Annotated in this window: 48 protein-coding genes and 1 riboswitch (2 of these 49 only partly in view); of the genes, 36 read left to right on the forward strand and 12 right to left on the reverse strand. The window is 45.3% G+C overall.

Annotated features, from left to right (window positions below; translation table 11 throughout):
• Positions 1-926 carry the 5' portion of a GntR family transcriptional regulator gene (locus tag BUA17_RS05260; protein ID WP_063565044.1) on the reverse strand. Its footprint begins 190 nt before the window's first position, so only the first 926 of its 1,116 coding nucleotides appear in the window; the start codon lies at positions 924-926; its stop codon lies off the left edge, out of view.
• A 409-nt stretch (positions 927-1,335) separates the two neighbouring features.
• Between BUA17_RS05260 and BUA17_RS05265 the strand changes: the two genes are divergently transcribed.
• From BUA17_RS05265 to BUA17_RS05335, 15 genes are all read left to right on the forward strand, one after another.
• On the forward strand, positions 1,336-2,715 hold the full coding sequence (locus tag BUA17_RS05265; protein ID WP_063565043.1) for an ABC transporter substrate-binding protein: 1,380 nt from the start codon (positions 1,336-1,338) through the stop codon (positions 2,713-2,715).
• Positions 2,716-2,786: 71 nt separating this feature from the next.
• A complete protein-coding gene (locus BUA17_RS05270; protein ID WP_024631712.1) occupies positions 2,787-3,680 on the forward strand; it encodes a carbohydrate ABC transporter permease in 894 nt (297 codons plus the stop codon).
• A 12-nt stretch (positions 3,681-3,692) separates the two neighbouring features.
• A complete protein-coding gene (locus BUA17_RS05275; protein WP_062319098.1) occupies positions 3,693-4,511 on the forward strand; it encodes a carbohydrate ABC transporter permease in 819 nt (272 codons plus the stop codon).
• Positions 4,512-4,551: 40 nt separating this feature from the next.
• Positions 4,552-7,311, forward strand: a complete 2,760-nt coding sequence (locus BUA17_RS05280; protein WP_072732824.1) for an alpha-mannosidase — start codon at positions 4,552-4,554, stop codon at positions 7,309-7,311.
• Positions 7,312-7,434: 123 nt separating this feature from the next.
• Complete coding sequence (locus tag BUA17_RS05285; protein ID WP_072732825.1) at positions 7,435-12,990, forward strand: glycosyl hydrolase family 28-related protein; 5,556 nt, start codon at positions 7,435-7,437, stop codon at positions 12,988-12,990.
• Between the two features lie 45 nt (positions 12,991-13,035).
• On the forward strand, positions 13,036-14,259 hold the full coding sequence (locus BUA17_RS05290; protein WP_072732826.1) for an enolase C-terminal domain-like protein: 1,224 nt from the start codon (positions 13,036-13,038) through the stop codon (positions 14,257-14,259).
• 34 nt (positions 14,260-14,293) lie between these two features.
• Positions 14,294-15,136: an NAD-dependent epimerase/dehydratase family protein gene (locus BUA17_RS05295; RefSeq protein ID WP_072732827.1), complete on the forward strand. Its 843-nt coding sequence runs from the start codon at positions 14,294-14,296 to the stop codon at positions 15,134-15,136.
• A gap of 33 nt (positions 15,137-15,169) precedes the next feature.
• The gene (locus BUA17_RS05300; protein WP_083584586.1) at positions 15,170-16,861 is read left to right on the forward strand and encodes a carbohydrate-binding protein; all 1,692 of its coding nucleotides are present in this window, start codon (positions 15,170-15,172) and stop codon (positions 16,859-16,861) included.
• Between the two features lie 52 nt (positions 16,862-16,913).
• Positions 16,914-18,242, forward strand: a complete 1,329-nt coding sequence (locus tag BUA17_RS05305; protein ID WP_072732828.1) for a family 43 glycosylhydrolase — start codon at positions 16,914-16,916, stop codon at positions 18,240-18,242.
• A 336-nt stretch (positions 18,243-18,578) separates the two neighbouring features.
• Positions 18,579-21,050, forward strand: coding sequence for a family 43 glycosylhydrolase (locus BUA17_RS05310; RefSeq protein ID WP_244552074.1), 2,472 nt, complete (start codon positions 18,579-18,581; stop codon positions 21,048-21,050).
• 217 nt (positions 21,051-21,267) lie between these two features.
• On the forward strand, positions 21,268-22,188 hold the full coding sequence (locus tag BUA17_RS05315; protein WP_244552075.1) for a deoxyribonuclease IV: 921 nt from the start codon (positions 21,268-21,270) through the stop codon (positions 22,186-22,188).
• A gap of 101 nt (positions 22,189-22,289) precedes the next feature.
• Positions 22,290-22,634, forward strand: coding sequence for a YojF family protein (locus BUA17_RS05320; RefSeq protein ID WP_024631702.1), 345 nt, complete (start codon positions 22,290-22,292; stop codon positions 22,632-22,634).
• A 23-nt stretch (positions 22,635-22,657) separates the two neighbouring features.
• Complete coding sequence (gene bshB2, locus BUA17_RS05325; protein WP_072733489.1) at positions 22,658-23,332, forward strand: bacillithiol biosynthesis deacetylase BshB2; 675 nt, start codon at positions 22,658-22,660, stop codon at positions 23,330-23,332.
• A gap of 179 nt (positions 23,333-23,511) precedes the next feature.
• Entirely contained in the window at positions 23,512-24,144 is a 633-nt protein-coding gene (locus BUA17_RS05330; RefSeq protein WP_072732830.1) for a hypothetical protein, read from the forward strand.
• Positions 24,145-24,169: 25 nt separating this feature from the next.
• On the forward strand, positions 24,170-24,883 hold the full coding sequence (locus tag BUA17_RS05335; RefSeq protein ID WP_083584587.1) for a hypothetical protein: 714 nt from the start codon (positions 24,170-24,172) through the stop codon (positions 24,881-24,883).
• Positions 24,884-25,000: 117 nt separating this feature from the next.
• Here BUA17_RS05335 and BUA17_RS05340 read toward each other — a convergent pair whose 3' ends face one another.
• The 4 genes from BUA17_RS05340 to BUA17_RS05355 form a co-directional block, all read right to left on the reverse strand.
• The gene (locus BUA17_RS05340; protein WP_063565034.1) at positions 25,001-25,813 is read right to left on the reverse strand and encodes an undecaprenyl-diphosphate phosphatase; all 813 of its coding nucleotides are present in this window, start codon (positions 25,811-25,813) and stop codon (positions 25,001-25,003) included.
• Between the two features lie 16 nt (positions 25,814-25,829).
• Positions 25,830-26,594 (reverse strand): DUF817 domain-containing protein, encoded by a 765-nt coding sequence (locus BUA17_RS05345; protein WP_072732831.1) that lies wholly within the window; start codon positions 26,592-26,594, stop codon positions 25,830-25,832.
• A gap of 167 nt (positions 26,595-26,761) precedes the next feature.
• Entirely contained in the window at positions 26,762-27,613 is an 852-nt protein-coding gene (locus BUA17_RS05350) for a bifunctional 5,10-methylenetetrahydrofolate dehydrogenase/5,10-methenyltetrahydrofolate cyclohydrolase (protein ID WP_072732832.1), read from the reverse strand.
• A gap of 51 nt (positions 27,614-27,664) precedes the next feature.
• A riboswitch (ZMP/ZTP riboswitch) is annotated at positions 27,665-27,747 on the reverse strand.
• An 81-nt stretch (positions 27,748-27,828) separates the two neighbouring features.
• Entirely contained in the window at positions 27,829-28,641 is an 813-nt protein-coding gene (locus BUA17_RS05355) for a stalk domain-containing protein (protein WP_072732833.1), read from the reverse strand.
• 267 nt (positions 28,642-28,908) lie between these two features.
• On the opposite strand from BUA17_RS05355, the gene BUA17_RS05360 reads away from it, so the two are divergent.
• Genes BUA17_RS05360 through BUA17_RS05370 form a run of 3 tightly spaced genes read left to right on the forward strand, consistent with a single transcriptional unit; the run spans position 28,909 to position 30,489 of the window.
• Entirely contained in the window at positions 28,909-29,391 is a 483-nt protein-coding gene (locus tag BUA17_RS05360) for a MarR family transcriptional regulator (protein ID WP_063565031.1), read from the forward strand.
• An 11-nt stretch (positions 29,392-29,402) separates the two neighbouring features.
• Complete coding sequence (locus BUA17_RS05365; RefSeq protein WP_244552076.1) at positions 29,403-29,987, forward strand: nitroreductase family protein; 585 nt, start codon at positions 29,403-29,405, stop codon at positions 29,985-29,987.
• Between the two features lie 16 nt (positions 29,988-30,003).
• On the forward strand, positions 30,004-30,489 hold the full coding sequence (locus BUA17_RS05370; protein WP_063565029.1) for a nitroreductase family protein: 486 nt from the start codon (positions 30,004-30,006) through the stop codon (positions 30,487-30,489).
• 169 nt (positions 30,490-30,658) lie between these two features.
• Here the strand turns inward: BUA17_RS05370 and BUA17_RS05375 are convergent, their stop codons facing one another.
• The 3 genes from BUA17_RS05375 to BUA17_RS05385 all read right to left on the reverse strand — a co-directional run bounded on the left by BUA17_RS05375 (position 30,659) and on the right by BUA17_RS05385 (position 33,779).
• The gene (locus BUA17_RS05375; RefSeq protein WP_072732835.1) at positions 30,659-31,921 is read right to left on the reverse strand and encodes an MFS transporter; all 1,263 of its coding nucleotides are present in this window, start codon (positions 31,919-31,921) and stop codon (positions 30,659-30,661) included.
• 39 nt (positions 31,922-31,960) lie between these two features.
• Complete coding sequence (locus tag BUA17_RS05380) at positions 31,961-32,866, reverse strand: ArsR/SmtB family transcription factor (protein ID WP_072732836.1); 906 nt, start codon at positions 32,864-32,866, stop codon at positions 31,961-31,963.
• 250 nt (positions 32,867-33,116) lie between these two features.
• Positions 33,117-33,779: an MBL fold metallo-hydrolase gene (locus tag BUA17_RS05385; RefSeq protein WP_072732837.1), complete on the reverse strand. Its 663-nt coding sequence runs from the start codon at positions 33,777-33,779 to the stop codon at positions 33,117-33,119.
• Positions 33,780-34,082: 303 nt separating this feature from the next.
• On the opposite strand from BUA17_RS05385, the gene BUA17_RS05390 reads away from it, so the two are divergent.
• The 4 genes from BUA17_RS05390 to BUA17_RS05405 all read left to right on the forward strand — a co-directional run bounded on the left by BUA17_RS05390 (position 34,083) and on the right by BUA17_RS05405 (position 38,765).
• Positions 34,083-34,997, forward strand: a complete 915-nt coding sequence (locus tag BUA17_RS05390) for a hypothetical protein (protein WP_072732838.1) — start codon at positions 34,083-34,085, stop codon at positions 34,995-34,997.
• A 294-nt stretch (positions 34,998-35,291) separates the two neighbouring features.
• Positions 35,292-35,927 (forward strand): glycoside hydrolase family 11 protein, encoded by a 636-nt coding sequence (locus BUA17_RS05395; protein ID WP_072732839.1) that lies wholly within the window; start codon positions 35,292-35,294, stop codon positions 35,925-35,927.
• A 209-nt stretch (positions 35,928-36,136) separates the two neighbouring features.
• Positions 36,137-36,976 carry a formylglycine-generating enzyme family protein gene (locus BUA17_RS05400; protein WP_072732840.1) on the forward strand — a complete coding sequence of 280 codons (840 nt, stop codon included), beginning with the start codon at positions 36,137-36,139 and terminating at the stop codon, positions 36,974-36,976.
• Positions 36,977-37,322: 346 nt separating this feature from the next.
• Positions 37,323-38,765, forward strand: a complete 1,443-nt coding sequence (locus BUA17_RS05405) for a hypothetical protein (RefSeq protein ID WP_072732841.1) — start codon at positions 37,323-37,325, stop codon at positions 38,763-38,765.
• An 80-nt stretch (positions 38,766-38,845) separates the two neighbouring features.
• Here the strand turns inward: BUA17_RS05405 and BUA17_RS05410 are convergent, their stop codons facing one another.
• Together BUA17_RS05410 and BUA17_RS05415 are read right to left on the reverse strand one after the other, a co-directional pair.
• Entirely contained in the window at positions 38,846-39,229 is a 384-nt protein-coding gene (locus tag BUA17_RS05410) for a winged helix-turn-helix transcriptional regulator (protein ID WP_063565020.1), read from the reverse strand.
• Positions 39,222-39,584 (reverse strand): winged helix-turn-helix transcriptional regulator, encoded by a 363-nt coding sequence (locus BUA17_RS05415; protein WP_063565019.1) that lies wholly within the window; start codon positions 39,582-39,584, stop codon positions 39,222-39,224. Before BUA17_RS05415 ends, BUA17_RS05410 begins: the two co-directional genes overlap by 8 nt.
• 105 nt (positions 39,585-39,689) lie before the next feature.
• Between BUA17_RS05415 and BUA17_RS05420 the strand changes: the two genes are divergently transcribed.
• Both BUA17_RS05420 and BUA17_RS05425 read left to right on the forward strand, forming a co-directional pair.
• Positions 39,690-40,604, forward strand: a complete 915-nt coding sequence (locus BUA17_RS05420; RefSeq protein WP_072732842.1) for an arginase family protein — start codon at positions 39,690-39,692, stop codon at positions 40,602-40,604.
• A 265-nt stretch (positions 40,605-40,869) separates the two neighbouring features.
• A complete protein-coding gene (locus BUA17_RS05425) occupies positions 40,870-41,325 on the forward strand; it encodes a hypothetical protein (RefSeq protein WP_329959852.1) in 456 nt (151 codons plus the stop codon).
• A 69-nt stretch (positions 41,326-41,394) separates the two neighbouring features.
• Here BUA17_RS05425 and BUA17_RS05430 read toward each other — a convergent pair whose 3' ends face one another.
• Entirely contained in the window at positions 41,395-42,246 is an 852-nt protein-coding gene (locus BUA17_RS05430) for an aldo/keto reductase (protein ID WP_063565018.1), read from the reverse strand.
• Positions 42,247-42,468: 222 nt separating this feature from the next.
• On the reverse strand, positions 42,469-43,512 hold the full coding sequence (locus BUA17_RS05435) for an SIS domain-containing protein (protein ID WP_072732843.1): 1,044 nt from the start codon (positions 43,510-43,512) through the stop codon (positions 42,469-42,471).
• 284 nt (positions 43,513-43,796) lie between these two features.
• Here BUA17_RS05435 and fba point away from each other — a divergent pair, with 284 nt between their 5' ends.
• The 12 genes from fba to BUA17_RS05495 all read left to right on the forward strand — a co-directional run.
• Entirely contained in the window at positions 43,797-44,663 is an 867-nt protein-coding gene (fba, locus tag BUA17_RS05440; RefSeq protein WP_072732844.1) for a class II fructose-1,6-bisphosphate aldolase, read from the forward strand.
• A complete protein-coding gene (locus BUA17_RS05445; RefSeq protein ID WP_083584588.1) occupies positions 44,627-45,589 on the forward strand; it encodes a 1-phosphofructokinase family hexose kinase in 963 nt (320 codons plus the stop codon). Before fba ends, BUA17_RS05445 begins: the two co-directional genes overlap by 37 nt.
• A gap of 184 nt (positions 45,590-45,773) precedes the next feature.
• Positions 45,774-46,574: a DeoR/GlpR family DNA-binding transcription regulator gene (locus tag BUA17_RS05450; RefSeq protein WP_072732846.1), complete on the forward strand. Its 801-nt coding sequence runs from the start codon at positions 45,774-45,776 to the stop codon at positions 46,572-46,574.
• 70 nt (positions 46,575-46,644) lie between these two features.
• The gene (locus BUA17_RS05455; RefSeq protein WP_072732847.1) at positions 46,645-47,937 is read left to right on the forward strand and encodes an ABC transporter substrate-binding protein; all 1,293 of its coding nucleotides are present in this window, start codon (positions 46,645-46,647) and stop codon (positions 47,935-47,937) included.
• Between the two features lie 15 nt (positions 47,938-47,952).
• The gene (locus tag BUA17_RS05460) at positions 47,953-48,888 is read left to right on the forward strand and encodes a carbohydrate ABC transporter permease (protein ID WP_063565013.1); all 936 of its coding nucleotides are present in this window, start codon (positions 47,953-47,955) and stop codon (positions 48,886-48,888) included.
• Positions 48,889-48,910: 22 nt separating this feature from the next.
• Positions 48,911-49,735, forward strand: coding sequence for a carbohydrate ABC transporter permease (locus BUA17_RS05465; RefSeq protein WP_063565012.1), 825 nt, complete (start codon positions 48,911-48,913; stop codon positions 49,733-49,735).
• 18 nt (positions 49,736-49,753) lie between these two features.
• Positions 49,754-51,055 carry an alpha-galactosidase gene (melA, locus tag BUA17_RS05470; RefSeq protein ID WP_072732848.1) on the forward strand — a complete coding sequence of 434 codons (1,302 nt, stop codon included), beginning with the start codon at positions 49,754-49,756 and terminating at the stop codon, positions 51,053-51,055.
• The gene (locus BUA17_RS05475) at positions 51,052-52,008 is read left to right on the forward strand and encodes a carbohydrate kinase family protein (RefSeq protein ID WP_072732849.1); all 957 of its coding nucleotides are present in this window, start codon (positions 51,052-51,054) and stop codon (positions 52,006-52,008) included. Before melA ends, BUA17_RS05475 begins: the two co-directional genes overlap by 4 nt.
• Before the next feature lie 50 nt (positions 52,009-52,058).
• Positions 52,059-53,606, forward strand: a complete 1,548-nt coding sequence (locus BUA17_RS05480) for a right-handed parallel beta-helix repeat-containing protein (RefSeq protein WP_072732850.1) — start codon at positions 52,059-52,061, stop codon at positions 53,604-53,606.
• Positions 53,607-53,860: 254 nt separating this feature from the next.
• On the forward strand, positions 53,861-55,522 hold the full coding sequence (locus BUA17_RS05485) for an extracellular solute-binding protein (RefSeq protein WP_072732851.1): 1,662 nt from the start codon (positions 53,861-53,863) through the stop codon (positions 55,520-55,522).
• A 75-nt stretch (positions 55,523-55,597) separates the two neighbouring features.
• Positions 55,598-57,433, forward strand: coding sequence for a sensor histidine kinase (locus tag BUA17_RS05490; protein WP_139295613.1), 1,836 nt, complete (start codon positions 55,598-55,600; stop codon positions 57,431-57,433).
• Between the two features lie 2 nt (positions 57,434-57,435).
• A protein-coding gene (locus tag BUA17_RS05495; protein ID WP_072732853.1) for a response regulator crosses the window boundary here: on the forward strand, positions 57,436-57,671 show its 5' end (the start). The gene runs 1,336 nt beyond the window's last position; only the first 236 of its 1,572 coding nucleotides appear in the window; its start codon is at positions 57,436-57,438; its stop codon lies beyond the right edge, outside the window.

Below are 57,671 nucleotides of genomic sequence, written 5' to 3' on the forward strand. Positions count from 1 at the left end.
AAGAACACGACAGATAAATCTTCTGGTACAGAGATTCCCATCTGCATCGCCGCTTGAATAACATGAGGGCTGAAATTGGAGGATAGAAGGGCCGTCATCTGCGGATTGGCCTGTAAAAACTTCTGAATCATCATGATAACCTCTTCATCGCTAGCACTCATGGCCAGACGTGTCATCTGTATACTGCGATCAATCAGAATATGACGGTCCTCCAAGGCTTTCTCATACCCATGCAATCTGTCCTCAATACTTGATGTCCCCTCAGCAAGAGTGGAAATAAAGCCAATTCGATTGTGCCCAAGCTCATGAAGATGCTTAACCGCCTGAATAGCTGCCTCATGGTTGTCCGAGCTGATGGAGTTGGTCTCCACCCCTTTTAGATTGCGGTCCAGAAGGACAAGGGGAAAGCGATTTAGCGTAAGCGCAAGAATCTCATTGTTATAGTGCTCACCCTCAACGGGATAGATAATTAGTCCTCTGACGCCTGCCTGTTTCATTTCCTGAATTTTGAGAATCTCTGTCTCTTGTGAATCATTCGTCTTGGCAAATAACAATTGATAGCCATTCTCTGAAAGGGTGTCCTCAATTCCGCTCAGCAGATTGGCGGTGAACCTATTGTCAAGACGGGGGAGAAGGAACCCAATTGTTGGTACTGTGAGCTGCTCTTTTACCGCTGAAGTGATGTTATGAATTTCCTCTGGACTGTGATCGTTAACAAAGGTGCCTTTGCCTTGAAGTCGGTAGACCACTCCTTTATCAACTAGAGCAGTAAGGGCATTTTTCACCGTGATACGGCTCACACTGAATTGTTCAGCCAGTTCATTTTCGGAAGGAATTCGGCTGCCCGGTTTCCAATTTCCGCTTCGAATCTGGTCAATGATATAAGTCTCGATTTTCTTGTACATTGGCTTGAAGGTTCTCACCATCGCATTTTATCTCCATTTCACTATTAGTTCGTTCTAAATATATTATATTAATACAACATATACAAGTGCTAAAAATCAATAACAAGTGAGTAAGACAAGAAGATTGAAAATACGAACAAATATAATAAAAAAACCTTATGAATAAACAATTTATTAGGAATACATTCTGTTAAGTTGTATCTAAAAATAAACATTTACAAGTAAAAGTATGTTGTTTATATTGTTTTTAAAGTTTGTTGGATAAAGCGTTTCCAATGAGCCTTGACAATCTTATCTATGCCACAAATTTTTTCTCAAGTGTTCCTTAATTCGAAAAAGGGGGTGCAGCGGTTCTTAACACCAATTGGTTGCCGTGGATTATTCATTAAGCTAGGAACGATCAAAAATTAAAGATAAGGGTGGTTAAAGGATGAAAAAAAGAGCAGGCATGATCGTTACTTTGATAACTGTTTTCTCACTCATTGTAAGCGCTTGCGGTGATGCGCAGTCCGGGGGGACGGAACCCAAAGCGAGTAAAGAGCTGACGATGTGGACGTGGAAGGTTGCTTACACGCCAGGGATTGAAGCAGCTGCGAAATTGTATGAAGAGAAAACAGGAATCAAAGTCAAACTCGAGACCTTTACACCAGATGATACGTATCGCCAAAAATTCCAGGCGGCAGCCAACTCCAAAAATTTGCCGGATATTGTGAACTGGTGGGCAACGGCAGGCGATTCCATCGAGAACTCAGTGCTCGAACTGTCAGGTGAAGTCGACGATGATCTGTTGAACAGCTACTACAGTGCTGCAATGGACCCGATCATTGTCACACAGAGCCAGGTTGATTCCTGGAAAGAAGACAAGAACGCCACCACAATTCAAAAGTCACTGAAGACTGGCCAGTTCTACGGACTGCCGCTTGATATCGGAGGATTCTTTACCTTCTATGGTAACAAGAAGCTGATCGAAGAAGCAGGGCTGACAGCCGAAGCGCCCAAAACGTGGGAAGAGTTTGTCACCATGATGGAGACTGTCAAAGAGAAAACAGGTACTCCTGGGCTTGTGTTTGGTGCAAAGCTGCCTGATCTGTGGGAGAACTGGGCCGGTTCGGCACTGTCCATCATGCTGAACGAACCTCAAGGTTATATTGATCTGCTCGAAAGAAAGTCTAAACTAAGCGACCCTTCAAATCTGCCGGTAGTGAAAGCGATGGAGACACTGGCAAACAAAGATCTGCTTATGCCGGGAATTTTGTCAACGGATATTGATGGAGCAGACCAGGCGTTTGCTGCTGGCAAAGCCGCTTTCGATCTCGGTGGTTCCTTCACGATGTCTACGTTACTGGCTATGGGAATGAGTCCTGACGATATATTCACCTTCCCGGTACCTCCGCTTGAAGGATCTAAAATTAACAGCTGGACGACTGATCCATTCACGTTAACGATGTTGTCAGTAAATAAAGATTCGCAGAACAAGGCTGAAGCGCTCGATTTCATTAAATTCCTGACAGGGGATCCGGATGCTGCTGTTGCTTTTGCTAATGCGGCGTATACAGTACCTGCGCTGAATCTGGGCGATCGTGCAAATGATTTGGATCCGAACTTGAAATCAATTTCAGATGCATTCGCTGCTGAGCCTGGTCCATACAGTCAAGCTTCACCAGCGATCAATACGTACCGTGGCAAGCACAAAGAGTGGGAAGTGTATGCCCAGTCCATGCAATCCATGATCGAGAAAAAGATGACTGCTGAACAAGTCGCCAAGAAATTCGACGATACCATGGAAAGTCTGAAAGCGAGCGGGAACTAGAACACCAAAGCAATCGGCAAGCCCCGTAAGGGGCTGTCGATTGCCAAATTGAGAGCAAAAGGTGATTGATCATGATAAAAAGTCGAAATAAGTGGATGCCGTATCTCTTTTTACTGCCTGGCGTGCTTTTGTTTCTAGCCATCGGCGTGTATTCGGTCGGATTCTCGATCATGCTCAGCTTTTATAACTGGTCCGGGATTGATTTTTCCACCGCAAGGTTTGAAGGTCTGGCGAATTTTCGTCAGTTCCTGCTCGGTGATGATCCGATTGTAACCCGGAATTTCTATAATGCCGTTCTGCACAATCTGATTATTGCCGTTTCACAGGTTGTGGTCGTCGTTCCAATCGCACTTGTGCTGGCTTTTGTGCTGCAAAATACGAAGGCAGCAACGTGGTACCGGACGATTTATTTTCTGCCGATGATCGCATCTGGCGTAGCTATCTTTTATGTATGGAAAGGCTTGTTTGAACCTAGTGGAGCATTCAACTCACTCTTCCTATGGATGGGCTTGGATTTCCTTGCTGTACCTGGTGGAATGTTAGGGAGTTCGTCTACTTCTTTACTCGGTATTATTTTGACATCAATCTGGGGCGGTCTGCCTGGAACACTGATTCTGTACTACGCTGGTCTGACTTCCATTGATCCGACACTGTATGAAGCAGCAAGTGTGGATGGTGCCAAGAAAACAACCATGATATTGAAAATTACCTGGCCGTTACTGAAGCCAATCACGCTTATTGCCGTCATTCAGATGGTGAACGGAGCCTTTCAGGCCTTTGAGAATGTGTTCATCATGACAGGCGGCGGACCAGCTGGCAGTTCGGAGGTTATTGGTACGCTCGTGTACCGTACAGCTTTTCTAAACAATGATTATGGTCTGGCCAGCGCTATCGGATGGGTATCATTTCTGATTACAGGTGCCATTGCCATATTCAGTATTCGCTCATTCAAGGCAGACATCTAAAAGGAGGAGCACATGGTCAAATATATTAAGCATATCATTCTAATCTTGTACGGATTGACCTGCCTGTATCCTTTTGTCTGGATGATCGGCACTTCGCTGAAGACATCACAGGATGCACTAGCCAATCCACAGAGTCCGTTTCCACAAGCTGCACCATTGTGGTCCACATTTGGTGACGTATGGAACAAATTGAACTTCTATCAGTTTTTCATCAACAGCGTGATCGTAAGTGCAGTCGTGATTATAGGCGTTATTCTCATCTATACCATGATGGCCTATTCGTTTGCCAAATTTGTTTATCGGGGCAAAAAATTCATCTATTACACGTTTATTGCCTTGCTGCTCGTTCCAGGTGTAACCACATTGATTCCGCTATATATCAATATGACCAATCTGGGGCTGCAAAACACGTATATTGGCATGATTCTGCCCATGATTAATGGTGCTGCACCCTTCGCCATTTTCCTCTTCACCAGTTACTTCCGCACAATCTCACATGAGTTATACGAGAGCGCCGTCCTGGATGGATGCAACAATTTCAAAATCTACTACAGAATCTATCTGCCATTAGCGTTGCCAGCTATCGGAACCATTGCGATTCTGAACTTTATCGGAAGCTGGAACAATATTTTGTGGCCGATGATCATCGTGGATAGCCGGGATATGTTTACGTTACCAATGGGACTCATGTATTTGGATTCATCTTCATTTAAGAAATGGAATGAACTCATGGCAGGGGCTTTGATTACGGTCATTCCAATCCTGCTTGCCTTCCCGTTCATGCAGAAGATGTATGTCAAGGGCATGACGGTAGGTTCAGTGAAAATGTAAATACACAACAACTAAATCATACAAGATTGGAATGAAATGAATGACTACAAAAACCGCACATATTGTCGCACATTCTCACTGGGACAGGGAGTGGTATCTATCCTTCGAGAAGCACCGAATGTTGCTCGTTCAGCTCATGGAGGATTTAATAGAGACGTTTGAAAATGACCCGGAATTTACGAATTTCCATCTGGATGGGCAGTTTATTGTGCTGGAGGATTACCTGGAAATCATGCCGCACAGGTCGAATCAGGTTCGCAAGTTAATTGAAGAGGGCAAGCTGATTGTCGGTCCATGGTACATCCTTCAAGATGAATTCCTCGTCAGCAGTGAAGCCAATGCACGCAATCTGTTAATTGGTATTCAAGCCTCAGAACAAATGGGAGGATATGCGAAAATCGGATATTTCCCGGATTCCTTCGGCAATATGGGTCAGGCACCACAACTCATTAGCCAAGCAGGCATTGAGGTAGCTGTATATGGACGTGGAGTGAAGCCAGTTGGATTCAATAACGAAATTCAGTCTGGCAATGAACATACCTCCAAATACTCGGAGATGTATTGGGAATCACCCGATGGTACTCGTGTACTGGCGATCCTGTTCGCCAATTGGTACAACAATGGCATGGAAATTCCGGTGGAACCAGAGAAGGCGAAAGTTTACTGGGCCGAAAAACTGGCTGCAGCAGAAGAGTTTGCTTCAAGTCCGGAACTCCTGTTCATGAACGGATGCGATCATCAGCCGCTCCAGAAGGATCTGACACAAGCGTTAAAAACAGCCACCGAGATTATGCCAGACGTGACGTTTCGTCATTCCAGCTTTCCCGAGTACATTCAGGCTTTGCAAAAAGCGAAACTCCAATCATTGGACGTCATTCGTGGTGAACTTCGAAGCCAATGGACCGACGGCTGGATCACACTTGTAAATACTGCTTCAGCAAGGGTGTATATCAAACAGCAAAATGTAAAAAGCCAGACGTTACTGGAGAAAGTGGCTGAGCCATTGGCAGTCATGGCCTCTCTGTCTACAGGCCTTTATCCACGGCATGAGCTGTTATATGCCTGGAAGACATTGCTGAAGAATCATCCTCATGACAGCATCTGCGGGTGCAGTGTTGACGAGGTCCATAGGGAAATGATGACCCGATTTGCCAAATCGCAAGAAGTGGCTGAAACCATATCGGTTCAGAGTGCTCGTATAATAGCTGAATCCGTGGATACATCTGGCTTTGACGCAGATTCTGCGTTGCCTTTTGTAGTGTTTAACACTTCGGGACATCGTCGATCCAATGTGATTGTAACTAGGATGGACGTTGAGCGACGTTACTTTGACCACCAGCCTCCGCATGAAAAGTATCAGGAATTTAAGCGCGAATATGAAGCCTTTGACCCGAACGATTGGGTTGTATTGAACGCGGAAGGCATGCAAGTGGAAGCCGTGATCACACCCGTTGGACCGACATTTGGATATGATTTGCCGGATAATCGATTCCGTCAACCTTACTGGGCATATCAAGTGGATGTAGAGCTTCATGTCCAGAACATCCCTGGTTTTGGATATCATAGTTTTGCTCTTGTGCCTAAGAGTTTTTCTGGAGAGAATGCGCTTAGCGAACTGACTACCACTGAACTTGTTACAGAAGAGCAAGTGATGGAGAACGATTATGTGCGGATCGAGATTGCGGGGGATGGATCGTTTACCATGTTGGATAAAGTGAACGGTCGTAATTATACAGGGCTTGGTATTTATGAGGATACGGGGGATATCGGAAATGAGTATATGTACAGACAACCGGATCAGGAAGCTCCGTTAACTACGCAGGGACTTCCTGCCCAGATTAAGCTGGTACATCATACACCCCTGAAAGCCGTTTATGAGATCGTGCATAACTGGAAGCTCCCGGTAGGCGCTGATGAACTGCTGGATGAAGAGATCCGCTCCATGGTTCCATTTCGTTACCGGAAATCCCGCCGGTTAGACGAAACTAGAGAAGTGAGCATTCGTACAGAGCTAAGCCTTGAAAAAACGGGACGTTCGGTTGGCATTAAAAGCTATATCGATAACACGGTTCAGGATCATCGAATTCGCATGTTGTTCCAAACGGGACTCGAAGCAAGTCATGTTACCGTTGACTCTATTTACGAACTGGCCCAACGCCCGATACAGCCGGAAGCGGAATGGAGAAATCCCAGCAATGCGCAGCATCAAAATGCATTTGTCAGTATCAGTAATGGTCGTGAAGGGCTGACGATTGCGAATAAAGGTCTTAATGAGTACGAAGTATTGGCTAATCAAAATACCATTGCTGTGACACTGCTGCGTGGGGTACGCGAGCTTGGGGATTGGGGAGTATTTGCAACGCCGGAGGCCCAATGTCTCGGACAGCACATTATGGAAATGGAGCTCATCTCACATGATCTGGATGTTATTGAGTCCGAGGCTTATGAGCAGGCGTACCAGTTCCCGGTTCCCTGGACCGTTCAACAGACAGGGGTACATGGTGGTACGTTACCCGTTACCCACGAGTTTTTGCAATGGGAAGGTGATCATCTCGCTTTTAGTGCGCTTAAACGGGGCGAGGCAAATGATGACATGCTGTTCAGGGTGTTCAATGTATCATCGGAGACGACTTCACTGAAGGTAACGCCTTCGTTTGAGGCTAAGGAAGTGTACGAAAGTACAATTGTTGAAGATCAAGGTGAAGCCATGAAGGTAGCGGATGAGGGAAGTTATGCTTTGACTGTGGGACCAGCAAAAATTCAGACGATCGGCATTCAACCCACAACACGTTTAAAATAAACAATTCAGTCTTGGAGTTCTCTCCACTGCTGCGGATTGAAAACGGATGCATCATGTTCCACATACGACAACCCTGTTTTCGTGCAGCTTGATTACATGATCAAGTTAATGGGAGGTACGATTGTGAACAAACGATTATGGTTAGGTGCCAGGTGTACCATTTCAGTGCTGTTGACTATTGTCATGTTATGTTCAGGGCTATACATCACACCAGCAACCACACACGCGGCAGCAGAGGGGGAAGATGTTACTGAACAGGGAGACGTCCATCTAAATGATGTGTCACCTGACTCGGTAAGTATTACGTTGGGGGAAACTCCTGTGCAGCAGGGCATAACGGCTCGTCCCGGCGATGGACCTCCAGCAGGTCTTCAAGTGGGGACGTTTGACGGCAAGGATTATTGGAAAACCAATCAGACGGTGAATCCAACAAATCCGGCCGATAACATCCTGTATTTTTACTTTAATGTTGCGGATGAATATTTGTTTGAAAATACCGATCAGGACGTGTTCGTCACTGTTGAATATTACGATAGCGATAGTGGAGCGTTGTCTCTGCAATACGATTCGAAGCAATCCAATTTCAAGGATGCTCCTTTGTTCCGGTATGAAAATACGGGAACCTGGAAGACACATACCTTCAAGCTCAGCGATGCCAATTTCGGTAACCGCACTCATGATGCGGATTTCCGAATCGGGGTTAGCGGCGCAGGGGCACCAGCCAACAATCCGGAACTTCATCTGGCGAAAGTAACCGTCCATAAGCAACCTCAGCAGCAGTCGGGTATTCAGACCAAGGTCTATGATACGGAATTCCCTACATCAGATATCGTCATTGCAGATCGAAGCGTAACCGATTATGGAGCAATAGGGGACGGGGTCTCAGACGATACTCAAGCATTCAAAGAATCGCTGGCAGTAGCCGGAAATCAAGGTGGGGGAGTTGTGTTCGTACCATCTGGAACCTATAAATTAACCGGAGAGCTGGTTATTCCAACAGGCGTTACGCTTCGCGGCGATTGGGGGAATCCCGACGAGCATGGCGGGTTAGTCAAAGGTACGATCCTTGCTGTATACGGCGGCAAAGGTCAAGCTAACGGGAACAGCTTCATAAAGATGGAACCTTCTAGTGGGGTAACACATGTGTCGATCTGGTATCCCGAACAGAATATGAATAACCCGGTGGCCTATCCATGGACGATGGAACAGCTTCCAGGTGACAGTGCCACGGTGAAAAATGTAACACTCGTCAATGCGTACCAGGGGATTAAGATTGGCCCGGAATGGAACGAACTTCATTATGTGAAGGATGTATACGGCACCACACTGAAAACCGGTATCTTTCTGGATTTCACAACAGACATTGGGAGACTGGAAGAGCTTCACCTTTCCCCGAATGTATGGGCGAACTCTGGTTTACCAGGAGCACCTGAGCAATCTCAATTGCGTGAATATATGATACAGCAATCAGAAGGTATCGTAATGGGGCGCTCGGATTGGGAGTATATGTCGAATATTCATATCTCGGGTTATAAGACAGGGATACGAATCACGACAAGAACAGGAAGCCTTGAAACAGCCAATGCGCAGCTGTATAAAATTCAGATCGACGACTGCAACGTAGCGCTGAAGATTGAAGGCGTCAATGATTATGGATTGCTGGTGACAGATAGCCAATTCGAAGCGAGTGCTGGTCCGAATCCTGTTGCCATTTATGCAACGGAAGGCTTTCACTCCATTGCCCAGTTTAACAGCGTAACGGTGGGCGGGGAGCCCAAACATGTGGTGGTGAATAAAGGGCGTGGAACGTTGTCCTTTGAGAGCAGTTCTTTCGAGAATTGGGGTGAAGGAAGCGGAGATTACGCCATAGTTGCCAAAAGTGGTTCGCTTATACTGGGTAGTTCTACCTTCGCGAAGCCGGATCGGCACCTGCTTCTTCAGGGAGATGTGGCAACAATCAATGCCATACATTCCGGACACGAAGGCAACCTTGCAGTGAACGATGAAAGTACCTCGGCGGAACTGAACATCCATCAGGAAGAAAATTTGGTGTTGGAAACGATCCCTAATGTTCCTTCAGTAGATATTGCTGTGCAGCCCAAGCCGGGTACTCGCGAATTGTTTAACGTAGTGAGCCAGCCCTATTTGGCTGATAACACAGGGAATACGGATTCATCGCAAGCCATTCAACAGGCATTGAATGATGCCGAAGCAGCAGGTGGAGGAACGGTCTATATGCCGGCTGGCATATACCGCGTCGAACAGGCTTTGGTGGTCCCGACTGCCGTAGAACTGCGGGGCAATTATGATGTACCTCATCATACGATCGGGAATGGAACCGTTATTTTTACGAACTATGGAGAAAACGACCCGGATGCCGATGCCTTCATTCAGCTGAAGCAAGCAGCTGGATTACGCGGATTATCCATCTATTACGATCAACAAACATGGTCTGATGCCAATCCGGTGAAGCCTTATGCCTGGACTGTGCAAGGTCAAGGGAAAAACGTATACCTGATCGATACAACCTTAGTTAATCCCTATCAGGCTGTCGACTTCGGCACCTATGATACAAGTGGTCATTATATCGATTATGTAGCGGGATCACCGCTCAAGGAAGGCATATATCTTGGTGGCGGGTCAGACGGAGGATACATGCGGAATGTGCAGTTCAATCCGCATTATTATGGTCGGAACAATTATCCGAATCATCCATCGAATGATGAAGAATTTAATCAAATTTGGAATTATCAAAAAGAGAATCTGGACGCCTTCCGTATTGGGGATGTTACCAATCAGGTTATTTTCAATACATTTGTATACGGATCAAAGTACGGTATTCATTTTGAAGAACAGAATGGAAGAGGGCCCGAAGCTGTCGTTATTGGTCATGGCACGGATGGCAGTAAAAAGGGAGCCGTATTACAACATGCGGGAACAGCTGGTCTTTCGTTTATCAATACAGAGCTTGTTTCCATGAGTACAACAGACAAGGTATACGTGGAGGTTGGGCCAGACTTTGGTTCCAAAGCGGTGTTCTTCAATACGTCCATGTGGGGAGACACAACAAGATCTTTTGATATTCACGGAGGAGATATCCGCATACAGCAGGGAAACTTCACAAACGTTGGTGAAATCGGCATTAATGCAATCGGTGGTGATATTACCCTCTACAATTCCTATTTTCAACAGCCACGTACGAATCATGTGGTTGCAGGTCCAAACGTAGAGAAGATGGTGATATCCAACAACCTGTTTAATGGCGGTTTTCAGATTGAGAATGAAGCCCCTCCTGGAAAAGTGACGGGTACCAATCTGTTTCCTTTGGCACTCAAACTGAACCAGCTTGGGTATGATCCATCCAGACCAGGTGATCCCGGAAGCACGCTGACTTTGACTAATGTTGCAGGTGAGGCTTTGCTTAAAGGGCAGATCGAACTGATTGAACCGAGTGTGTATCAGGCGATGTTTAAGCCAGTACGATTTGAGGGGCTGGGCATTGGGAAAAGCAAGGATGTGGCGCTTCCCTATATATCAAGTGACTTGCTCAAATTCAGAGTAACGCTTGAAAACGGATTCCGTTATGAGACTTCAGTCAAACTGTCACAATCCTTTGCGGCACAAAAAGATGCTGTTGGAACGCTGCCATTCATTGAGGTTTCCAGTCCGGAGCATTACAACAGTGTCGGTGGAAGCTGGAGAGGTCCGAATGACCTCAGCATTCAAGCTAAAGCAAGTTGGGATGCGGAAAATTTGGTTCTCAAGGTGGACGTCAAAGACGATATTCACCATCAATCCAATACCAATGGCGATATATGGCAAGGAGACAGTTTACAGCTCGGTATTGACCTTGGTAAAGAGGATGGTGCGGCCAGCAAACAGGTGAATGAGCTTGGTTTTGCACTGAATCAGGAAGGTGTCATCACGAAATGGAGATGGCGAGCTCCGGAAGGGGTTTCACCAGGATTACTGGAATCCGCATCAGCAAACATTACCCGGGACGAGACGACTCATATTACTCATTATCAAATTACGCTGCCTTTTGCAGCACTTCATCAGGAAGGATATTCATTCCAACCTGACAAACCTATCGGTTTTGCATTGCTTGTCAACGAAAACGATGGCGAAGGACGATCAGGATTTATGGAGTTTAATGGAGGGATCGGTACAAGTAAAGATGCACGATTATTCGGAAACTTGTATCTGCTTACGGGTGATTATGTGACATTGTTGGAGCAATCGGCCGAGGCGAGTGTTCGTACTGCGGAGCAAAAGAAAGATGTTACCTCTATAGATACAGCAGCCAACTTTGTCACTCTGCTACCAGCCGGCACGTTAAAGTCCTCATTACTCGTGAGACTCGCTGTTCTTACATCAGGTTCCAATCCGAATCCCGGGGGAACCAATCCACAGCCAGGCTCGGGTTCTGGTTCGCAGCCAGGTGCTGGAGGGGGCCCTACGACTGGAGGGAAGAATGAACTAACACCCGCCGCTCCTGGTGCTACAATGCAGCTTCAGCCCAAGCTGAATAGGGCTGCTGCATTGGCAACAGCCGAGCTCACCAACAAGATGATGGAGGATGCATTCAACCGCATCACCCCTGATCAGGACAGGAAAAAGAAGCTGATTGTAGATATCGAATCCGTAGATGGTGCTGAAGGGTATGCTCTGACACTTCCATCCAGCTTTTTGCAGGAAGTACCATCTACCCATTGGTTGGAGATTCGAACAGCATGGGGAGTGCTGCTGGTTCCGAGCAATTTGCTGGCCAATACCAAAGGAACGATTGGAGAGCGTATTAACTTGGTATTAAGTAAGGCTGATCGAAGCACTTGGAGTGCCAAGATGAAATCAGACTTAGGAGAGCGGCCGGCGATTTCATTATCTGTGATATCGGATGGAAAATCCGTTGCATGGCAAAATTCCAATACGCCAATCACAGTAAGTTTACCCTATCAGCCTAATGTAACTGAACTGCTAGATCCGGAAAAACTCGCTGTACAACGTATCGCGGATGACGGGCAAATGATCTCCATTCCAAATGGGAAGTTCAATAAAAAATCGGAACAAATGATTTTCAAGACACGGCAAAACGGAGTTTATGCAATCACTCAGGATAATCGAACATTCCAGGATATACAGGAGCTATCATGGGCCCGCCATGCCATCGAAGTTCTAGTGTCCAAAGGGGTTATTCGTGGAATGACAAAGGCAGAATATCAGCCTCAATCCATGATCCGCCGAGCGGATTTCGTAACTCTGCTTATCAATGCCTTAGAATTACAACCAGATCAGGGAACCAAGGTGGAACGCTTCGCGGATGTACCTGAGCATGTTTATTACGAACAGTCCGTGAATACCGCAAGAACGCTGGGCATCATTCAAGGGGCAGGCGCGGATCGATTCTCGCCAGCGTCTCCAATTACCCGGGAAGAAGCAGCTGTTATGATCTACCGAGCTATGCAAGTTATCGGGATGCAGCCTCCTCCTGAAGGTGAATCCGGTCTGAATGACTATAAAGATACTCATTTGATTAAGGCATATGCCCGCGATGCCATTGATTCATTAACCAAATCAACAATAATGGAAGGAAGCAATGGCAGCTTCCATCCGGAAGATACAATGACACGTGCTGAGACCGCAGTGCTGCTGTATCGTTTATACAACCGTTTGCCTTAAATCTTCCGATAGGATTGAAATGGAGCAGATGAGGAGAGTGAACACATGGCTAAAATTACACGGATAGAATGCATACGTACAAGGCACGACGGAAGCTGGACCATTGTGAAGATTTCGACGGATCAGGATGGTCTTTACGGATTGGGTTCTGCTTCCGATCTTTATAATCCCGAAGCGGTGGTACAGGTCATCGAGCAACTGCTGGGACCATTACTCATAGGGAGGGATGCATCCCAGATTGAAGATTTGTGGCATCTCATGCATATGAGCGGATATTGGAGAAATGGGGCAATACTTCATACGGCCATTGGTGGAATTGACATGGCCCTATGGGATATCAAGGGCAAGGAAGCGAATCTACCGGTATATCAATTGTTAGGAGGGGCCTGCCGTTCGGCAGTTCCCTGTTACGGCCATGCCGGTGGTGCTGATATCAGCGAGCTGAAAGAGGATGTATCTCGTTTTATGGAAGAAGGATACACGGTCATTCGAGTGCAGATGGGAGGTTACGGTGGCGGGGGATTTGTCAGCGGCAAGGACGCGAATTTGCCGCGCGAGCCCTGGAGCAGCGGTCCTGTATTCGATGAACATGCGTATCTGCATGCGATCCCTGACATGTTCGAGAAGTTGCGCCTGGAATTTGGTAATGGGATTCAGTTTACCCATGATGTGCATGAGCATTTGTCCCCCATTCATGCCATTCAGCTGTCGAAGCGGCTGGAACCTTATCATCTTTTCTTTCTGGAAGATGCACTTGCTCCGGAACAGATCGGTTGGTATCGACAGCTGCGTCAACAGAGTGCTACGCCGCAGGCCGTGGGAGAATTATTTGTTAATCCTCAGGAGTGGACTGGTCTGATTCAAGAGAAGTTGATCGATTTTATCAGAGTTCGGGTATCGAAAGCAGGCGGAATCAGCGCTTGTCGCAAGATCGCTGCGCTTGGCGAAGCCTACGGAGTACGAACAGCCTGGCAGGAGGGTGGGGAGAATGATCCTGTTAACCAGGCAGCTGCTGTCCATCTGGATATGGCCCTGTGGAACTTTGGTATCCAGGAAATCAATCATTTTAAACCTCATGAGTTGCAGGCATTCCCGGGACATATCGTCAGAGAGGGCGGATATCTATATCCTTCCAACAAACCGGGACTGGGCATTGAACTGGATGAAGTGAAGGCCAGATCATTACTAAGTGACTCATGGGATCACAACAAATATCATCGGCCGTATCCTCTAGACCGCAAAGCGGATGGGACATTGGTGCGACCCTAACGAAGTGACAAGAACAGACAGGAGAGATATAGGAATGAAGACGATTGCAGTTACAGGCGGAGGCGGAAAGCTGGGTTCACAGGTCATTGAGAAGCTGCAATTACAAGGTCATGATGTCGTATCGCTGGATAAACACCTGTCTGACCGGGTGCGTTGCAGACAGATTATTGTCGATCTGAACGATTATGGTCAAGTCGTGGGAGCACTTGCCGGAGTGGATGCGATCATCCATCTGGCCGCAATTCCTGCGCCGCTTCACTACCCTCACAGCTACATTTTCGCTAATAATACACTTTCCGGATACCATGTGCTGGAAGCAGCCTCTTTGCTTGGTATAAAAAAGGTGATCATGGGCTCCAGTGAATCATCCTACGGATTTGCCTGGGCCAACAAACCCTTCGCTCCCGATTATTTCCCGGTGGATGAACAGCATCCGCAACAGCCACAGGAATGTTACGGCCTGTCTAAGATCGTTAATGAGGTCACTGCAGAGATGTTTCATCGTAGAAGCGGGATGCAGGTAATTTCCCTCCGTTTTTCAATGATTGTGGGACCGGGAGAGTACAGACATCTGGCTATTGCGAAGGCGGAAACGTTCAAGCACATATGTTGGAGCTACATTGATATCAGGGATGCCGTGGATGCTTGTTTGGCTGCTCTGCACGCCGATTATGATGGGGCTGTTCACGTTAATGTTACCGCTAATGATACGTTAAGTGATCGGCAAACGACAGAATTGCTCGCCACCTTTTATCCTAATGTAAAAGATCTACGGAGACCTTTCTCTAGTCGAGAAGCCATTGTTAGTAATGGAATGGTGAAAGAGCTTCTGTCCTGGGGCCCGAAGCATTCGTGGGCGGATGAAGAACAGGAGTAGCTTATACGCAACTAAAATGAATAGGGGGATAATATGCTAAATTTCATGCAAAAAAACAAGAAGGTTTTGGCTTTTGCAAGTGCGGCATTATTGATTCTTACGTTGTGTTTGTCTATTTCACCTTCCATCGTATCGGCAGCTTCCGCGTTTAATCAAACGCAGGCTTCCAGTTATAACAGTCAATCCGGAGTCCAACTGGAAAGTTCCAGCGAGGGAGGGCAAAATGTCGCATTTATCGACAACGGCGATTACATTGTATTCAACAATGTGGATTTTGGCAGCGGTGCCAATTCAATCGACGTGAGAGTAGCCAGTAATAACAGTGGCGGTACAATTGAGGTCCGTCTGGATAGCCTAAACGGGACACTCGCGGGAACTGTTGCTGTTCCATCTACGGGCGGATGGCAATCCTGGCAAACGAAGTCCGGGTCAATCAGTGGTGCCACTGGTGTACACACAGTCTATCTTAAATTCACGGGCGGAACCGGCAATTTATTCAATCTACTCTGGTTCAAGTATAGTGCTTCCGCCGCAGGCAGCGGAGGCGATGTCGTAGGCAAGCTGTATGCCGGGTATCAAGGCTGGTTCAACGCAGCCGGAGACGGTTCACCGAACGGGGGCTGGGTGCACTGGTCCAAAAATAGCAGTGCGCCATCAGCAAATGGCAACGTGAATTTCGAGTTGTATCCAGACCTTCGCGAATATTCCAAGCTGTATCAGACAAGTTTGGCGAACCTCGGTAATGGTTCTCCTGCCAAATTGTTCTCCTCTTACGATCAGGAGACGGTCAACAAACATTTTGAGTGGATGCAAACCTACAATATCGATGGTGCAGCATTGCAACGGTTCGGCGCAGATGAGAGTGACACACCTAACAACTGGAAAAGCAACCGGGACAGCGTAGCCGTCAAGGTTAAAAATGCCGCGGAATCTTATAATCGCAAGTTCTATGTCATGTATGACATTACGGGCATGAATGCGAGCAATTGGGTACAGGCAGTTAAGCATGACTGGACGACCAATGTTGTGAACAACATGCACCTGCCATCATCTTCGGCCTATGCGAAGCAGAATGGCAAAATGGTTGTCTGCATCTGGGGTATTGGCTTCACGGATCGGCCGGGTACTGCAGCAGAGGCGGCCGATTTGATCGGTTGGTTCAAAAACCAGGGGATCTATGTCATCGGTGGCGTGCCTACGTATTGGAGAACGGGAAATAACGACTCTCGATCTGATTTTATGAACGTCTACAAATCGTTGGATATGATCTCGCCTTGGTCCGTTGCCCGCTTCGGCAATATTCAGCAAGCGGACAGCTTCAAAACCAATCAGCTTCAACCTGATCTGGCTTTCACACAGCAAAATGGAATTGACTATCAGCCAGTGATCTGGCCGGGTTCGGCTTGGTCGAACATGACTGGTGGCCCAAGAATTGAGAATCCGCGTCTGCATGGAGACTTCATGTGGAGGCAGGCCTACAATCTGAAGAGCATCGGTATCAATACCGGATATATCGCGATGTTTGACGAGTACGATGAAGGTACGGCTATTGCCAAGATGGCAGAGAACAGCTCCATGATTCCAACCAATCAATATTTTCTAACGCTGGATGCCGACGGTGTTGCCGTATCTTCAGACTTTTATCTCCGACTTGCAGGGGATATCAATCGCATGTTCAAAAACCAGATTCCAGTGACGGCAAACCATCCAACAAGTCATCAATAGAGCCCAAAGGGCATGATTTTAACAAGTTCGTATACGTTCAGGAGGATTAAAAATGACTACTAATGATATTGGCTTCGAAACCACACGCCAAAAGACTACATCCATGAATCCAGCAATCACATCTATATATACAGCAGATCCTTCGGCCCATGTATGGAACAACGGTAAAATTTACATTTACGCATCTCATGATATGGACCCAGCCAGAGGTTGCGATCTCATGGACAGATATCATGTTTTCTCCTCGGAGGATATGGTTCACTGGTTGGACGAAGGGGAAATACTCCGTTCAGACGACGTTTCCTGGGGCAGACCGGAGGGCGGGTTCATGTGGGCGCCTGACTGTGCATACAAGAATGGGACCTTTTACTTCTATTATCCGCATCCAAGTGATTCGAACTGGAATGATTCCTGGAAGATCGGGGTTGCCACCAGTAGCTATCCAGCGCATGGCTTTACGGATCAAGGGTATATCGAGGGGCTTGGCGGGTTTGCACTGATTGACCCGTGTGTAATTGTAGACGATGACAATAGCGCCTATATCTACTATGGTGGCGGCAGTGTCTGTCTGGGAGGCAAGCTCAATGAAGATATGATGTCACTGGAGAACGGTATGACAGAAATGCAAGGACTTGAGGATTTTCATGAAGCGGCCTGGGTGTTCAAAAGAAACAATCTTTATTATCTTAGCTATGCGGACAATCTGGAAGACAACAACCGTATGAGATACGCAACAAGCGAGAATCCGCTTGGCCCATGGACGTACCGAGGCATTTTTCTGGAGCCGACAGGCTGTTCCACGACCCATGGCTCTGTAGTAGAATTCAAAGGGCAATGGTATCTTTTTTATCACAATCAAGCGATCTCTGGAGAAGGTACGCTGCGTAGCGTATGTATCGACTATCTGGAGTTCGATGAAGATGGTTCCATCAGACCTGTGGTTCAGACAAGGGAAGGTGTATCGTCCGTTGGTCCAGCCCCGGTTCCTGCACGGCAACAGAAAGTTTATGCAGGTGCAGCTTGTCATGTTTTTGGTGGAGCTGAAATCAGGATATTGCAATCCGGTCAAACCGTGGTCGGGAATCTTCAATCCTCAGAAGCGTACGCCTTGTTTAAGAATATAGATGGAGGCGAAGGCGGCAGAGCATCGATTGAGCTTCATTATGCGACAGGTGAACGACTGGCCAAATTGCATCTGACGATTAATGACCAGGACTATTCCTTGCTGAATGCGCTATCCACTGGCGGTTTGCAGGAGTTCGACGGAATCACCAATATCACCGTTCATTTGGAGCCAGGTAATGTTAACACAATCCAAATTTCAGGTGGACATGGCGAGATCAATCTTTTAAGTCTCACCGTTACCCCGTTGTTGGATTAATACGTAAGAAACGGGATAGACGTTTAAACCTCAGGAGAGTTTTCCTGAGGTTTTTTCTGGTTTATATGAACGAGTGAGTTCTAAAAAAAGATAAGCACTTTTTTTCAACAAAATGCCAAATAAATGACAACGAAATGTTATTTCTATTTATAACTTCTTACTTTATGCTAGATTTCAACACCCGATGAAGAGACTCGATTATGTCTGTACATACGGTTGTGACGGTTAGCCGTTGTGCAGAAGAAAACAAGTTCTTCGGATGTAAGACAGAAGCGCACGTAGAGAACCTTGATGTATTTGTAAGCGGTAACAAAAAACAGACTAGGAGGAAATCATGTGAGGAAGAGTCGTCGATTCATGTTCACGCTGTTGGTCATTTTATTAATGGTTTCGTCAGTGCCACTCCCTGCCACAGCCTATCAAAATCCGCAAACGTTACCGGATGAATGGGGACAATATGGACTCGGGGACCCCTATGTATTGAAATTTAATGGATACTATTACCTGTATGTAAGCACAAGAGATACGGACGACGGTGTCAAAGTCTGGAGCTCCAAAGACCTGGTGAATTGGTCGTACCGTGGATTAGCTGCAACAGATCCCATTACGCACGGAGCTTATGCTCCTGAAGTTGTTTACTGGAATGGCATGTTCTACATGTATACATCACCTGCCGGAAAAGGACATTACGTGCTGAATAGCACAAGTCCTACCGGACCCTTCAATGTAGTAACGGGCAACCTTGGAAAGTCGATTGACGGTAATGTGTTCATTGACGATGATGGCTCGTTCAGCTTCTATCACGCAGCACAGGGCCGCATAGATGCAGCACCGATGAGCAGTCCGACTGAGATCGGAGTGAGTGCGTCTACAGGCGTGGGGATGGGAGGCTGGACTGAGGGTTCAACCGTCTTCAAACGAAATGGAAAATACTATATGACCTATACAGGTAACCACGTATTTAGCAAAGGATATCGGGTGGATGTGGCAGTTAGCACGACAGGTCCGAGGTCCGGATATGTTACTGATAGCACAAACCCGGTATTAATTCGTACAGAGGGTCCAACCGTGGGATTAGGACACAACACTGTAGTAACAGGACCTAATCTGGACACTCACTATATGATGTATCACAATTTGGAAGGTAACGGAATCATTGGACCGCTGCGGCATCTGAACATGGACCGAATTGTATGGAATAACGACAAGATGATCGTGCAAGGTCCGACTTCAACGGATCAACCCAATCCAGAAATGCCTGTTTTCTATGACTACTTCGATCGTTCTGCAATCGGAAGTAATTGGTCCAACGTGAACGGTGGTAATTGGGGCATCTACAATCAGGAACTCATGTGGCAAAATTCAATGGGCAGCTCAACTTGGTATAAACAAGTGACGGCTTCGAGCAGCGCATCGGATTATACGGCTGAATTTAACATGAAGGAAATGAATCGGGGAACGTCCACCAATCCGAGATACGGCGCTACATTCTCCTATACGAATGAGAACAATTACGGTGTTGCGCTGATCAGTTCGAAAAACAAAAGACTTGAGACATTTTTCCGAATTAACGGAGTGGATCAGGCTTGGCAAACATTCGATCTGCCTGCCGACTTCAATTATTCGAAATGGCATAACATAAGGATAGAAAAATCGGGATCAACGTTTAAATACTACGTAGATGGTATGTTCAAAGCAACGCGTACTGCCAATGTAGGAGCAGGCAAAATTGGTGTTCTGACAGAGGATACACATGCGGACTTCGGCTATACTGCTTTTAACAATGATGTGAACGGAAGCAGTGCATGGAATGCCTCCAAGCCGATTCCAGGAACAATCGAGGCCGTTCATTATATGAAAGGAGGCGAAGGTGTCGCTTATCACGATACAACGGCTGGGAACCTGGGCGGGGCTTATCGTACCGATGCCGGGGATATTCGCCTGAATAACGAAGGACTGTTCAACTTAGGCTGGAATCAGACGGGAGAATGGTATAAATACAAAGTAAACGTGGAGTCAAGTGGATATTACGATATTGATTTTCGCATGGCTACCTCGTTGGACGGGGCTCAGATCCGAGTGTGGGATGGTTCGACCGACTTAACGGGTATCGTCAATGTACCTAATACGGGCGGATGGGATAATTGGAAAAACATATCGAAGAAAAAGGTCTACTTAAATGCTGGACAACGGGAATTAAAGGTTGAATTCGTAACAGGCGAGGCTGATTTCTCAAGAATGACGTTTCAGAAGAATGTTGATGTGACAAGTGTAAGTGATAATTTTAACGACGGCGACGATAATGGATGGACACGGTTTGAAGGAACGTGGGCTGTAGAGAATGGTGAATACAGTGCAGCGAGCACCGGACCTGCCAAATCTACATTTGGAGATTCAGGATGGGCAGATTATACGGTCGAGGCGGATATTAAGATGATTGACTCAGGGGGAGATGGGGGGTTACTTGTCAGAGTGTCCAATCCATCCCACGGCACAGAACGAGGTCAGAACAATTATGATGCTTTACAAGGATATTACGCCTATCTGACCACAAGCGGAGTTAGTCTGGGCAAGATGAATTATAATTGGGCGCTCCTCAAGAGCAACGCGCAATCATATTCCACCAATACCTGGTATCATATGAAAGTTGCCGTTAATGGTACAAACATCAAAGTTTATGTGGATGATATGGTCACTCCGAAGATCGATTATACGGACAACAGCTTGAATCCGTTCACGCATGGCAAAATCGGTGTTAGAACGGCAAACAAGCATACACACTTCGATAACGTATTTGTTACTCCCTGAACCGGAAGCCAAGCGTTGAGAATGAAAATGGTTGTAACGAGAACTGAAATGCATATCAAGCCGCCAATTGGCGGCTTTTTTGCCTTAAACATGTAAGTTATTGCGACCAAATGATGCCTTCCTCTGATCTCCTTCACCACCGTCATTTCCCATTAGCCAATCCAACCCATTTCATTGATAATTGAATGATGGTTTCAACAGGAGAGGGTGGTTGGTAATGATGAAAAGTAGTGATCTGCTGATTGGATCGCATGTATCCTTTGGAGGAAAAGAGATGCTTCTTCAGGCTAGTAAAGAAGCCGCTTCTTACGGTGCATCTACTTTTCTGATGTACACTGGCGCACCGCAGAATTCGAAACGAAAATCTATTTCGCAATATAATATAGAAGCAGGTCATTTGCACATGAAGCAGCATGGCATTTCCAATATTGTCGTGCATGCTCCATTCCTGATTAATCTGGCGAATAGTTGCAAACGAGAGGTGTTTGATTTTAGCGTACAATTCCTGCGAGACGAGATCGAACGAACGGCAGCGCTGGGATCAAATCAGCTTGTTCTTCACCCCGGGGCCCACGTAAATGCTGGATTGGACATCGGTATTCGACAAATAATCCGGGGATTAAATGAAGTATTACAAGACGATAATCACCCGGAGGTACAGATTTCGTTGGAGACGATGGCGGGAAAAGGAACAGAGTGCGGAACAAGCTTTGAAGAACTGGCACAGATTGTCGATGGCGTGCAGCGGAATGAACGGATTTCCATATGTCTGGACACTTGTCATGTTCATGATGCCGGATACGATATTGTTGATAATTTTGATGTGGTACTTGAGCAGTTTGATAAGGTGCTTGGCCTTGATCGATTAAAAGTACTGCATATCAATGACTCCAAGAATGTGCGGGGATCGAGGAAAGATCGCCATGAAAACATTGGGCACGGACATATCGGACTTCAGACTTTGGATAATATCGTACATCATCCCCAGCTCGTGTCAATTCCGAAACTGCTTGAGACGCCGTCGATTGGCAAAATAAAATATAAAAGTGCACCTTATCGACATGAAATTGCCCTGTTAAGAAGAGAGTGCTCCGAACCCGTGCAGAAGGAAGAGGATTCTTTAGAAAACAGTAAATAGAGAGTATTCCAAACATTCGCTCACTCATTCCATGTTTATTCTCACGGGACATATGTTAAAATGGATGTAGAACGTTACTTTTTATTAAAAAGGAGGCCGCCATGCAGCCAATAGAGCCTCAAGACATCCAACACCGGATCAATCAACTTCTCGATCAGGACCTATATTTACACCTCGAACTCACGTCAGGTGCTTACGCCAGTCACTTCGATAGCACAAGGCATCCGGGGTCGGCATTCATTTCCAATGCGGTCATACGATATACGCAAGGATCTATCTCGGGCACAGGCCCATACCGAGTTGGTTTAAAAACCACTCACGGCTGGATATACGCTGAAGGACTTACACACATTGACGAGCTGGAACAAGAACGACTCATTCTGGCTGGTCACGATAGTCAAGGAAAGCTGGTTGTAGCTTTACAACTTAGTCGGGAATTGTTCTGATGAAAGCGGAGGATCAAATAAGCATGAATAACAAACAGATTGAACATCAGCGCATTTTAGTTGTGTTTCCCCATCCCGATGATGAAGCATTCACTGCTTCGGGAACGTTGGCGAAGTACATAGAAGGCGGTGCTCAAGTCACTTATGCTTGCCTGACTCTAGGGGAGATGGGACGTAATATGGGCATCCCTCCATTTGCCAACCGGGTCACCTTGCCAATAATCCGTAAGGATGAACTCATAGAGTCCTCCAATGCGATTGGTATTCAAGACTTAAGGATGCTCGGTTTTCATGATAAAATGATCGAGTTTGAAGACCCTGAGCTGCTAGATGGCCACATCTTAGCCCTGATCAAGGAGCTTAACCCTTCACTGGTCATTACTTTCTATCCGGGGTATAGTGTGCATCCCGATCATGATGCAACCGGAGCCGCGGTTACGCGAACGATTGGTCGATTGCCCGCAGAGGAGAGACCTATTGTGTACTGCTGCGCATTCTCGAACAATCACGAAGAGAGTATCGGGAAAGCGGATGTGATTGAAGACGTGAGCGGATTCCTTGCCAAGAAAATGGCGTCGATTCGAGCTCACCGTTCACAATTCCAAGCGCCGGAACTTGTCGGCAAGGGGAATTTGGACGATGAACAAATCCGAAATCGGTTTGGAAGAGAAGCATTTTGGACCTATAAGTTCAATTAATTTTACAATCTGTACAATCTAAATTACGTAAAAAGTCGCCATTATGGCGACTTTTTTTCGTTTTAAACATAACATATTGTTCAGGTGGAGAATGGAGTGAGTAGGGGCAATCGTATGGTTTCCATGCGCTTCCATGGGTAATAACATATTGACCATTAAACTTGTAAGGAGTGATACAATTGAAAGAACTTCGTTCTGTTTTTATTAAAATCCCGATACTCGTTATGTTTGTTGCACTTACAGCTTGCTCTGGAGAAACAGAGCTGCCTGCAACCTCTGAACCATCAGCACCAACAAATGAGTCGGTTACAGCTCCAACCACAGAAAATGAGGAAACATCTGAAACGACACGACCGCAAACAGAAAGTTTTGATTTGATGACAGGGGAGGGGAATTCATCACAAACGGCCACCTTGCATCAAGGGGAAGGTTTTACATTGTACGTGTTCGAGAAGTTTTCTTTTGATGCTGCCAAAGGCCGCTTGTCGCTGACAAGCAATCCCGACTACTATGTGGATATTGAACCACTGCCCTCAGATTATGATCTGGAAAAGCTTAAGACAACTGGTCAAGAGAACTTGGAAAAATTCGGTGCGGTGACTGATTATAGTGGCGAGTTGATTGAGCACCCGCTTGGTTTCGCCGAGCTTTATCTTCAAGCTTCAGGTGAAAAAGGGATAAACGATTATATGGTCTGGAAATCAGAAAAAGGTGACGCTTTTTTATTCCGTCTTCACAATCCCAAAGGGGAAGAAGCTTCCGATTTCGCTAGTCCGGTCCTTGTTTCCTTATCTACGGTTCAGGGCGAATAGTCGTCATCGTCATCTTAAGGAGTGAATGGACATCGTAATGCCAAAAATGCGAAGAAAACGAATCATTCGAATTACTGCGATAGTCATTTTACTTTTGCTCATAACGTGCATCGCATTTGTTTATGTTAATGACAGACCTGGCGGACTAGCCGATCGGCGCATGTCCAAAGCAATGGGAATGAGTGAAACCATGCATATTCCTATAGGAAAAACTGCTGAAGAAGCGATCCGAAAGTTTAGAAATAATGATGATTCATTACAAATCATTCATCAAGAACCGGTAGACGGCGGCATAATTTTGTTCAAACAAAAAACGGGTCAGGAAAATAACAGCAATCTTCAGATGGAGTATGCTCGGAAAATAATATTCGGATGGAAGTGGGCATGGGGTGGCGGATATTCCATTGGTGAATCATCTCAATTCACGTCTGCACTGGATTACATGAGCATACCTGAATTGAGTCACATATCGACACCTTTCCCTATGCTGTTTGGACATATATTAGACCCGGCTATTCAGCGTGTAACAGTCGAGTTTGAGGGAAATGAGAAACCAGTAGTTGCCGAAGCCAAGTTGGTTGAGGTGGGGCCGGAAAGCATAATCTGGTTTGTATCACTGCCCTCGTCTGCAACAATTCCGTATGAAATGAAGGGATTCAACGATAAAGGAGAAATCGTAACCCATAAACAAATGGATGATCCGAATGGCATGGGCGCCATGGTTCTTGGAGAACGTTAAAGAGTGTTCGTACGGAACCTGCGAGTAGGGCGAGATCGTCAAGTCTGGAAGACAATAAAAAGGGAACAACCCACTGTTTAGGGTTGTTCCCTTATACGTTACAAGGAAAATTCGGGTTTACAAAAAAATAAGTAAAAGAATTCCGACTACGAAGCAATAGTATGAAAAGTAAATCAAGTTCCCTCTTGCCATAATTCCCATGAACCATCTCATTGAAAAGTAGGTTACGATAAGGGTCGTAATGAACGCTAAAATGTAAGGTATAGCTAACTGCGCTCGGTGCGGATCGGTTACAATGTCAGAAGCCCCTAATATTACCCCGCCAATGCTGATCGGAATGTAGAGCATAAAAGAAAATTTCAACGCCGTTTCTTGTTTCATCCCGACAGCAATAGATGCAATCACTGTTGCACCAGAGCGGCTTATTCCCGGAATAAGAGCCACCGCTTGAGCCAGACCCACCAGTACTGCGTCTTTCGCAGACAAATCCCCATCTCTTTTGCGCCCGCGAAGGTTTCGAATAAGCCACAGCGCAACCCCTGTGATCAGTAAACTAATCGCAACCGTATAGACAGAAGTGAATATTTCTTCAATTTTATCCTTGAATAGCACAGCCCCGATCGCAGCAGGCAGGGTACCAATGATTATGTATAGACAAAACATAAAATCTGCTCTGTACTCCGCATTGCGAGAGACTAGAAATCGCCAGCCTCCTACAATAAGTTTTTTGATATCTTCCCGAAAAATAAACATAATGGCAATCAGTGAGGCTGTGTTTGTCAAAATTTCAAAGGATAATCCGTTCTGCTGCATGCCAAGCAGTCGTTGAACGATAATCAAATGTCCGCTTGAAGAAACCGGAATAGGCTCTGTAGCCCCTTGTACGATACCTAATAACACATATTTCAACCACAAAATAAAGTCTTCCATTGTATCCTCCTACTCATTATTTTCGATTAGCTTTGACATATTTCAGTTGGGCCACAATGATGACACTAATAATCACCAAAAGGAACCACGAACTGATCTTGCTAAAACTGACCAGTTGCCAGGAGTCATGCTGGTCAGGGTATTTCCAGCCGTTAAAAAATGTAGCTATATTTTCAGCAGTCCAGATGAAAAAACCTACGATGACAAAAGCGAGCGTTAACGGCATTCGATAGGTAGTTAATCGTACCCGATAGATAATCCATGTTTTACGAAAAACAATAAATACCAGAGCGGTCAACCACCAACGAAAATCGGGAATAAAATGATGTGTGAAAAAGTTGATATAGATGGCTCCTCCTAACAGAACCGAAGATGCAAACCCAGGCCAGCCTGTCATGTCCATACGCAATCTGCGCCATATTTGGCACATAAAGCTTGCTACACTTGCATACATAAATCCGCTATAAAGGGGAACGCCAAAGAGCTTGGTATAACCAGGCTCAGGGTATGACCAGGATCCCATCCACACCTTATACATCTCCAGTACCAATCCAATCACGTGAAATATACATATGACTTTGATTTCATCACGTGTTTCCAATCCGCTCCGGTACATAAGGTATTGTACTGCTAATAAAACAAGCAGAATGGCATCATAGCGATAAAGAAAGGGTATCTGAATTACGCTAGAAAGGGCCAACGTTCCAAAGATCGCCACAGGAAAAATGCAACTCATCGCCTGATGATAACCAAAATGCAGGAGCTGTACTAAAGGTTTCAAGTTATGTTTATCTCCTTCCTAAGCCTTGTTCATAATAATATAGATATGGTCCGTTTGTAAAAAGAGAAAAAAAGATCTATATATTTTCTTATTTTCAATTCGAGCTTATTCAAAGACAAAACAGGCCCCTCGTCAACTGGAGGGACCTTGTTTTTTGGCTAATTCAATTATGCATTTTCAGACAGCTTGTAGGCAGATTTAATCGTATGTTCAATGAGCGTCGCAATCGTTACAGGACCAACACCGCCCGGTACAGGTGTAATTGCTGAAGAAGGAACAAAGCAAGCTTCGTAGTCCACATCTCCGACGTTGCCTTTGTTATAACCTGCATCAATAACGACAGCACCTGGTTTAATCCAGTCTCCTTTAACAAAGAGCGGTTTGCCCACGGCTGCAATTATGATATCGCCAAGCTTCACGATTTCTTCCAGATTCACGGTTTTGGAGTGGCAAATCGTCACCGTTGCATTCCGGTTGAGCAGCATGGCTGAGACAGGTTTGCCCAGAATTGGACTTCTTCCGATGACAACTGCATGTTTGCCCTCGATCTGAATATTGTAGAAATCCAAAATGCGCATAATAGCCTGTGGTGTACAGGAAGGGAATTCTGCGTCTCCAAAAGCATTAAGTGCAAAACCGAGAGTCGTAACACCGTCAACGTCTTTCTCGATACTAATGGCATCAAAAGCTGCTCTTTCATCGATATGATTCGGGACAGGGTGCTGAAGCAAAATACCGTGTACGGAAGGGTCATCATTTAGCTTGTTTATTTCTTGAATTAATTCATCCGTGGTGGTATCCGCAGAAAGAACGACCTTAATGGATTGCACGCCTAAGCGAGCACAAGCATTTCCTTTCATACGCACATAAGTCGCTGAAGAAGGATCATCTCCGACGAGAATTGTAGCGAGACAAGGCTGAATGCCTTTTTCCTTAAGAATGGCAACCTTCGAGGCCATGTCTTCCTTCATAAAATCCGCTACCGTTTGTCCATTCAAGATCAGTTTGTCAGTACTCATTTTCACATCGCCCTTTCAACATAAAAAAGAGGCAAGGAAATAAATATTCCTTACCTCTGCCCAGGCGTACGGCTTATTAACAAAACCATATGCTCCCTCACGGTTCACCGTGTTCGCCAGTTACATATGATCGATTAAATTGTTTAGATTGATAGTACTTGAAAAAGCAAAATTGTTCAATAGTTAATGGATTTCTCTTATCAAGAGAGATGATCTTAAGGATTAAGTATCTCGTCTATTAATGAAAATTCAACACGATCTACTTTCCAGCCCTTATTTGTATAGACGAGTGTGGCACTTCGGTAGAGTGTTTCCTTGTTACCGTAAACGGAACTAGAACCCGAGTATTGACTTAATCTAGCTGTATTGCTGTCACGGTAAGTCAGACCGGATTGGCTGATGACTTTGAATTTAAAGTTGTATTCCAGCCCTTTATCCCGAATAATTTCGTTGATAAAACGATCTGTAAAATAGGCGCTAAAGTATGTCCGAATTTGCTTAATGGAAGACAGGTTTGTCGCTTCATTTAATTTATCAACGAAGATTTGCTGTTGTTTGGCCGTTATTCTCTTTGTATTGGGCACTTGCACTTTGGGTTTTGCCATCGTCACCTGTATTTGCGTGCCATCCAGAGTGATTGTTGCTTGGCTGGTTTGTTGATTCCATTGCACGTCAGCGCCTAAAGTTTGACTGATAAACCGCGCCGGGACATAGGTGGTGTTATCGTTTAATTCCGCAGGAACATCCAGAGAAACTTCCTCTTGGTTAACCAGTATCTTTTTAGAGTTAATGGTCAAAAGTATTGTCGTTTCACCTTTGGTCATGGTGATATTTTTTAGTTCTTTGTTCCAGTTAACTTCCGCTCCCAAGTTTTCGGACACTGCCCGTAACGGAATTAGAACACGATTATTTTGTAGCATGCCAGTATCCATTGTGATGTACTGGTTTGCAGCTTCCCCGGTAGCCGCAAAGCTCGGCAGGATGAGCAGAGTCGTTGTCAGCAAGGAAATAGTGATTTTTTTAAACATAGGCTCCTCCACTAAGGATTAATTATTTGAATATGTAGACGTTATCAAAATAGAAAATGTTTCTGTATGTAAGATGCCATTTCCCAAGCAGTAAGGTAGCCTAGGGCTTAATTCTAATTTTTTTCTTTTACCAGAGGAAATAGTTGATAACTGTTCTCACTCGTGATATATTGTTAACAAGTAAACTATTTCAGATTAATTTCCTGAATTAGTTTAATCATTCAAGGTTTTTTTATTGTTTATAAGTAAATAAGGAGCGATTGAAGAATGGATTCAAACGATCGAACAAAACAGTTACTGTATGACCAATTTATCCGGTTTTTACATGTATATGAGAATCACAAGGATACGGAAATTGAACATTTTCTAAGTATCGCCCAGCGGGAAAGCATGGACAAAATCCCTCAGCATTTGACCGCGGTTCATATGATAGATTGCATTGGCAAGCATGAGCCTATAAACAACACAGGTATTGCTGAGGCGATGAATTTGTCCAAAGCGAGTATTACCAAGATCGGCAACAAACTGCTGGAGGAAGGATTCGTCAAACGTACGAAAATGAATGACAACAAAAAGGAGAGCTACTTCCGGTTGTCACCACAAGGCAAAAAGATCTTTGAACTGCATGAACGTTTACATGTACTTGAGGCTGAACGGTTCTATCGTTCTTTGGACAAATATTCGGAACCGGAGCTGAAAATAATACTTCAATTTCTTCAAGACAGCAGCATGGATATGGAATCCAGATAAACTGAAGGAGAGTGAAACACTTGAGTCTGGCAGAATTGATCAGGGAACGCAGAAGTATTCGTAAATGTAATTCTACACCGGTGGAACAGGAGTTGGTTGTTGAATTGCTGCACAAGGCTACACGGCTTCAACCATCTGTTGAATCTGGCTCATGGCGTGTTGTTTATGCCGGAACTCCCGAAGCACGCAAACGGTTGGTTGACTGCATGCTGGAACAGATGTCGCAGAGCAAGCTCGGCAAGTTGATTCCGGGAAAACTGCTGGATGTGTTTAAAAAGAGGTTTACCGATATTCCTGCTCATGTCATTGTTATGTCGACTGTAGGACCGGATCGTCTGACCAATGACCGCAATTATGCGGCTGCCTGCGGGATGATGCAGAGCTTCCAACTGCTGGGATGGGAAAAAGGGTTAGGAATGCTGTGGGATACAGAGTCCATGATTCAGAATGAAGGCTTTTTCAAAGGAATTGGACTGCGTGAGGATGAAAGATTTGTTGGCATTCTTCATATGGGATATTACGACAAAGCGCCAAGAAGCCGGAAAAGAACACCAGCTGAGCAAAAGTGGACTGTATTTCAGGGTCAGACTACGTAGAAGGGAGGATGTAAATATGGAATTGTCCGATCTGCAAGGGGGCATACACAGTCCGAAATATTTTTTGGATCGACCGGTATCACAGGAGCTAATCCTTGAATTGCTCAATCACGCCGTGTGGGCGCCAAATGATGGACTTCGTGAGCCGTGGCGATTTATTTTTGCCGATAATCGTAATGGGAAACTCATGCAGGGAATGCAGGAGCACGCTCCAGCGTATCTTCTGGTTCTGGTGAAGGAAGAGGCGGATCATCATAAGCGGGAAGAGGACTTTGCAGCTGTCTGCTGTCTGATCCAAAATTTTCGTTTGCTTGCCCATGAACAGGGCCTGGGTGTGCGCAGTACGTTGCATGACTGGATGTACGACCGGAGTCGTGCTGAAAAGTTTGGCGTGTTAGGCAACGAGCGAATTGCTGCGGTTCTGGAATTGGGATATGGCGCTGTACAGCTGGAAGGGAAAACTGAGATAACAGAACCTCAGCTTCAGTTCGAACTGCTGTAGCGGAGAAGATATAGGAAAGAAAATTTAAATGAATGAGGAACGACAAAACCTTGATCGGGATTGTCGTTCTTTTTTGTGCGGTGTGTATCCGATTTGTAGATTACAAGTCAGCTATAGCGGATACACACAACTAATCCAGAGATTCACCTATTTTAAAAAAATGACATTCCTATAATGTGTTAATTACCTTGTTATGAGAATTGAATTGTGTTCTATTCTGTAAAGTAGATAAATCACCATCTAAATTCTTCAGGTTGGGAAGGAAAGCTGCGGCGACCGAACAAAGCAAGGGGAGCAGACCCAAAGACAAGAATAAGAAAGGCAGACCATAGAGTTCTGCAACCGCTGCACCTGCAAAAGCACCTACAGGCTGTAGTCCGCCACCAATGAGGAACCGTATTGAGTTGACTCGGCCTTGAAGAGGTCCGGGGACAAGTGTACCATGCAAAGCTGAACTGAGAGAACCAAAGAAAGGTCCTGCTGCACCAGCGGCACATAAGGCAACGAGCGCAAACGGATAACTCGGGAATAGGCCCAGTAAGGCGTTAAAAAGCCCGATGGCGGCTAGGCTGCACAACATAACTGTCCGTCGTCTTTTGATTTCACCCATCCACGAGATGACCAAAAGTCCTATTAATGTGCCACATGCTGAAGCAGTGGTGAGTGTACCCATAGCAGCGGCATCCCGATTTAACACTTCACGAACAAAAGGAATCATCATCGTCCAGATCGCTACAGAAGACATGTTGCTGATCGAAACCATTCCCATAATCGAAAGCATGGCCGGGAAACTACGATAAAAGGAGAAACCTTCATGGATATCTCTGAAATAAGCCTTAATTGAAAATGAGGACTTAGCTGCTACTGGCTTCTGCATTGTGGGCAGATAGAGCAACGTGGCAATGGCGGCGGTGTAACAAACGGCGTTGATGCCGAGCGTTGGCAACGCCCCAGCTACGGCAGTAAGAGCTCCGGCTAAGGCTGGGCCCAACAAAGCAGCTGCATTACGGCAGCCGTCGATTACCGCGAATGCACGCACCAATTTGTGTTTATCTGATACTCCGGGAATAATTGCCATTGCGGTGGGCATGAATAGGGCAGAACATGCCCCGCTTAGTCCTGCGGCCAGGAAAAGATGCCATAATTGCAAGTGGCCTGCGAGTCCCAGACTCAGCGGTAATAAGAGAGCAAGCAACCTAACAGAAGCAAGCACTGCCATGAACCGCCCTCGGTGTAACCGATCGGCTAACGGCGAGCCGAGCAACCGAATGGCCACTTCTGGAATGCTAAAGCTTAGTGCCATCGCACCCATGGCCATCTTAGATGCAGTTATTTCATAGACAAGCCATTCCATAGCCAGAAGACCAAATACGTCACCAAATGAACTCAGAGTGACAGTCGCTAGTAAACCATAATAACTGCGCTTAAGCATGAGTGTTCCTCCGTGTGCGTAGGTTAAAGGGCATGATCATCATTCTTCAATATAAGCTGAAATCTGTTCCGAAAGCTTGTTGAGAGCTTCTAAACGCAAGCTGTAAGAGGTCGTTTTCTGGTTATAATGCACGATGACAAGCCCCGCTGCCCTTAATGAAATCAGGTGGTAGTGAACCGTACTTTTAGAAAGTTTAACCTCGCTAACGATCTCAGTGAATGTTAACTGCCTTCCAGCCAACAGGCGGAGGATATATAATCTGGTCTCGTCGGACAAAGCTCGCGTTAGACGCAACAACCGATGTTCAGGCCGACCCGTTGCTGGTGGGAGAATATCGGCAGAGTAACTTGTGAAAATCACTTCATCAAAGATGGCTGAGGTGACAAAGGGACGAGCATGATATTGAGGGATTAGAATCACTTGTTTGAGCAGAGGGGTGGGGTATAGACGCATACCTTCTGTTGCCTCCTCATAGACCTCTAAGTCATTGGTTCCGTTTAAACTGGACTGTCTGGTTTCAGCTTCTAAGGCGAGACCTTCGATAATCGCCGAATCAATTTGGCTGAAATAGTGGGTATCCCATTCACGCAGCGCTTCGGATGTCCGGCTGCGCAGTTCCGGGAGATTGGAGGGAACGGACAACTTCACATTAGCAGCGATGTCATATAGCTGGCCCGTGGTTAGGTCTTCAAGCCAATCCAAAAAACCACTCACTGAGCGTTCACCGGGACAACTCCAAATATAAGGTGCAAGGCTAAAATCATCTACAAGTTTCATCGTCTCCCGCATTTGTTGTAGTTTGGCAGGTGCGAACCGATCTTGTACTTCTCTGACCCATAGTTTTCCAGCATCCAGAGCATTATGATTCTGTTTACTCATGAAAACCGTCAGGCTGCTTACACATTCATAAATGGGCGCGAAATCAACTTCCACTTTGTAGTTCATAGCTCGAATTTCCCCCTGTTCTTTCTTGTTCTATATTTATAGAACAACTAATTTGTTTTATTGTATACGAACAATTATGGGTTTGCAACAAAAATGTCCAATGATTTGCTTATTCTCTTCAACGAAAAAAGACGTTCCCACGGGTGGCGAGCACCTGAAGAAGCGTCTTTATGATTTATAATGACAGCAAAATGAGCAGTCTGGTTTTAAAATAACTGAATAATACTCACCGATAGTGTATATTGAAAATTTAATTTTGGTTGAGTGCTGCTATCTGATCTTTCACATTTACATTACTTAATCCCCCGTGGTAACAAATGACAGATGTAATATCGAAATCTGCATATTTTCTCAACGAGAGCTTTGCTGCGTTCATATCCGGTGTAGTCGGGGCGTGAATTCCACCAAGTATACCTTCTACACTGTACATGGAATCCCCGGCAATGAGCGTTTTACTTTCCTTCAAATAAAGACTGATATGACCGGGTGTGTGTCCAGGCGTGTGAATAACGCGAATCCCGCCACAAAACGGCAGTTCCTGACCATCTATTAAAGTATGGTTTACTGTGCCCTTTGGCGGATTATCCAGGTGACCATCTTTTATCAGAGGCAGTTCCCCTTGGATGTACGGCTTATCCAATTCGTGTGCATATACATAAACAGCGTTGCCACGCGTCTGTAAAATCTCCGGTAGATTCCCTATATGATCGACATCCTGATGGGTCAAAATAACTGCATTTAATTGGTCTATTGAAACGCCAGCCTTCTCCATTGCCACACGTAAATCCTTAAATTGATCTGGAAAACCAGTGTCTATTAGAATAGTCATTTCTTGATCCTTTAAAAGAATAGGGTGTATCACATTCCCATGATAGTCCAGATGGAGCATTTCGACTCCCTTTGAAATTTCCATAATATTAATCCTCCGTAGAAAGAAATAGTATCTCTTTGTAAACGAATCAAGTCATTAAAAAGATACGGGGTAGAAACGGGGAAGGGGAGGATATAACTTCTTAAAAAAAGTGTTAAGATGACATTTTGAGATATAGATAGTTCCTTCAAAAATAAAATTAATGGTAAAATAAAAAAAAGGAGGGGAGATCATTTAGCTTACACAGCTACAATATTTGAGCAAAAAACTGAATTCAAAATGGTAAACTTTTATTATTGAGTAAATACACAGATGGTATAGAAATGTTGGGGGTGCAAGGTCATATTGAAGAAATTAATCTTGGCAACACTATTATTCTTAACGAGTTACGTATTATTCTCATCAAATTCAACGGAAGCTTCAACAACAGTTAAAACCGCTGTACATACCTATAAAGGTCAACCGTATGTTCAAATTAGTGGTGGAAATGCAATAGTTATAAAAAAAATAAATGATACTTTAAAGGAACATACAGTAGAAGTAGCTAATGGCAATAAGGCACTCCAACAGAATAATAGTGTAGCTTGGTACAAAACGAGCGTGAAAACTACTTACAATAATAATAAAATATTATCTGTAGCTTACACAGATGGACTCAATTACAGCGATGATAATATAGGAACATATGTATCCATTATTTATAATTTTGATCTTGCAACAGGTGACCGAATTACATTATACGATGTAGTAGATTCTGATCAAAAAAAGGCCAATCTTGTGTCTATTTTATCTCATAACCTTCAGCTCAAGTATAATAAGGGAATTACAATTTATGAAAAGAGTATATATGATATTCCAATAAACTCTTCCACACCATTTTATTACTACGATAATGGTATAATTGTTCGATTTTATCCCTCTCAAGTTGCAGAATTGTCAGAGGGATTCATAGATATAAAGGTTCCATTCTCACAGCTAAATGAAGAAATAAATAGATTGGACCCTCTTATTACTTATTTAGATTATCTCCAAAACAATGTGACTGATTATGTTGATACTGAGATCGAATATTTTAATGGATACAGTATAAGGAATAGTTATCAACTCTTAAATGGTGAAGTATGGAAGCAAGTTGAGCCAAATTTTTTTAGCCTTCAATCCTATTCGTTGTATCCGAAAGTACGCATATATAAAGATAAAACACGCTATTATATGTGGGTTGAGGGTACAGATGACGCAGTAGAGGTTGAAAGGTATTAGATAATTTCTAAGCATAGCATTTACTTTCACAGCCGCCCTTCTGGGCGGCTTTTTGCATATTTGTTTTCTTATAGGTACAAGTCGATTTTTAGAAGGAAAGCAGATATAGATCTAAACATATTAGAGATTAATCTTTAATTTGTCAGGTTTTTATGTAACCGCTATCATTCTATAATTTAGTCAGAAAGGAGGTAAAAGTAAAAAGAATTGCATCAAATGGTAATTGAGAACTTCAACCGAGAATCAGACGAAAGCAGTCGATAAGGCAAATATAATCATATTGGGAGGTAGAGTATGTTTAAATTTAGCAAAAAAATGTTGACGGTCATTCTTGCGGCTTCCATGAGTTTTGGCGTGTTTGCAGCAACCTCAAGTGCAGCGACAGATTATTGGCAGAATTGGACCGATGGCGGCGGTACGGTTAATGCTGTGAATGGGTCGGGCGGAAATTACAGTGTGACATGGCAAAATACGGGGAACTTTGTTGTTGGTAAAGGCTGGAATGTTGGATCTCCAAACCGGACAATTAACTATAATGCTGGGGTTTGGTCTCCATCCGGCAATGGCTATTTGACACTCTACGGGTGGACAAGAAATGCACTTATTGAATATTACGTTGTAGATAGCTGGGGCACTTACCGACCAACAGGAACGTTTAAAGGTACTGTCACCAGTGACGGAGGAACATATGACATCTATACAACGATGCGATACAATGCACCTTCCATTGACGGTACACAAACCTTTGCCCAGTACTGGAGCGTAAGACAATCGAAGAGAGCGACCGGAGTTAACTCCGCTATTACATTCAGCAACCATGTGAACGCATGGGCAAGTAAAGGAATGAATCTGGGTAGCAGTTGGTCATACCAGGTGTTAGCGACAGAAGGATATCAAAGCAGTGGAAGTTCCAACGTAACGGTGTGGTAAGTAATCCACGGTAAGCAACCCCATTTAACGTAAGTAAAACAGATTTTTATGCATTAAGGACAGGCTCAATGCCTTTTCCTCAGTTCTACTTTCAGTCCGGATATGTTGAAGGCCGTTTCAGCCAGACAAATGGCCTTCGACGTTGCCGGATACGAAATGATAGGTATCATAGCCAATTATTTTCCCATTAGTTTAAAGGAGATTGTTCAATGAGAAAGCTATTAATGTTCTTTTTAATAGCAATAATGGTAGTGATGAGTGCTTGTTCGCAGGATAAACCCGAACCGGAGGATAACCTTGTATTCGTGCAAGGTGGAACGTTTAAGAACAACAAGTCCAATTTTGCTGGAAGAAATGCGACTCTTTCGAACTTTTATATCGGAAAATATGAGGTAACTCAAAAAGAGTGGGAAGAGGTCATGGGAAACAACCCCTCTGGATTCAAAGGAGATCAATTACCAGTAGAAATGGTGAGTTGGTATGATGCGATAGAGTATTGCAATCAAAGAAGTATACAAGAGGGCTTGAAGCCGCATTACAACATTGATAAGGATACCCAAGACCTGAATAATAAGAATGATAACGATAATATAAAATGGACAGTAACGATTAATGAGGGAACTAACGGTTACCGACTGCCTACAGAAGCGGAATGGGAATATGCCGCAAGCGGAGGTCAGGAGAGCAAGAATTACACATACAGCGGCAGCAACAACGCCGACAAAGTCGCATGGTATTGGAAGAACGCCGGGGACAAAATCTTAACTGGAGACTGGAACTGGCCTGCCATAGAGAGCAACAAAACCAAAACCAAATCGATTGGTACCCAACAGCCCAACGAGCTTGGAATCTACGATATGTCTGGCAATGTAAGAGAATGGTGCTGGGACTGGTACAGCGATGCTGAGAGCCAAATGGCTTCATTTCGGGTAATAAAAGGCGGGGGCTGGATCGGTGGTGTCAACAATAACGAGATCGCTTTTCGAGGCAAATTCGATGCAAATGGTTTTGGTCCGGATCAGGGGTTTCGTGTTGTTCGCGGAGAATAGTCGAAACGTTGTAAAGTACCCAAATAGTTTAAGACGGCCCTATATGCTGCAAAGTAGGTCGTTGAACTTAAAGAGATGCCAAGGCTATAGCAGATTAGCCGGGGCATCTCTTTTTGAAATGCTTGTATTTCATTCTAATGCACAGGATCAGAAAGGTGATGCATTGTTTGTCGTACAAATCGACCCTTTATTTTGCAGGATCAAAAAGTATCCTACGACACAAAAATGATCGGATCATACAAAAAAGTGCGTACTATTCAACGATCAGGGCACCTGATAATCTAACATTCGAAGGGCAAATTGAATTGTCGTTCAATATAAAAATCGTACTGAAGGAGTGGGAAAAATGCCAGCGTATCAACTTCACTTGAAAGATAAACGGATCGTATGGGGAAACGCAATAGATGTGGAGTCTCTCATTGGCACATATCCACAGGATTCAATTAGACCAGGAGAGAACGCGGCTTTGGATTGGAAATTGCCTAATGGCATATATAGAGCAAAAGAGGTCGTCATAGAGCTGGATAAACTGCTTGAGGCGATACTGGTTCAGCTGGGCGAACCGATAGACGGTAATCCTTCGGTGTTATTGGACAGCCTTCAGGCCAATTTGGCGATCTCCGGTGATCTTTCATCACTACCGCTTGGACCTTTGGCTTTGAAGGATAAGGCAGGTGTTGAAATTACGGCACAGGCGGCACGTATCGGTGAACAATTGGTTCTCTGGGCACGAGAGATTAATTCTGAAAAGAGGGCACTGGCACAATATGGACCGGAAACTCTAGGAGAGCTGGAATTTAGAAGTCATTGCTATGGTCATACCCTGATACCGGAAGCTATTGCTCAGGTTTGGGGTCCCGCTGGGGGACCAAGAGTTATGCAGTTATATAATGAATACTTGCACCAATTTGTATTGCTGCGGGATGCATTACTTCCCTTTGCCAATTGGGAACAAGTACCGTTTGAAGTCATGGAACACACGCAATTCAAAGGATTACGTTTTCTGGAGCCTGCCCGTAAGGTCTTTTTAACTCAATTGCTCGGGAAGGAATTAACTCACAAGGCGATTGTTCAATATGCACAGAGTGTGCTTAGCTCGAGTTTGACCTCTGCTGGTTACGGCTTTCAATATCCTTTGGGAACTGTGTTGCCCGCTGGATTGGGAGAGTCGGCTGGTACGGCTGCACGTTATCTTCTGAAGTGGCATCCGGTACAAACCATTGAGACTGAAGATACAAAAGATTTAGTTGCCATCTCTTTCGAATATGAATATGACGATTATTATGCTGCACCACGCGACGAAGCAGGAACGGGTATACCTGGCAGCAAGGATCACTTTCACATTTCAGAGAATCATAGTGATCTTCCATCCATCGCACGGCTGCTTCCGAATACAGATTCAGATCGAACGACCTTGCGTTTCAGACTGGAGAGGGAAGGTCATGCATCATCTAGTGTAGAATCTAGTGTGGATCTTGGTCAGCTTTTCAGGGGACATCGATTTTCATATCGGCCTGAAGAGAACAACCATTCCAAGGCAGCTACTGTGAAGCGAACATCAACGAGCATTCATCAGGTAGCAGACATTTTGTCGCATTCCGGATTGGTGACAAATACGGATAATGGAGTCCATATCATACCAACAGGCGGAAATGAACTTGTACAGTGGGCTTTGTTAGGCAAGCTGTATCCCGAAAATGTGGTGTTAGTGGACAAAGGAGATCAAGAGGAGCTGGAAGCAGCTTTGGTTTCTGGGAAGGGGTATGGAACGCAATTTTTGGTGTTGTAATGCTATAAACCATTCGTGACAGATGATATGACGACGGCAGCGTACTCGTACAGAGCTGCTGCCGTCTAATTACGACTACTTTAATTTACATTAGCGATGTCGCGGCGAGAGTCATCATTGTCGCAGGATACTTCGTCGGGGAATTTCTCGATATAAGTCGTACCAAACTTGCACAACATCTGTAGCATGGGGGCCAGTTCCTCGCCCAGATCGGACAAATAATATTCTACTTTTGGCGGTGCAACCGGATAGACCTTGCGAATAATCAGGCCGTCGCTTTCAAGCATTCTGAGCTGCATTGTAATCATGCGTTGAGTTGCGTCCGGAAGAAGTCGCTGAAGTTCATTAAACCGAATGGGACCTTTAGTTAAGTGATTGAGTATAGAAATTTTCCATTTACCGCTAAGTAAGCTCATGACAATTTCCGAGGTACAGCGATAGGTTTTATTTCTAAAGTTAATCATCCTCCAACACATCTCTTTCACTTTGATTTTGTACTCCCCACTCACATAAACCTTCCAGAACAGGCAATAACGTTTCCGCTTTATCGGTCAGTCTGTACTCGACTTTAGGCGGGACTTGTGGATACTCTTTCCGTTCGACCATACCATCCGCTTCCAATTCTTTTAGTTGTGAACTCAGTGTTTTAAACGTAATCGCTCCAATTTGTCTTTTCAGTTCATTGAAGCGTACCGGTTGGTTTTCTGCTAAAAGATAAATGATGACCATCTTCCATTTGCCGCCAATGACAGACAATGTGTAGCCAAAAGGCGTATCTTGAATATGTTTAACCTTACCTTGATATTCAGCCATGCTCATATTTATGCTATCCTTTCGGGTAGTACCTGTCATAATTGTGCGTACTACTTTTTGATTTGCGTTCAGTTTATACTAACCTTACTTTGAAGTAAAGGAGAGAAAAACATGAATCAAAAAACAATACGTCTGTTAATGCCACAATGGCAAGGGGGAAATAATCCTAACTACTCTTTTGGGGCGGAACTGCTTGCCTGGCTGGCTCCTGATAATGATCAACCCCTGATTCAAGTTCCTGTACAAGCATATGATGGAACCCCACTGAAAAACGAGGATGGTGTAAATGGGAGAAAACAGCTCATTGAACAATTGGAAGCAGCCCAGCATATTATTCATGCTCACAAGCCTGACCGTATCGTCATGTTTGGTGGAGACTGCTTGGTCGAACAAGCTCCGTTTGCCTATTTAAACGAACGGTATAATGGAGAATTAGGCTTAATCTGGATCGACGCGCACAGTGATTTGGTTGGTTACGCGGGTTATGATAACGGACATACGTTACCTCTGGGTAATCTTTTGGGAGAAGGGGATGAAGAGTTTGCAAAACATGTAAAAATCCCTCTAAAACCTGAAAATGTCTTTATCGCGGGGTTGGCAACACCTACAGAACAGGAAGACGAAGTGATCTCAGAAGCGTTTGAACGATTAGGTATAACGACTGCAGAATCAGATACTGAAATGATTCAAAGACTTGGCATTAAAACTGCCGGAGTCGAAGAATTAACGAAAAGTACAGCATCCATCAAACAGTGGATCAAAGAAAGCGGCATTAAACATCTGGCTATTCACCTGGATCTAGATGTGCTTGATCCTAAGGCTTTTCGCTCGTTATTATTCGCTAATCCTGAAGGCCCTTATACGTACTCTCCTGCGGGAAGCTTGCAAATTCCTCAGCTCCTTCATCTGCTCAAAGAATTGTCGGAAGAAACAGATGTTGTGGGATTGGGTATTACCGAGCATATGCCATGGGATTCAATCAACTTGAAGAACCTGCTAGGGGAAATACCTATTCTAAATAAATAATATCATTCAATATACTCACCAACGGATTTATAATACTAGAATAATAGGTTGACCATAAAAAATACACTCAGACACTTTATCATTGTGTGAAGTGTATTTTTTTGTGACTGTACGTGAGATAAAAGCTTAATAACATTTGAGTCCTGATGATTTGAAGCTATGGCTGGTGATCTGGGGTGCATTGTAAGACACCATTGGTCATTCACCTACATACATTATCTCAGGACAAATGACTATTGAAGTCAGTCATGGAGGTTTTAATCTTATGTCAATTAATCATCATTCGAATACATCACATCCTTATTGGATCGAGAACGTGGGCGGGAGAGAAAGGGAAGCTATGACTCCTCATCCTGTAGTTGTGGAGGTTAGGCAAGTCGCATCCAATCAGATTGTAGTGACGTACGATCAGCCAGCGGATTTAGCATCAGCAACAAACATATCGAATTATTGGATAAGAAGTAATATGTCTAGTCCATCAGATATAGCCAGTGTAGGAATGGGAGAAGCCATCACGAAAGAAAACACGATTCGTGCTGATCGGGGGATGATAGCTCCTATTAATAATTCCAAAACGAGATTTGTTATAACCTTCAATGTTAACGCGACTATGGGTGTTCTTTATATTTTGCTTCCATGCTTTGTCAATTTGGAGGGGAGATCCGGATTCACTGGTGGAAATTGGGGACCGTTCAGTAGAAATATGTTTATTGGGTTGTAGTAAACAGTTCAATAGGGCATGAACACAAAAAGTCGCCAGAAATGGCGACTTTTTTATCGATAGAAAGGGTCAGATTTCAAGTTTACGTGTACCGAGCCACTTCACCATTTCTGGGTCGTTATGAGAAAAGAACAGACTTTGCTTCGTATCTAATGCAGTAATTGATTCCATATCATTTTGGCTTAATTCAAAGTCAAAGATATTGAAGTTCTCAACAATTCTCTCTTTACGAACAGACTTCGGAATGACAACGACTTCTCTTTGTGTCAACCAGCGTAAAACGACCTGTGCAACAGATTTATTCACCTTTTTCGCAATGGATAGCAATACATCATTCTGGAACAGATCATTTCTTCCTTCAGCAAAAGGCGCCCAGGATTGAATCTGAACATTATTTTCTTTCATAAAAGCAGCACTTTCGATTTGTTGATTGAAAGGGTGTGTTTCAACCTGGTTTACCGCAGGAACTACCTCATTATGAATGATTAAATCGATCAGACGATCCATCTGGAAGTTGCTAACTCCAATAGCACGGACCTTTCCTTCACGATACAATTCCTCCATAGCGCGCCAAGAGCCGTACACATCGCCAAAAGGCTGATGAATTAAATACAGATCCAACACATCCAATTGCAATCGATCCAGAGATTTTTGGAATGCTTTTTTAGTGTTTTCATATCCAGTATCCTGAACCCAAAGCTTTGTAGTAATAAATAATTCTTCTCTTGGGACACCACTTCGTTTAATGGCTCGACCAACGGCTTCTTCGTTCAGATATGAGGCAGCTGTATCAATCAGGCGATATCCTGCCATAATGGCATCGTAAACGCTTTGTTCGCATTCATTTTGATCTGCAATTTGATAAACACCAAAACCCATAATGGGCATCTCCACACCATTGTTAAGTATTACTTTTTCCATGTTAAAGCCCTCCTTCTTATAGGTTTATTATGTACCAAATCATCATTCTAGCGTTATATCATTCATATCAAATGTTTGCCTAATTATCTCACAGGACGTATAAAATTGATTTTTGACATTCAAGTAAAAGACTTCTATTCCGCTGAATAGAAGTCTTTGGATCTCCCTCTGAAATTCCCCTTTTCCAACCTTCCAAGCCAATTGAAAGAACTAAGCTATCTTTTATAGCTTGACCCAGGCCACCAGCCCATCGGGTTGATCCGGGTTAATACCATGGCGTTCGGCATTAGCCAAAGCAGCGATTTGCGAGATGAAAATGAAAGGAATACCCCGTACCGCTGTATTAAGCGGATGACTAGTTGTGATCTCAAGGTCGATGAACTTCTGCGGGATACCCATTGTTCGATCGGCAAACGTGATAATGGTGGCTCCACGCTCCTTAATATCCCTCAACAGATTGCGTTGATGCTCAATACCGCTGTCCGACAAGGCAGCAATCACTAAAGTATCCGAACCCACGGTGACCATCGGCCCGTGCCGAACGTCAAGAAGATGGTATGCGTGGGCTTGTGTCTTGGCAATTTCGGTCAGAGCGATGGCACCCTCGGCTGCGAGGCCTTGTAGTTCACCGTCTGCAAGCAGGACTGCATTCGTCCAATTGAAGTCGGAGACACGGCGGATGCTGTCCTCTACACGTGCCATGTAGGCTTCACCTTGATGAATCGCTTCCTGCATATCGATAATCAGCTCCTCATCACCAGCAAGAAAAGCGGCAAGCAGCAGATTGGCTGCATACAGATTGGTTACTGTGCGGGTCTGGCAAACGCTATGGTCGAAAGCCCAGGGCAGTTCCAGAGGGAACTCAGCGTTTTTGGATAACGGCGAGCCCGTTACACAAGAAATCGTTAATAATGGAATACGTTGATCGGACTGAAGTAAACGCAATGCTTCAACGACCTCACTCGTACTGCCAGATCGTGACGGCGCTATGATCAGGCTACCCTCCAGCATGGGACGATAGCGGTCTGCATGGAGCATGAGATCACCAGCGGCAAGTGACATTGCAGGCAGGCCAGCACGCAAACGGAAGGAAAAAGCGGCCGCTTCGCTCAAGCAATAGCTGGACCCGGCGCCAACAAAGGTTACGGAGGTAATCGCTTGAGCTTGGACAAAGGCAGTAAATTCCGTGCGCTTGGCCAGTAAATAGTTGTAGGTCTGCTGTAGGGCCTTATATTGTTCTTTTACTTCACGATACGTCAAACTCATAAAAATACCTCCCGGGAATGATTTAGATTGATAGCTTCAGTTTGTGATCTTTTCGATCAAATATATAGTTAAATGATTGTGATAATCATAATTATGCCTTTATATCCCTGTAAATTGCAATAGTTTTCCAAAATAATGATTGATTTAATCAAATAAAAAGATTATTATGATCACAAGCTAGAAATCATCAAATGTTTCCCATACTCATCTGACCCGTGAAGGGAGGTGCAGGATCGTTCAAATCGTCGCTATGTAACGACGAAACCTTAAAAGGGGGAATGGATATGCCACTGATCTCGTCCACTGAAATGCTGCAAACAGCTCGCAGGGATCAATACGCCATCGCTGCATTTAACGTTCATACCCTGGAAATGCTTCAGGCTGTCGTTGAAGCGGCTGTAGAAACCGAATCACCGCTCATTATTCAAACCACGGTGGGCACAGTCAACCACTTGGGACCAGATTACATTGCTCATGCGGCTAAAACCGCAGCGGACTTGACGGATATCCCCATCGCACTTCATTTGGATCACTGCACTGATTTTTCAACGATTATCCGATGCATACGAGCAGGTTATACCTCCGTTATGATCGATGCATCCATGTATCCTTTTGAAGAAAATGTGAACCTAACCCGTAAAGTGATGGAGGTTGCTCAGGCATCTGGCGTAAACGTGGAGGCTGAGCTTGGTAAGGTTGGCGGCGTTGAGGACGATATTGTCGTCGAGGAACAGCATGCTTCTCTAGCAGATCCGGAAGATTGCGTGCAGTTTGTTGAACGTACTGGTGTAACTACACTGGCTCCAGCAATCGGTACCGCACACGGTATTTATAAGGGACAGCCGAACATAGATTTTGAACGAATTGAAACCATTGCGAATCGAGTATCTGTTCCTTTGGTGCTGCACGGTGGTTCGGGCATACCAGCTGAACAGATTCATCGGGCGGTTGCACTTGGGATGTCCAAGGTAAATATAGCCACAGAGCTGCGTATTGCTTTTTCCGAAGCTATCAAAGATGTATTTTTAATCCATCCAGAAGAGAATGATCCACGTAAATACATGGCTCCGGCGAAGGGAGCAGTTAAACGGCTTGCCATGGAGAAAATACGGTTATGTGGAAGCACTGGCAAAGCCGGCGTAGTCCGATGATTACCACGGTCACACTCCATGCGGCCATCGACCGGACATTATACGTTGACAAGTTTGGCGTAGGTCAAATGCATCGGGTGACAAGACAGGTTAATGAGCCGGGCGGCAAAGGCAATAACGTAGCCAAGGTGATCCGGCAGCTCGGCGGTGAAGTCACAGCTACAGGCATTATTGCCGGCAATAACGGTGTATTTATTGAGAGAAATCTGACTGAACGAGGGATACGGACTGCTTTTATCCAATCAGCGGGAGACTCACGAGTCTGCCTCAACATTGTGGATGATTCCAGTGGTAGCTCTACCGAGCTGCTTGGGCAGGGTCCAAATATGTCAGAAGCTGAAGTTGAAGCGATCAAGAAAAAAGTACAGGAGCTCGCCATCCAGTCTAGTGCAGTTATTATGTCTGGAAGCTTGCCCCCAGGTGCACCGGACACATTGTACGCAGAACTGATTTTTATTGTTCGTTCAGCAGGCGCGCGAGCCTTTCTGGATACAGGTGGAACAAGTTTCACCATTGGGCTGAGTGCAACACCCCATTTCGTGAAGCCGAATGAGCAGGAGCTGGCCGAATGGCTGGGGCAGAAGCCAAGAAACGTGAGCGAATGGGCCCGTGCAGCGCACAGGTTGGCGGATCAAGACATTGATGAGGTGTGCATAACACTCGGCAGTGACGGTGCTCTGGCTATTTTAAACGGAAAAGCATATATGGTGAAGCCGCCAACCATTCAGCCTGTGAATACGGTAGGTTGCGGAGACGCCTTTGTTGCCGGCATGGCATATGCAGGAGAGCGCGGCGATTCGGATGAGTCCAGACTGCGTACGGCTGTCGCGGCTGCTGCTACGAATGCAATGTCTTCTAAAGCAGGTGACATCGACTATGTTCTGTTTGAGGAGTACGAACATCAGGTGCAAATTATACCTTTATGATGGTTGAAGGTTTTGAAAATCAGCTTCATATCCCTCATGAATAACCGTTAGAGAGATACTTTTCTTATGGGATGCAGTTCACGTCGACATATTGCAATCCATCCTTTCATCCTACACAATAGAGCTAGCACGGGCTGAAGTTAACGGATATCATGCAGGCCCAGACATATTAAAGGAGAGACTTATGCAATATTCAAAGGGTGAACTGCGCAGAGCACAAACATTGGAACTGATTAAATCGCATGGAAAAATATCGCTGCAAGAGATTGTCCAGACGGTTGGCTGCTCGGAAGCAACCGCAAGACGTGACTTGGACGCACTTGAAAAAGCGGGCGAGATTATTCGAACAAATGGGGGAGCCATATATGAAGGGGGCCTGACGTCGGCGGTATCGGAGCTACCTTTTGCAGCAAAACGCGATTTCCGACGGATGGATAAGGAACGGATCGCTGCCACGGCCGCTGCCCTTGTTAAAGAGGGAGACATTATCTGCCTGACGGGCGGTACAACGACGTTCTTTATTGCGAAAGCACTCAAAAAGCATCGTAATATTACAATTGTCACCAACGCGGTGAATATTGCTTATGAATTGGCTGATACCGAAGATATTCAGGTTGTGGTCATTGGCGGCGTTATGCGGTCTAAAAGCTACGAGTTATGCGGTCCGCTGGCAGAAAGTGTGATCGACAAAATTAACATTACGAAAATGTTTCTCGGGGTGGACGGAGTAACGCAGAATTTCGGCTTTACGATGCATTCCGAGCTTGAAGCTCGTATTGCCCAATTAACAATGGAACGTTCCAGCGAGGTTTATGCTGTATTCGATCAAAGCAAGATTGAGAAAAGTGCTTTGTTTACGATTGCTCCCTTAACTCAGGTGACAGGGGTAATTACGAATAAACAGCCGGAGGGATGGTTTGAGCAGGCGTGCCAGGAGCATCAGATTGCGATACATACAACTACAGACCACATTGCTTCTATTTAAATACGCGTAATACTCAAACGCCCTTCCCTTCATATGCTGGCTAATTTGCAGGACAAGGGAGGATATGCGAATGCATTTTTCCAAGTTTATGCTGATCATTGCGATGGTTTGTGTTGTATTCGCTGAAGCGGGCTGTTCCAGCTCCTCCTCTTCAGGCGGCGATACATCCGCAGACCCGCAAGGTAAGGTGAATCTGGTCTTTTGGAGTCATCAGGAAGACGCCATTGTGGGCGCATACAAGAAATTAATATCCAAATACCAGACCTTACACCCCGATATAACGATCGAGTATCAGACCTTTCCATATGATGTATACAGCCAGAAGCTGAAAGCCTCATTCTCCGCGAAGAAACCACCCGATATTGCCGAATTTTTCGGCACGTGGGTGCCCGAATATTCCAAGAACGATCTGCTTGTCGAAATCCCTGATAGTGAAAATGTAAAAAAAGAGTACTATGATGCTCCCCTTGGGGGATATTTGCGAGACAACAAGTTATACGGGCTGCCACTTGAATACAACATTGAGAACGGCGGCATGTTGATTCACCCGCAAATGCTCAAAGACCAAGGCTTCGATCACGCACCGTCCAACTGGACAGAGCTTGTGGATTACGCCAAAAAATTGACTGTCCGTGAGAACAATGTCATCAAAGTCAAAGGTTTCGATTTTGTATCAGCAGACAATATTACGTTTACTTTCTTATCCCTTATTTTGCAGCAAGGTGCAAGTTTTATGGGTGAAGACGAACATGTTAATTTCCACTCACCGGAGGCGGAGAAAGCGATGTCCACCTTGGTCTCGCTCGTGGCCGATGACAAAGTTGCGGATTTAACCACGTTCGGCGGTGAGCTGGATACCTCTGACTATTTTTTTCAGGGGAAATCAGCCATGACCTATCGCGGTCCCTGGACGATTGCTGCGGGACAGAACAACTATAAGGTTGATGATTTTGAATACGTTTCCGTGCCTTCCTTTACGGAAAATCCACCCGTTTTTGCTGCCGAATCCGGTTGGGGTCTTGCGGTATCCAAGAAAAGCAAACAGCAGGAGGCTGCGCTTGATTTCATCCAATTCATCTCGGAGAAGGACAACCTCTCGACATGGAATACGGATACTTTTACCGTACCAGCCAAAAAAGAAATTGCCGAAAACCCGGAATTCCTGAAGAACAATCCTCATCTAAAGCCTTCGCTGGACATATTGGCGTTAGGTCAATGGATCGGCCCTATAGCAGACCGGGATTTCTTCTTCAAGCAGGTTAACGACAATTTCCAGCTGATGGCTAGTGGACAGCAGAGTGTCCAGGACGGGTTAGCGAACATTGAACAGACGATCAATGATAATCAGGATCAACATAAGTGATAGGGGTGCTGGGGCATGAGTACTGCTATATCTACCAACAAGGCGGACAAGGTTAACCCAGCGGTAAAGTCAACAGCTTACAGGGCAAAACGAAGGTTCATCATCATCTCACTCGTACCGATCTTGCTTCTGTTCGGGGTGTTTGCTTTCCTTCCCATCGCATGGAGCCTGGGCTTATCCGCATTCAAGTATGACCCACTCAGCTCAAACGCGATATTCGTGGGGGCGGAAAACTATATTCGCATGTTCCAGGACTCCATCTTTCTGAAGTCACTGTGGGTAACCTTCAAATTTGTATTTATCGCCGTATTGATCAACATTGTCATTACGCTTTTGATTGCTTCAGCGATTCAGCGAGTCCGCATCCCGTGGCTTAAAAATGGCTTTCGGACTATATTCTTTCTTCCCACGATCGCTCCGCTGGCGGGAACGGCCATCGTCTGGAATACCATGTTCAATTACAATGACGGCTTGTTCAACATGATTCTCGCCAAGATGAATATGGCGCCGATCCAGTGGCTCAGTGATCCGCATTATGCGCTCTACTCCGTCATTATGATGACCTTGTGGGCTGATATTGGCTATAATATCGTTCTTTTCATTGCTGGACTGGATTCTATCCCGGATATGTACTATGAAGCAGCGACGCTGGAGGGGGCGGGCCGCTGGCATGTCTTTCTTCACATCACACTGCCATTGCTGCGTAGAACGTTGCTGTTTGTTTCCATCACGACAGTTGTTTCCTATTTTCAGGCCTTCCCACAATTTCAGATTATGACCAAGGGCGGACCCTTCAACGAAACACGAGTGCTGTCACTGCAAATCTATGAACAGGCCTTCTCCAGCTCCAATATGGGGTACGCATCTGCTATGGCAACCGTATTTCTAATGATCATCCTGCTTGTGACGCTGCTGCAACTTCGATGGGGACGCACGCAATGGGAACATTGAGAGGAGAGGGGAGAAGAAGCCGATGCCGCGTAAATTCAGCCTGTGGGAAGGGTTTACTATCGCAGTTCTTGCAGTTATAGCTTGTGTTATGCTTTTGCCTTATGTCTGGATGGTACTTTCATCTCTGAAAAGTAACATGGACATCGTCTCAGGTTCCGCCGGTTTTTTACCAAGTAAGCCGAGTCTGGACGGATACCGAACGGTTTTTAGCGAGGCGCCGTTTGTCACGTGGCTGCTGAACAGTCTGATGACTTCCGTCATCATAACGGTGGTGACCTTGTTTACAAGCGCTCTAGCCGGATATGTCTTTGCCAAGCATCAGTTTAGAGGTAAGAAACTGCTGTTCATTCTGATCCTGGCAACCATGATGATTCCCTTTCAGGTTATTATGATTCCCACGTATCTGATCACGGCTGAGCTTGGACTGGTTAACCATTTGCTGGCGATTATTTTGCCCAATCTGGTTAGCTCCTACGGCGTATTTCTGGCTAAACAATTCATAGAAGAGATTCCACAGGAGCTGCTGGAGGCAGCAAGGATGGACGGTTCTGGCGAATTCAGGCTGATGCTTCGCATCGTTATGCCGCTTATTCTGCCGATGCTGTCAGCGTTGGGAATATTCACGTTTATGAACTCCTGGAATAACTATCTGTGGCCACTGATTGTATTAAATGATGAGAGCAAGATGACCGTTCCGCTGGCATTGGTCTATTTTAACGGAACGCACCAGGTCAATTACAACGTGGTCATGTCAGCTGCGGTATTGATTACAATACCGGTTATTATAATGTTCCTGATCTTCCAGAAGCAATTTATTAAAGGCCTAGCTATGACGGGCATGAAATAACGGGTGAGGAGAAGAGTTATGACTAAAATCTCAATTATCGGAGCAGGCAGTGCATTTACACGAGAGATCGCTATGGATATCCTGCTGATTGAAGGCTTGGAGGGTGGAACTATTGCCCTGGTTGATATTGACGAGCGGCGGCTTGAGTTGGCACGCAGGCTGGTGCTTCAGATCGTGGAACAGACAGGGAAGACGTGGGAGGTGATTGCCTCTACAAATCGCAGAGAGGTCATCGGCGGTTCACAGTTCGTGATTAATCAAATTGAAGTAGGCGGGCTGGAGACGGTTCGTTATGAATATGAAATTCCGCTGAAATATGGGGTAAAGCAGTGCATTGGCGATACGCTGGGACCAGGGGGACTGTTCAAGACACTCCGTACCCTTCCCAGCTGGATGGAGATTGTGCGGGATATCGAAGCGCTCTGCCCAGACTGCATCATTCTAAACTATACCAACCCGATGTCGGCGGTTACACTCCTGACTTCCCGCATTACGGATATTCCGGTGGTGGGACTATGCCACTCTATCCAGAACACGTCGGCTCAACTGGCTGAATATGCAGGAGTTCCATATGAAGAGATGTCATGGAAAGCCGGAGGTATTAACCACATGTCCTGGTTCGTGGAGCTGTCCCACGCCGGGAGAGATCTGTATCCAGTATTACTGGAGAAAATACAAACTCCTGAACTGCTGCGGCAGGACCCGGTCCGCTTTGATGCGATGAAATACCTGGGTGCATTCGTTTCGGAATCCAGCGGCCATTTCTCGGAATATATCCCGTATTACCGTAAACGCCAATCACTTATCGACCAGCACTGCAACTCAGGTTATAACGGAGCTACGGGATTCTACGCTGACAACTGGCCGATCTGGCGGAGAGAGAATGATGAGCAGATCGTTTCACAGCTTGAGGGAACGGCACCGCTTGAGCTGAAATCCAGTAATGAATATGCAGCCATTATTATCGAAGCAGTATTGAAGAATGAGCCGAAGGTCATTTATGGTAACGTTCCTAACCGGGGGCTGATTGAAAATCTGCAGGCTGATGGTGTGGTGGAAGTGGCCTGTCTCGTTGATGGGAAAGGCGTTCAGCCTTGTCGCTTTGGAAGACTGCCCGAGCATTTGGCCGCATTGTGCCGCTCGAACATGGCTTTTTTTGACCTGGCAGTGGAAGCTGTGCGGAGGAGTGACAGGGAGATGGCTCGCCATGCACTGATGTTGGATCCGCTAACTGCTGCCGTATGCTCCCTGGAGGAGATCGGAAGTATGTTCGATGAACTGTATGAGGCGGAACAGGGATTTGTTCCGGTATTGAAATGATGCAGAGACAACAAACAAGTCCCGTTGTTGTCATTGCTGGCGAGCTAAATGTCGACGTCATTGTATCGGGAACGGATGTCATGCCGGAATGGAATCGGGAAAAAATGGTTGATGGTTTCGAGATTGTACTTGGTTCCTCTTCAGCAATAACGGCCTGTGCGCTGGCAAGCCTGGGAGCGGATGTGAGATTCGTTAGCGTAGTGGGAGATGACGATTTCGGAAAATTCTGTATAGCTGAGCTGCAGCGTATGGGCGTAAATACAGAGCATGTAACCCGATTGTCTGGCATCAAGACAGGTGTAACTCTGTCGCTTTCCACACCCGATGACCGCGGGTTGTTAACTTACGCTGGCAGTATCCCATTGTTAACACCGGATTATATCCCGGAGTCCCTGTTGCAGCAGGCCGCACATCTTCATTTTGGTTCCTATTATTTGCAGGATGGAATGAGACCTCATTGGCGAGAGCTCTTTACAAGATTGCGGGCAGATGGGATCAGCACGTCTTTTGATACCGGCTGGGATGTATCCAATCAATGGGACCGCGAGGGCATAAGTGCACTACTGACGGTAACTGATTTGTTTATTCCCAGCGAGGATGAACTGCTGCACATTTTCCCTGCCGCTGGGGTAAGCCATGTACTTGATTCCATGCTTCCTGGTGTGGCAGGAATTGTAGCGGTCAAACAAGGGTCAAAAGGTGCTACACTACGTCAACTGGACGAAAGTAGAATATCGGCCGGATCTTACACTTTGACACCCGTCGATACGACAGGGGCAGGAGACTGTTTCAACGCAGGAATCATATATGGATACTTGCTTGGGATGCGAAGTGATGAACTGCTGCGATTTGCCAATGCATGTGGAGCATTGTCCACACTTGGCATTGGTGGCACAGGGAGTTTGCCGACAATGGAGGCTGTTCTTCTTTTGCAGGCTGAGCATGAACAATAAATCCTGATTTTAATCTAACACAACCAAATTGATCAAAGGGAGTTGAGAATATGTTGAAATTCGGTAAAACATTGCTGGTGGGATTAAGTATGGCGGTAGGGATAGGACTGGTTTCAGGCATTGAATGGTCCTCATCTGCTGCCGCAGCAGGCACAGATTACTACGTAGCGACAAACGGAAATGACTCCAGTGCGGGAACGAGCAGCGCGCCATGGAAGACGCTTCAGCACGCAGCGGATGCTGTTCCTGCAGGCAGTACGGTGCATGTTCGTGGCGGTGTGTACAACCAGAAGCTGAAGATCACCCGCTCAGGCTCCGCTTCACAGGGGCCGATTGTATTCACTAACGATGGCACGGAGACTCCGATTATTGACGGTACAGGACTTTCGGTTAGTGGGATTGAAGGGTTGATTGACCTGACCGATGTGAATTACGTTACCCTTCAGGGATTTGAAATTCGCAATTATACTACAGCTACTAAGGACGTCATGCCCGTAGGCATTTATGTTCACGGATCAGGCAGCTTCATCAATTTGTCTGGTAACAAAGTCCATGATATCAAAAACACGGCCACCCCAACCGGCAGTGATCTCCTTGGCCGTGACGCACATGGGATCGCCGTATATGGAACAAAGGCACCGGAATCCATTCACGATATTACGATTAATGGTAATGAACTGTATAATCTTGTGCTCGGCTCCAGCGAATCCCTGGTTCTCAACGGTAACGTGGACACCTTCTCGGTGACGAATAATGTCATCCACGATAACGACAACATCGGCATTGATCTCATCGGATATGAGGGTAAAGCGCCGAATACGACTTACGATCAGGTACGGAACGGACTCGTGAAGGGCAACAGAGTCTACAATATCACTTCCAACAATAATCCTTCGTATGGGAAGTCACTTCCGAATAACAGTAATGCGGCCGATGGCATTTATGTCGATGGTGGCAAGGATAGTATTATTGAACAGAACTACAGCTACAACAATGATATCGGTATCGAGATTGCGTCCGAGCATGCCGGTAAATCTACCAGCAATATTACTGTTCGCAGCAACGCAGTCTACAACAACCGACTCACTGGCATCGCCATGGGCGGGTATGATACCAAACGCGGCTCCACCGTAAACTGTAAGATCGTTAACAATACCGTATACAAAAATGACACGCTTGGCGATGGCAGCGGCCAGCTTTACGTTCAATACGACACACAAAATAACGTAATTAAGAACAACATCTTCGTAGCCAGCTCTACAGATGTATTGATTTACAATGAATACACCAAAAATTCCGGAAACGTTGTGGATTATAATCTTTATTTCGCCCCTGCCGGAAGCAATGGAGCCAACTGGACTTGGAAAAATAAAGATTACACAGGATTCTCTGCTTATAAAACGGGAACTGGCAATGACGCGCATTCCTTGTTCATTGATCCCAAATTTGTGAATGTTACAGGATACGATTTCCATCTTCAATCTACATCTCCAGCGATTGATGCCGGGAACACGGACAATGCAATTATCGGAACACTGGATATTGAGGGGAAACCGAGAGTCCAGGGAGCTGCTGTGAATATCGGCGCTTACGAGTGAGATTTATAATCTAACGGGAAGATTCTCCCGAAGGCAATAAAACAAAGGTAGCTGAGTAATCAGCTACCTTTGTTTTATTTTATTTAAAGAGTAATAATCCTCTTTAAATAGCCGTGCCTGAGTTAGAACTTATCTAAACCAATATTTAGGTAGCAAGCGGCATTTCCATTTCGATCCAAGGATAGTAAAATCGGTTATATGATGATTAATGCAAAGGTTAATTCACAACCGTAGTCAAGAAAGGAGGATATGGAATGAAACCCGGTTCCATTAAGCACAGCATGGTCATCTATGGGACCATAATCTTAATGCTGGTTTTGGCCGCGTGTTCCCAATCAGAGCAAAGTGAAAATCCATCACTCCCACAGCCCGTTCATCCTAAACAACAGCCGATTGAATACAAGTCGAACCCCGATGAACCCGCATGGAAGCTTGATACCACGCCTGTGGATTTGACCTGGTTTGTAGGTGCGAACTGGTATGGGCACACATGGGGTGAGAGCATGACCTCCAAAATTGTAACAGAGAAAACAGGTGTTAACATCAAATTCGAAGTGCCATCGGGTGAAGCAAGCGAACAAATTGCGCTCATGATGACTTCCGGTAAGCTGCCTGATTTGATGACAATAGGCTCGTGGGAAAGTGCGATTAATAAGTTGTGGGAAGGGGATCAGGTGTATGCCTTAAATGAACTGGCGGAGCAATATGATCCCTACTTTTTCAAGGTCGCGGGGGACGGTACACTGAAGTGGTATCGTCAGGAAAACGGCAATACATATGGCATTCCAAATGATTCATACAGTCCCAGCCTAATGCAGACAACCGGTTTGACGGCTGCGAACCAAACCTTTTTGGTAAGAAAGGATCTCTATGAGGCTATGGGTAGACCCGATTTGAGCACTCCGGAAGGCTTTCTGAACGCATTGCAATTGTTAAAAGATCAGTATTCTGTGTATAAAGGTCAGCTCATTAGTCCCTTCTTTGCTCAGGGGAATGTCTCTTATGGGATGACCGAGTACCTGCAAAACCTGCTGGCTATTCCCCATGAAAAGGAAGGAAAATTTAACGACCGTATGACCGACCCAGACTATATCACCTGGTTGAAAACCTTCCGTACAGCTTATGAGCGTGGCCTGATTAATGTGGATTTTCTGGTGGATTCGAATGCTCAGGTAGAGGAAAAAACCAGTAATTCCCGTTATTTTATGATGATTCGCGAGTGGACTGGCATGGCGGCTATCAATCCGATATTGGCGGCAGGTGCATATCCAAACTCATACTACATCGCTGTGGATGGCCCGCAAAACAGTCACGGTGATTCCGCCAGATTGTTCCCTGGTAACATGGACGGTTGGATGGTTACGATGATTAGCAAATCCACCAAGAGTCCTGAACGAGCCATCCGATTTTTGAGCTATTTAGCGAGTGAAGAAGGCCAAAGGGATGTATTTCTGGGTAAAGAAGGCGAAACATGGGCGATGAGGGATGGCAAACCGCAGTTGACGGCGGAAATGGTCCAATTGCTTGACACAGATAGGGAGCGTCTGGAAAAGGAATACGGTATCATGGATACCTACTGGATGCTGCGCAACCCTGCCTTCGTTAACCAGTGGAGACCAGAAAAGGCGCCATCCGTTAAGCAAATGGAGGAGTTCGCGAACAAACAGGCGGATATGGACAGCGGCATCTATAAGGGAATAGATCCTATAGGAGATTCCGATATAGCCTTATCCTGGTCGCGTATTTCTCAGAATTGGGAAGAAGTTCTGCCTGAACTGATTACTGCCAAAGATGAAGCTGCTTTTGATAAAATTTTCGAAAATTTCTTGGCCCGTCGTGTGAATTACGGTTTTAATCAGGTAATGGAATACCGTCAGACCGAGCTGGAAGCGAGAAAAGCCAAGATGGCTGAATAATCATTCCCTAACAACCTCGCTCTCTATCGACTAACTTGTAATATATGGTATAACAAAGGTGGTGCGGATTTCAGAGTGAATTACCTACTGACTAGATTGAGGAAACTTTACCGCAATGCCCGTATATCCCAAAAGCTGTTTCTGGCGTTTAGCGTGATGATTGCCATACCCGTTATTTTAGTATCCTTTTTATATATTCGCATGCAGGAAACCCAGCTATACAAGGACGCTATGTCAGCGGGCAACAGCCACGTTTCATGGCTAAATGAACAATTGCGCAGCAGAATGGATATCATTGAGAACGCTTCCAACACGGCACTCACTCAAAAGTCATTTGTGGATTTTATTCATTCCAATATGCTTGTGGATGGACTACGACTGGTGAAATTTAAGCAAAACCAATTTGAGCAAATGCAAAATATCATTCAGAGTAATGCGATGATCAGTGAGCTCAGCTTTTACGTGGATAACCCGAACTTATATGAAATCTGGCCTGAAATCTATCATTATCAGAAATTTTGGCCGCAGGATTACTGGGCAAAGCTTCGGGATGAAGGTGGTGCGGCTTACCGCTTATTTTCTTTTAAGGATGGTGAACATACGCTATCCTATTACCGGCTGGTTCGCCTTCAGGGTCAGGAGAAAAAACGACCTAGTATTATGGAAATTCGCGTTCCGCACAGTATGTTTTTCAGCGATCTTCTCCAGGAGAGCAAGGGAGACTTCTTTTCTGTTTTGATGAACGAAAGCGATCCTCCCCAATATGTTTATAATCCCCAGCATGAGTTTTCTCGAAAAGCCGGAGAAGGACTGGACGAAATCCTTGGCGGTATTCATCGCCAGCTGGATGTACTGCCACAGGAAAGTCCCGTTAAGATTAAGGTAGGTGATCAGAGCTACTATGCACTGTACCGCTATATCGCTCCGCTAAACACTTATGTGGTCGATATCGCCTCCCATCAGGCATTGATGAAGGGGCCACGCAGCTGGTATGCATTTGTGGTAACGATTACATTATGTGTTCTGCTGCTCATCATGCTGCTCGTATCACATACAACTCGGCGCATTTTCCGACGACTGGACAGCGTACTGGCTTCAATGCGTCAGGTACGAAAAGGAGAACTGGATGCAACGATTGATACCGGCCTAGATGAGAACGAAAGAGGGGATGAGATCGATGAGGTGGCTGTGAGTTACAACAAAATGTTACATGAGGTTAAACGTCTGATGACACAGGTCGTGGATAAACAATTAATCGCCAAAAACGCACAGCTGCATTCACTGCATTCGCAGATCAACTCTCATTTTTTGTATAACGCACTGGAATCTATTCGAATGCTCGCGGAGGTTCAACGACAACCTGCTATTGCGAATTCATTGGTATCATTAGGTTCGCAACTTCGCTACAGCATGCAGTGGCGCAGCGATACGGTTGCACTTCGCGAGGAACTTGCCAACATTCAAAGTTATATTCAATTTATTAATTTAATGGAAGGCGGCAGCATCATGTTGACGGCAGATCTCCCGCAGGAGGTGCTCCGCTATGCAATTCCTAAAATGTGCATGCAGCCTATCGTTGAAAATGCAGTGCATCACGCTGCACCATCAGGCGGGAGTGTGTGTATTCAGATCACCGTTTCAGTGGAGAATGAACGCTTGCTTATTAACATACAAGATGATGGAGAGGGGTTAGACCCGGAGATGTTAGTTCGACTGCAAGCGGCACTGCGGGGAGACTCGGATTCGCCGATTGTTACCAGCAAGAACGGACTTGGTTTGGAAAATGTGAATAAACGTCTGCAGCTTCATTATGGAGAGAATTGCGGTCTTTGGATTGATAGTGTTCAGGGCGCTTATACCTGTGTAACGATACATTTGCCTTGGGAAAATGTAAATCTTGGAGGGTGGTAGGAGTGATCAATATTCTGGTTGTGGACGATCAAAAGCACATACGTGACGGTCTGCAGGCGATGCTGCATCAATTTCCTCTGGAGCTGAACAACATATACTCTGCCGCAAGTGGGATGGAGGCGCTAATCCTTTTGCGCCAGCATAACATTCACATCGTTATTACTGATATTATGATGCCGGACATGGACGGACTCGCACTGATGGCAAAGACCAAAGAGGAGCGCATCGAGGTGGAATA

Origin of the sequence: Paenibacillus sp. ov031, from assembly GCF_900143165.1 — a bacterium.
Taxonomy (GTDB): Bacteria; Bacillota; Bacilli; order Paenibacillales; family Paenibacillaceae; genus Paenibacillus; species Paenibacillus marchantiae.

Bases quoted from the DNA above. Each gene is read 5' to 3' on its own strand.
- BUA17_RS05265 (WP_063565043.1), top strand. From the start codon at position 1,336: ATGAAAAAAAGAGCAGGCATGATCGTTACTTTGATAACTGTTTTCTCA.
- BUA17_RS05270 (WP_024631712.1), top strand. From the start codon at position 2,787: ATGATAAAAAGTCGAAATAAGTGGATGCCGTATCTCTTTTTACTGCCT.
- BUA17_RS05275 (WP_062319098.1), top strand. From the start codon at position 3,693: ATGGTCAAATATATTAAGCATATCATTCTAATCTTGTACGGATTGACC.
- BUA17_RS05280 (WP_072732824.1), top strand. From the start codon at position 4,552: ATGACTACAAAAACCGCACATATTGTCGCACATTCTCACTGGGACAGG.
- BUA17_RS05290 (WP_072732826.1), top strand. From the start codon at position 13,036: ATGGCTAAAATTACACGGATAGAATGCATACGTACAAGGCACGACGGA.
- BUA17_RS05295 (WP_072732827.1), top strand. From the start codon at position 14,294: ATGAAGACGATTGCAGTTACAGGCGGAGGCGGAAAGCTGGGTTCACAG.
- BUA17_RS05300 (WP_083584586.1), top strand. From the start codon at position 15,170: ATGCTAAATTTCATGCAAAAAAACAAGAAGGTTTTGGCTTTTGCAAGT.
- BUA17_RS05305 (WP_072732828.1), top strand. From the start codon at position 16,914: ATGACTACTAATGATATTGGCTTCGAAACCACACGCCAAAAGACTACA.
- BUA17_RS05315 (WP_244552075.1), top strand. From the start codon at position 21,268: ATGATGAAAAGTAGTGATCTGCTGATTGGATCGCATGTATCCTTTGGA.
- BUA17_RS05320 (WP_024631702.1), top strand. From the start codon at position 22,290: ATGCAGCCAATAGAGCCTCAAGACATCCAACACCGGATCAATCAACTT.
- bshB2 (WP_072733489.1), top strand. From the start codon at position 22,658: ATGAATAACAAACAGATTGAACATCAGCGCATTTTAGTTGTGTTTCCC.
- BUA17_RS05335 (WP_083584587.1), top strand. From the start codon at position 24,170: ATGGACATCGTAATGCCAAAAATGCGAAGAAAACGAATCATTCGAATT.
- BUA17_RS05340 (WP_063565034.1), bottom strand. From the start codon at position 25,813: ATGGAAGACTTTATTTTGTGGTTGAAATATGTGTTATTAGGTATCGTA.
- BUA17_RS05350 (WP_072732832.1), bottom strand. From the start codon at position 27,613: ATGAGTACTGACAAACTGATCTTGAATGGACAAACGGTAGCGGATTTT.
- BUA17_RS05355 (WP_072732833.1), bottom strand. From the start codon at position 28,641: ATGTTTAAAAAAATCACTATTTCCTTGCTGACAACGACTCTGCTCATC.
- BUA17_RS05360 (WP_063565031.1), top strand. From the start codon at position 28,909: ATGGATTCAAACGATCGAACAAAACAGTTACTGTATGACCAATTTATC.
- BUA17_RS05370 (WP_063565029.1), top strand. From the start codon at position 30,004: ATGGAATTGTCCGATCTGCAAGGGGGCATACACAGTCCGAAATATTTT.
- BUA17_RS05375 (WP_072732835.1), bottom strand. From the start codon at position 31,921: ATGCTTAAGCGCAGTTATTATGGTTTACTAGCGACTGTCACTCTGAGT.
- BUA17_RS05380 (WP_072732836.1), bottom strand. From the start codon at position 32,866: ATGAACTACAAAGTGGAAGTTGATTTCGCGCCCATTTATGAATGTGTA.
- BUA17_RS05385 (WP_072732837.1), bottom strand. From the start codon at position 33,779: ATGGAAATTTCAAAGGGAGTCGAAATGCTCCATCTGGACTATCATGGG.
- BUA17_RS05395 (WP_072732839.1), top strand. From the start codon at position 35,292: ATGTTTAAATTTAGCAAAAAAATGTTGACGGTCATTCTTGCGGCTTCC.
- BUA17_RS05400 (WP_072732840.1), top strand. From the start codon at position 36,137: ATGAGAAAGCTATTAATGTTCTTTTTAATAGCAATAATGGTAGTGATG.
- BUA17_RS05405 (WP_072732841.1), top strand. From the start codon at position 37,323: ATGCCAGCGTATCAACTTCACTTGAAAGATAAACGGATCGTATGGGGA.
- BUA17_RS05410 (WP_063565020.1), bottom strand. From the start codon at position 39,229: ATGATTAACTTTAGAAATAAAACCTATCGCTGTACCTCGGAAATTGTC.
- BUA17_RS05415 (WP_063565019.1), bottom strand. From the start codon at position 39,584: ATGAGCATGGCTGAATATCAAGGTAAGGTTAAACATATTCAAGATACG.
- BUA17_RS05420 (WP_072732842.1), top strand. From the start codon at position 39,690: ATGAATCAAAAAACAATACGTCTGTTAATGCCACAATGGCAAGGGGGA.
- BUA17_RS05425 (WP_329959852.1), top strand. From the start codon at position 40,870: ATGTCAATTAATCATCATTCGAATACATCACATCCTTATTGGATCGAG.
- BUA17_RS05430 (WP_063565018.1), bottom strand. From the start codon at position 42,246: ATGGAAAAAGTAATACTTAACAATGGTGTGGAGATGCCCATTATGGGT.
- BUA17_RS05435 (WP_072732843.1), bottom strand. From the start codon at position 43,512: ATGAGTTTGACGTATCGTGAAGTAAAAGAACAATATAAGGCCCTACAG.
- fba (WP_072732844.1), top strand. From the start codon at position 43,797: ATGCCACTGATCTCGTCCACTGAAATGCTGCAAACAGCTCGCAGGGAT.
- BUA17_RS05445 (WP_083584588.1), top strand. From the start codon at position 44,627: ATGTGGAAGCACTGGCAAAGCCGGCGTAGTCCGATGATTACCACGGTC.
- BUA17_RS05450 (WP_072732846.1), top strand. From the start codon at position 45,774: ATGCAATATTCAAAGGGTGAACTGCGCAGAGCACAAACATTGGAACTG.
- BUA17_RS05455 (WP_072732847.1), top strand. From the start codon at position 46,645: ATGCATTTTTCCAAGTTTATGCTGATCATTGCGATGGTTTGTGTTGTA.
- BUA17_RS05460 (WP_063565013.1), top strand. From the start codon at position 47,953: ATGAGTACTGCTATATCTACCAACAAGGCGGACAAGGTTAACCCAGCG.
- BUA17_RS05465 (WP_063565012.1), top strand. From the start codon at position 48,911: ATGCCGCGTAAATTCAGCCTGTGGGAAGGGTTTACTATCGCAGTTCTT.
- melA (WP_072732848.1), top strand. From the start codon at position 49,754: ATGACTAAAATCTCAATTATCGGAGCAGGCAGTGCATTTACACGAGAG.
- BUA17_RS05475 (WP_072732849.1), top strand. From the start codon at position 51,052: ATGATGCAGAGACAACAAACAAGTCCCGTTGTTGTCATTGCTGGCGAG.
- BUA17_RS05480 (WP_072732850.1), top strand. From the start codon at position 52,059: ATGTTGAAATTCGGTAAAACATTGCTGGTGGGATTAAGTATGGCGGTA.
- BUA17_RS05485 (WP_072732851.1), top strand. From the start codon at position 53,861: ATGAAACCCGGTTCCATTAAGCACAGCATGGTCATCTATGGGACCATA.